We start from the raw sequence: 50,825 nt of genomic DNA, 5'->3' as shown, positions 1-50,825 counted from the left end.
CCGCGGTATCATCATCGAGGACACCGCCGATGACGGCAGCGGCATGAAATCCAGCTATGCGCCGTTCTGGCAATTGCGCTCGACCTACTGGTGGCGCTCGACCTTTCCGGCCAACAAGGACGTTCACGTTTCCCACCGCTACAAGCCGAGCGTCGGCGGCACGTCGTCGGTCAGCTTCTTCTATGACGGCCAGTTCCAGGGGCAATATGCGGCATACAAGACCCGCTACTGCATGGACGACACGTTCGAGAACGCGGTGCGCAAGGCGGCGAAGGCGAATCCGGACGGCTATCCCAAATATTATGAAAGCCGCATCGCCTATATTCTGACGACCGGCGGCAACTGGGCGGCGGGCACCATCGGCAAGTTCAAGCTGACCGTCGACAAGGGCAATCCGAAAGCCCTGGTCTCGTTCTGCGGCGACAATGTCAAAAAGGTCGGGCCGACGACTTTCGAGATGACCGCGAACGATTTTTACCCGGAGCACGACATCGATATCCTGCTGCTCGAACCGTCGGACAGCAATGGCGGGGACGCGAACTGATGCGTGTGGCAATCTACGTCGCCATTGCCGAGAACGGCGTGATCGGGCGGGATGGCGGACTGCCGTGGCGGCTCTCCACCGATCTCAAGCGCTTCAAGGCCGACACGATGGGCAAGCCCATCATCATGGGCCGCAAAACCTATGAAGGCATAGGCCGTCCGCTGCCGGGCCGGCTCAACATCGTCGTCACCCGCGACAAGAGCTGGCGCGCCGAGGGTGTCGAGGTGGCGCATACGCTGGAGGCCGCGATTCAGCTGGCAAGGGTGCGCGCACGCTGCATGACCGGCATCGACGAGGTCTGCGTGATCGGCGGCGGTCAGATCTATGCCCAGGCGCTGCCGCTGGCCGACCGGCTGCACGTCACCCATGTGCTGGCCGCCGTCGATGGCGACGCGCATTTCCCGCCGATCGACGCCGAGACATGGCGCGTGGTCAGTTCGCAGGAGGTTCCGGCCGGGGAAAAGGACAGCCACGCAACACGCTATTCGGTCTATGAGCGCCGCCGCCCGATACTTTGACAGACAAAAAGTGCATTGAAGGACGACAAAGGGTCGCTACCGGCCCAAAACGGATGATGTCGGCGGCGCATCGCGTTGAAAGCGTGCGGTGGCGTCCCTATAGAAGAACAACACTGGATTTGCGCCGTAACTCCGGCGCTTGAGGGAATTCCAAGCGAAAGGACATTCATGCCCTGGAACGACAAGAGTGGCGGAGGCGGCGGCCCGTGGGGCGGCGGCGGTAACAATCAGGGGCCCTGGGGGCAGGGGCCAAAGGGGCCAAGCGGCCCGCAGGGGTCGCCCCCGGACCTCGAAGACATTATCCGCCGCGGCCAGGACCGGCTGCGGCGCGCTCTGCCCGGCGGCGGCGGCGCCAGTCCGGCAGTGTTCGGGCTGATCGCCGCGGTGCTGGTCGTTCTGTGGGCATTCCAGGCTGTCTATACGGTGCAGCCCGACGAGGTCGCCGTCGAACTGCGTTTCGGCAAGCCGAAGCCCCAACTCTCGCAACCTGGCCTGCATTTCCATTGGTGGCCGCTAGAAACCGTCGAGACGGCCAAGATTTCCGAGCAGCTTGTCGACATTGGCGGCGGCAACACCAGCGGCAACGGTCTGATGCTGTCGGGCGACCAGAACATCGTCAACGTGCAGTTTTCGGTGGCCTACCAGGTCTCCGATCCCCGGGCCTATCTGTTCGACGTCTCGGATCCGGACGGCATGCTGCGGCAGGTTGCCGAAAGCGCCATGCGTGAAGCCGTCGGCCGCCGGCCCGCACAGGACATCTTCCGCGATGACCGCCAGGGCATAGCGGCGTCGGTGCGCGAAATCATCCAGTCGACGCTGGACGGCTACAAGGCCGGTCTCAACGTCAACGCCGTATCGATCGAGGATGCAGCGCCGCCACGCGAAGTGGCCGATGCGTTTGACGAGGTGCAGCGTGCCGAGCAGGACGAGGACAAGTTCGTCGAGCAGGCCAACCAGTATTCCAACCAGAAGCTCGGCCAGGCGCGCGGCGAGGCGGCACAGATCCGCGAAGACGCGGCCGCCTACAAGAACCGCGTGGTGCAGGAAGCGGAGGGTGAGGCCCAGCGCTTCATCTCGGTCTATGACGAATATGCCAAGGCGCCGGATGTAACCCGCAAACGCCTCTATCTCGAAACCATGGAGAAGGTTCTGAAGGACTCAGGCAAGGTCATCGTTGAGCAGGGCAACGGACAAGGTGTCGTGCCCTATCTGCCGCTGCCGGCATTGCAGCCGAAACCGCCGGCCCCGGCCGCGCCTGCCGTGAACACGGGAGGTACCCAGTGATGTCCAACCGTCTTCCCATTTTCGTCGTCATCGCGGCGGTTGTCCTTTTCCTGATCTATTCCTCGGTCTTCGTGGTCAATGCCCGCCAGCAGGCGCTGGTGTTGAGGTTCGGCGAGATCGTCGACGTCAAGAGCGAGCCCGGCATCTATTTCAAGGCGCCGTTCTCGTTCTTCGACGCCGATACGGTGCAGCTGATCGAAAACAGGGTGCTGCGTTTCGACCTCGACAATATCCGCGTCCAGGTGTCTGGCGGCAAGTTCTATGAGGTCGATGCCTTCATCGCCTATCGCATCTCTGATCCGCGCGTCTTCCGTGCCGCCGTGTCCGGTCAGATCGAACTGGCCGAGGCGCGGCTGAGGACGCGTCTCGATGCTGCCTTGCGCCGCGTCTACGGCTTGCGCGACTTCGAGGCGGCACTCTCGGAACAGCGTGCCGTGATGATGCGTGAGGTGCGCGATCAACTTCGGCCCGACGCCACCTCGCTTGGCCTGCAGATCGAGGATGTCCGCATCCGCCGGACCGACCTCACGGCCGAGGTTTCACAGCAGACCTATGACCGCATGAAGGCCGAACGTCTGGCCGAGGCCGCCCGGCTTAGGGCACGCGGCAACGAGGCGGCACAGCGCATCACGGCACGCGCCGATCGTGAAGTGGTCGAGATCGTTGCCGAGGCGCAGAAGGAGTCCGAGATATTGCGCGGCGAGGGCGAAGCCCAGCGCAGCGCGACCTTCGCGGACGCATACAAGCGGGACCCGGCCTTCTTCGACTTCTACCGGTCGATGAATGCCTACGGCACGGCGCTGGACAATACCGGGACGACCATGGTGCTGTCGCCGAGTTCGGAGTTCTTCCGCTACTTCCGCGATCCCGATGGCAAGGAAGCGCCGGCGAAACCGGCGGCGCCCGCCGCACCGGCAACGGCGCCCGCCGCGCCAACGACACAACCCAGCACCGGCCAGAAATAGCGGGTGCAGGACTTTTTCGCGGCGATAGGCCTGGTCCTTGTCATAGAGGGCCTGGTCTATGGCGGCTTTCCCGGCGTCGCGAGAAAGCTCGCCGGCGAGGTGCTGTCGATGCCGGAGAACGCATTGCGGATCGCGGGGCTGGTCGCGATCGCCATCGGTGTCGGCATCGTCTGGCTGGTGCGGGGCGGATGAGATGGCCGTTTTTCGTCCGCGGCAAAACGGAGGATTAATCCTCTGCCGATAGTCGTAGCCGCAAACGTGCCGTATTTTTTGCCAACATAGCGCAACGCGGTGTTTTCGCCGTTGCGCTTTCTCTTTCAGAAAGACCGGGAGGCTTCTCGATGACATCCACACTCCTTTTGCGCGCGGCACGGCGGACATTGATCGCCGGCACGGCAGCGCTTCTCGTCGGCACCGTCGCCGCCCCGTCCTTCGTGACGCCGACCTTCGCGGCCGATGGGCCTGCTTCGGTGGCTGACCTGGCGCAGGGCGTGCTCGGGGCGGTGGTCAACATCTCGACTTCGCAGACGGTGAAGGGCACGGAGGGACCAGGCGCGGTGCCGATGCCGCAGCTTCCCGAGGGCTCGCCGTTCCAGGACTTCTTCGACGATTTCTTCAAGAACCGTGGCGGCGACAAGGACAATAGCGCGCAGAAAGTGCAGTCGCTGGGATCCGGTTTCGTCATCGACGCCGAGCAAGGCATCGTCGTCACCAACAACCACGTGATCGCCGACGCCGACGACATCGAGGTCAATTTCTCGGATGGCGTGACGCTGAAGGCGACGCTGGTCGGCACGGACACCAAGACCGACGTCGCGGTGCTGAAGGTCGATCCGAAAGGCCACAAGCTGACGGCGGTGAAGTTCGGCGATTCCACCAAGATGCGCGTCGGCGACTGGGTGATGGCGGTCGGCAATCCGTTCGGCCTCGGCGGCACGGTGACGGTCGGCATCGTCTCGGCGCGCAACCGCGACATCAATTCCGGCCCCTATGACGATTTCATCCAGACTGATGCGGCGATCAATCGTGGCAATTCGGGCGGACCGCTGTTCAACAGCGCCGGCGAAGTCATCGGCATCAACACCGCGATCATTTCGCCGTCCGGCGGCTCGATCGGCATTGGGTTCTCCATTCCCTCGCAGCTTGCCGCGGGCGTCGTCGACCAGTTGCGCCAATTTGGCGAGACGCGGCGCGGCTGGCTCGGCGTGCGCATCCAGCCGGTGACGGACGACATCGCCGAAAGCCTCGGCATGGCGACCGCCAAGGGCGCGCTGGTCGCCGGCGTCATCAAGGGCGGCCCGGTCGACAACGGCACCATCCAGGCCGGTGACGTCATCCTCAAGTTCGACGGCAAGGACATCCATGAAATGCGCGACCTGCCGCGCGTCGTTGCGGAAAGCCCCGTCGGCAAGGCTGTCGACGTGCTGATCGTGCGCAAGGGCGTCGAGCAGACGGTGAAGGTGACGCTCGGCCGGCTCGAGGATGGCGAGAAGCTTGCGAGCGGCGAGAACGGCAACACCGACCAGGACAAGGGCAACAAGGCTCCGGCCGTTTCAACCGCCTCGGTGCTCGGCATGACCGTCGGCGAGCTCAATGACGAGACGCGCAAGAAGTTCAGCATCGCCGCCGATGTCTCCGGCGTCGTCGTCACCGATGTGGCCAAGGACTCGGCCGCCGCCGAGCGTGGCATCCAGCCCGGCGAAGTGATCACCGAGATCGCGCAGGAATCGGTCGCCACACCCAAGGACGTCATGGACCGGATCGGCGCGCTGAAGGAGCAGGGCCGCAAGAACGCGCTCTTGATGCTGGCGTCGAAGACCGGCGAGTTGCGCTTCGTGACGATCCGGATGGATTGAGATTTCAATCCGGCGATTTGAAAAAAGGCGGCTAACCGGCCGCCTTTTTTCTTGCCTGCCAGTCGCTTCGCGAAAGCCGATAGAGCACATGCCGCTTGAGCGCGGGATGGCTGTCGGGAATGCCGGGATGGTCGAAGTCGGCCGAGGGATCGGCTGTCATGCCAAGGCGTTTCATGACGGCGGTCGAGCGGTGGTTTTCCGCGACGGCGAAGGAGACGATCTCGCCGAGGCCCAGTGTCTCGAAACCATAGGTAAGCCATGCCTCGGCGGCCTCGGTGACATAGCCCTTGCCCCAGAATTCGGGTGCCAGCCGCCAGCCGATCTCGATCGTCCCTGTCGGCAAGGACGGCACATGATCGGTATCGAGGAGACCGACGAAGCCGATGCATTCGCCGGTCGCGGCAATCTCGGTCGCGGCGAAACCATAGCCGTCCTCGTCGACCCAGGCGCGGAATTCGTCCATCTTGGCGTCCGCCGCGGCACGGTCACGGCGGAACGGGAAGAATTCCATGACGCGCTCGTCGGAGTTGACGCGATGGAAGAGCTCGCGGTCGCGGTCTTCCCAGTTGCGCAGGATCAGGCGCTCGGTGCGCATTGGCTTCACTGGACAAACTCCTCCTGGCGATAGCCCTGCAGATAGAGCAAGGCCGTCAGGTCGCCATGGTCGATGCGGACCTTCGCCTGCGACGCCACGGTCGGCTTGGCGTGAAGCGCCACACCGGTGCCGGCGAGACGGATCATGTCGAGATCATTGGCGCCGTCGCCGACAGCGATAGCGTCGGCGGGTGTCAGGCCAAGGCGCGTCGAAATCTCGAGCAGTGCGTCTGCCTTGGCGGCTCTGCCGAGGATCGGCTCGCCGACCAGGCCGGTGAAACGTCCATCCTGTTCGAGCAGGCGGTTGGCGCGGTTCTCCTGAAAGCCGAGCATGGCCGCGATGCGCGTCGTGAAGACCTCGAAGCCGCCCGAGACGAGTGCGGCCCAGGCACCGTTGGCGCGCATGGTCTGGACCAGCGCGCGGCCGCCCGAGGCCAATGTCAGCCGATTGGCGACGATGCGGTCGACGACGCCGGCATCGAGCCCCTTCAACAGCGCGACGCGTTCGCGCAGGGCCGGTTCGAAGGCGATCTCGCCGTTCATCGATCGCGCGGTGATCGACGCGACGTGCTCCTTGACGCCGATCTCGTCGGCCAGCTCGTCGATGCATTCCTGGTCGATCATCGTCGAATCCATGTCGGCGATGAGGATTTTCTTGCGACGCGTTTCGGTCTGCTGGACGATCACATCGACCGGTTCCGCGGCCAATTGGGAGCGCAGGGCAGCCGTGGTACTTGCGGCGTCAGCCTCTTGCGGCAGGACAAGATCGCAGGCAATGCCTTCGGCCAGCCAGACGACACCGCTTGCGCCCACCGATCGTGAGGCCATATTCGCAAGCGACGGTGATAGAGCGCGGTCGGCGGGACGGGAAACAAGCGTGGCAATGAGCGGCATCGAGAATTCCGGCACGGAAGCGGGCGAAGGCCGCGTGAAGAACGCGATCCTGATAGCCGGGCCGACCGCCAGCGGCAAGTCGGCATTGGCGCTCGACCTGGCCGAACGCGCGGGCGGCGTCATCGTCAACACCGATTCCATGCAAGGCTATTCGGTGCTCGACGTGCTGACCGCCCGGCCGGAAGCGGCCGACCTCGCACGTGTGCCGCATTTTCTCTACGGCCACGTCCATCCAGGTACCGCCTATTCGACGGGCGCGTGGCTGCGCGACGTAATGAAACTCATTGACGATGGCGAACTGTCGCGACGACCGGTCTTCGTCGGCGGCACCGGCCTCTATTTTCGCGCGCTGGCCGAGGGTATTTCGGAAATGCCTGACATTGCGCCGCGCATCCGCGACCGCTGGCGCTACGAGCTGAAAGAGCAAGGCGCGGTCAAGCTGCACAGCCTGCTGCTGCGCGAGGATTCGAGAGCCGCCATGCAGCTCAAGCCTACCGACAGCCAGCGCATCGTGCGGGCGCTCGAAGTGCTCGACGCCTCCGGCCGATCGATCCTGGAATGGCAGGCGGAGCGCGGCCGGCCGCTCGTCGACAGGCGAACGGCACATTTCCTGGTCATCGAGCCGGATCGGGCCGCGCTGGTCGATCGCATCGAAAGGCGCTTCGATCAGATGCTGGAGCGGGGCGCCCTGGAGGAAGTCAGGCAGCTTGCTGCCCTTCGCCTTGATCCGGATCTGCCGGCGATGAAGGCGATCGGTGTTCGCGACCTGCAGGCGGCGATGGCTGGAGAGTTGAGCTTTCCCGAAGCGATCGAGCGCGCCAAGATTGCAACCCGCCAATACGCCAAGCGACAGGCGACCTGGTTTCGCCACCAGCTGGGGCCCGAATGGCGCAGATTGCGCCCCGGTGACAATCTCGAAACCACGATCCAAACACTTGTTGCTAATGCAACTTAAAAAGTTGACCATGACGGAAGGGTTCGCGCCGAAGTTGCCGGGATTAACGCTCCGTAAGGCGGTCCGTGGCATAAGGTCGATGGGCACTTTTCCATTGGGGAGCAGATGCGTTTCCATAAGGCGGAATCCGCTTTTTTCGTCTTTATTTTCGTGATCCTGGCCGCTGGCCTGGTGACGCTGCACGCCTATGGGCTCCTGCAATCCTTCGCCACGGAACTTCATACGCAGTCGGGCCTGGACAAGGTCATCTACCTCAACAAGCTGTTGTTCGCGACCGGCGTGCTGCTTGCGACCTCGCTGTTTTTCGGCATCTTCTTCATCTATCCGCTGATCCGCAAACAGGCGACGGAAGAAGGCAAGCTGCGCGCTATGACGGTTTCGCTCAGCGCTCGCTCCGAAACGCTCGAGCACGCCGCGCTGACAGACAGCCTGACCGGCATGCAGAACCGACGCTATTTCGACGATGCGCTTAAGGAGTACCTTGAGGAGTTCCGCCGCATCGAAAAGCCGGTCGGGCTGATGATCCTCGATCTCGACCATTTCAAGCAGGTTAACGACACCCATGGCCACGATGTCGGCGACGAGGTCCTCAGGGCGGTCGCCAGCTGCCTCAAGGACATGACACGCTTCCACGACGTCGTGGCACGGCTGGGCGGCGAGGAGTTTGCCGTGGTCACGCCCAACATGGAGGCGGAGTTGCTGGGCAAATTCGCCGAGCGCATTCGCAAGGCGATAGCCAACATGTCGATCCTTTCGGGCAACGTCCGGCTCAAGATCACCACCAGCGTCGGCCTTGCCGTCTGGGATCGCAAGGAAACGGCCGAGGAGTTCTATCGCCGCGCCGACCGCCAGCTCTATGAAGCGAAGAGGCAGGGCCGCAACCGCGTCTGCGCCTAAATCCCATCATTGAATTCGCGAGGCCGGCCGTCTGCTGCCGTTTCTGCGCTTCCGGTGCTCACGGACCAAAAGTCAGCTCCGGTCCGGTTCTCGAAGACCGCACCAGCCGACCCGGCCTGACGAATTCCCTGATGGGATTTGCCTAGGCTTCCAACGAAGCCTGGCTCGGACGCGTGATGTCAGGCTTCTCAGAACTGCCGGCAAATGGGCGTAACGCTTGAGGCTCAGTCGTTCTGGGGGCGCAGGCCGAAGGTGGCGGGCTTCAGGCCGTATCGCATGTCGAAATCGTCGTCCGACTGCACGCGGCCGGTTGCCGGCTTGCGGTAATCGGGGTCGCCGGCCTGTCGGCCGGAATCGACCACTTCGGCGAAGGCCATAGCCTGCTGCGTCGGCTTCGGCACGTTGCGCAGCCGCTCGACGATCGCCACCAGATCGACATCGTCGCCGGCCCTCGGCGAGCCGATCTCTTCGCGCTTGGCCGTGCCGGGAAGCAGGTGGCTGGGCAGTCTTTCGAATTTCAGCCGCATGGTCGTCGCCACGCCTTCGCCGAAGGCAATGGCCTCTCGCTGGCCCATGGACGACAGGAAGGCAAGCGTGGAAGCGGAAGAGTCGGCGATGGCCGAGCGGATGATCGCCTGGTCCTGCTCGTTGGCAAGCCGCATGGCGAAGAAGGTCGAACATTGCGACAGGATGGTCGGGTCAAGCTCGCCCGGACGCTGCGTCACGACGCCGAGATAGCAGCCATATTTGCGGCCCTCCTTGGCGATGCGCGACAGCGCGTGCCGGGTCGGCGCGAAGCCCAGGCGCGGATCGGCCGGCATGTAGCGATGCGCTTCCTCGCACAGCAACAGCAGCTGCAGCTTGCCCTCGCTCCACAGAGCGAGGTCGAAGGCCAGGCGCGCCAGCACCGAACAGACGGAGTTGACCACTTCAGAGGGCATGCCTGCCATCTCGAAGCAGGTCACCGGCCGGCCATGATGCGGCACGCGGAAGATGTTGCCGATCGTTTCGTGAATGGTGTCCTCGATCAGGCGCGAACTGAACATGAAGCGATAGCGCGGATCGGCGGACGCCGATTCGATGCGCGTCTTCAGCGATTTGAGCGTCGGGCGCTCGTTCTTGCTTTCGAGCATGCCCATGCGCTCGTCGATCTGCTTGATGAGATCGGCGATGCGGTAAGGCACCGGCGTATCGGCGGTCAACGCATCGCTGCCGCGCCTGAGATAGGCGCCTGAATTCGGGTTGCGGTAGAGGCTCTTGGCCAGCGGAATGAGGTCGCGCAGGGCGTCGATCTCTTCCGGCACCGTTTCACGGCCGCGAAACAGCACCTCGGCGAATTCCTCGAGCTTGAACATCCAGAACGGCAGGTCGAGCGTCTTGGAATCGACCTTGACGCAATATTCGGGCAGCGACGCCGCGAATTCATTGTGCGGGTCGAGGATCAGGATGCGCAGATCCGGCCGCGCCGCGATCGATTTGCGCAACAGCAGCGAGACGGCGGTGGACTTGCCGACGCCGGTGGTGCCGACAATGGCGAAATGGCGCGCCAGCGTGTCGTCGATGGCGATGTTGGCGGCGATCGCCTCGTCCTGCGACAGCGAGCCGATGGTGATGGAATGGCGACCGGCCAGATCGTAGACGGCCTGCAGGTCGCGGCTGCGGATGCGGTGCGCGATCGCGCCGATATGCGGATAGATGGTGATGCCGCGGTCGAAGATCGGCTTGGCGCCGGGCTCGGCAGCATCGCGCACTTCGCCGATCAGCTCGATGCTGACCTCGATGGCGTTCTGGCCTTCATTGCTCCAGGCGCGGTCCGACTTGCCGATGCCATAGACCAGGCCAACGGTTCGCGTCGTTCCCAGATTGATCGAGATCATCTTGCCGACCGTCCAAAGGCCGGTCACCGCGCCTTCTACATCGTCGGCGTAGGCGGCGATCGTGGCGCGCGCGCCGTCGCATTGCACGACGTTGCCCAGGATGCGCCGGTCGTTCTGCTCTGCGTCGCGGCGCTCCTGCGATGTCGGCTCTCCAACGGAAGCTTCGCGGTCGACAAACATGGACAGGCCAATCCCCATTTCCCCGGAGACCGGACCCTAGCGGAACGGGGTTAAGGTCAGATGAGGTCGGATGGTGTAGAGAGGATTAAGTGCTTGGCGAAGATTGTCGCGAAACGCCTCTTCTCCGATCCCCGTCGTTCGCTATAATGGACAAATGGGTGATATAGCGAACGATATTTCTTCGACCATCGGCCGGCGGATCCGCGCCGAGAGGCTTATGCGCGACTGGTCGCTGGCCGAGCTTGCCGAGCGGTCCGGTGTCTCCAAGGCGATGCTGAGCACGATCGAGCGCGGCATGACCAGCCCGACGGCGACCCTTCTTGTGCGCATCGCGGCGGCTTTCGGCATGACGCTGTCGACCCTCATCGCGCGCGCGGAACTGCAAGGCGGCGGACTGCTGCGCGAGGCCGATCAGCCGGTGTGGCGCGACCCCGGTACAGGCTATGTCAGGCGGCATTTGTCACCGGCCGGCGAGATGCCGCTCGAACTGATCAAGGTGCATCTGCCGGCGGGCGCAAGGGTCAGCCTGCCTGCGGCCTCCTACGCCTTTATCAAGCAGCAGATCTGGCTGATTTCCGGACTGCTCGAATTCACCGAGGGCGATGTGGTGCACAGGCTCGAACCCGGCGACTGCCTGGCACTCGGCGCGCCGTCGGATTGCACCTTCCATGCCCTGGAGGCGGGCGCTGACTATCTCGTCGCGCTGGCCAGGGGCTGAGATCATGGCGAGACGGCCAAAGCGCTCCCATAATGGGGGGCCGCCTCTTGATGAATACAAAGGGCCACCTTGGGGCAAGGGTGATCCCTACATCTTCCTGGCCTGGCAGGCCGCGCACGCCAAGGCATGGAAGGCGCCGAGCCGCGAAGTCATGCTGATGCGCATGGACAAGGCCGAGCGGCTGGGCCTGACCTATGAGGAATACACGCTCGAGATCCTCGAGCGGGGACGGCATCTCCGCGACGAAGACACCGAGCGCCTCAGCGCCATCAAGGCCGCGCGCAAGCGGCGGCGCGTGCGCCATCTCGATTGACGCCGGCATGGCGGGGCTGGCGGGCCTGCTGATTTGCCGGAAGCGTATCGGCGCCACCCGCGCCAGACGGCGCCGGTCATGCCGGGGCCGTTCTGGACAAGTGGCCCAGCAGCCACAGGCGGAATTCCTGTTCGGCACTGGTCAGGCGCGCGGTCGATGCGCTGGTCAGAAAATGGCCTGAGCTGCTGGAGAGTTCGAAATCGGACAGCGGCACCAGGCTGCTGTTCCTGAGCGCTGCGTTGACAAGCGGCCGCGACCCAAGAAGCACGCCGGCGCCGGCGTTTGCCGCCTCCATCGCCGCGACGAAACTGTCGAAGCGATGTGATCGCTGGGGGTGGCCGGCCAGTCCAGCGGCCGCGAACCATTCCGCCCACATTTCGCGCGCGCCAGCGACCAGAAGCAGCGGCAGGGATGTCCAATCGGCGGTACCGGCGAGGGTCGGACTTGCCACCGGCACAAGCCGCTCGGCAGTCAGCCTGTCGGCCTCGCGCCCGGGGAAGGCGCCGTTGCCGAATCGGATGTCGAGCGCGGAGCCCGGCAAGTCGTAGTCCGTCGGCCGATGGATCGTCACCAGATCGAGCTGGACCCGCGGCAGCGCCTCGGCCAGATCGGGCAGCGCCGGAACCAGTATCAGCAAGGCGAAAGAGATCGGCACCCGGATCGAGACGGTCTGGACCGCGCGCGGCTCGAACAGTTCCGTCGTGCTGCTGGAAATGGTGGCGAAAGCCGACTGGATGTGCGGCAGATAGGCGGCGCCCTCCGGCGACAGCGCGACGCCGCGTGCCAGCCGCGAGAACAGGCGCGTCTTCAACCGGTCCTCGAGCAGCCGGATATGCTGGCTGACGGCCGCCTGGGTCAGGCCGAGTTCGGCCGCGGCCGCCGTGAAATTCGACAGCCGCGCCGCGGCCTCGAAACTGCGCAGCCAGTCGAGGGGAGGCAGAGCGGGAACGGGCTTTCGAGGCATTATGAATTTGCGGTCTTCGGCCAAAAAATGATAATTTGAGTTATGCCTTTCTTGTGGCCAACATGCAATCGAAACCCCGTGGGCCGGGCCGCGGGGCGTAGAGGACAGGAACGGATCCATGCTCACCCACGCGCTGATTGGCGACGAAGGCAGAACGATCGAACTTGGCTGGCAGGGTGGGAGGCGCACCCGTTTTCACGCCATGTGGCTGCGCGACAATGCGCTCGACGACAAGACGCGTAGCGCCGGCAATGGCCAGCGGCTGATCACCATCCTCGACATTCCGGCCGAGACGAGGATCGGGGCTGCCGCGATCAAGGGCGGCGCGCTGGAAATCAGCTTCGTGCCGGAAGGAAAAACGGTCAGCTTTCCCGCCCAATGGTTGAGCGCCAACGCCTACGATCGAGACGAGCTTCGCGAACCCGGCTGGACGGGCGATATCATCCAGCGCTGGACCAAGGCGACGATGCAGAATTCGATGCCGCGCGCCAGCTACAAGGCTGCCTTTCATAGCCGCACCGTCCTGCGCGAATGGCTATCGGCGGTGAGAACCTACGGCTTTGCGGTGATGGACGGACTGCCCGCGGAATCCGGGGCGTTGTGCAAGGTCTCCGACCTGTTCGGCTATATCAGGGAGACCAATTACGGCCGCTGGTTCGAAGTGCGCGCCGAGGTCGATCCGAACAATCTCGCCTACACCAATCTCGGCCTCCAGGCGCACACCGACAATCCCTATCGCGATCCGGTCCCGACGCTGCAGATCCTGGCCTGTGTCGAGAATACGGTGGAGGGCGGCGAGTCCAGCGTGATCGACGGTTTTGCCGTCGCGGCCGCGCTGCAGGCCGAAAACCCTGGAGGCTTCCGGCTGTTGAGTTCCTGTCCGGCGCGTTTCGAGTATGCCGGCTCGTCCGGCGTGCGGCTGCAGGCGAAGCGGCCGATGATCGAACTCGGACCGGATGGCGAGCTCATCTGCATCCGCTTCAACAACCGTTCGCTGGCGCCTGTCGTCGACGTGCCGTTCGCCGATATGGACGCCTACTATGCCGCCTATCGCCGGTTCGCCCAACTGATCGAGGATCCCGCCTTCGAAGTGACGTTCAAGCTTCAGCCTGGCCAGGCCTTCATCGTTGACAACACACGCGTCATGCATGCTCGCAAGGCTTTTTCGGGCTCGGGCAAGCGCTGGCTGCAGGGTTGCTACGCCGACAAGGACGGCCTGTTGTCGACGCTCGCCGCGATCGAACATCGCTTCAAGGAGGCCGCGGAATGAGCGGCCAGGACCTGAATGCCGACAACATCGTCGAATTCATCGCCGACATTTTCGAACGGCGGGGCGCGGAATCCTATCTCGGCGAGCCGGTGACGATGTCCGAGCACATGCTGCAGGGAGCCTGGCTGGCGGAGCAGGATGGTGCGCCCGAAGCGCTGGTGGCGGCGGCGCTGCTGCACGATATTGGCCACTACACCAGCGAGTTCGGCACCTATTCGCCAGAGGATGTCGAGGACAAGCATCATGACGAGGCCGGCGGCGCGGTGCTGGCGCCGTTCTTTCCGCCGGTCATCGTTGAATGTGTGAGGCTGCATGTCGCGGCCAAGCGCTATCTCTGCGCCACCGACCCGACCTATTTTTCCAGGCTGTCGCCGGCTTCGGTCCACACGCTGTCGCTCCAGGGCGGACCGATGAGCGCCGACGAGGTGGCCGCGTTCCGCGAGAACCCGTTCCATGAGGAAGCGGTGCGGGTCCGTATCTGGGACGAGGGCGGCAAGGTCGCTAACATGAAGACGCGGGCGTTTCGCGACTATGTGCCGTTGCTGCAGCGTGTCGTGCACGATTTCAGCAACCGCGTCTGAGGGCGGTTCATCACCGAGGGACAGCCCATGTGTTACTGCTTCGACGGGCAGGGGCGGTGACGCCACATAGGCCTGAAAACTGCCAGGAGCGCGGGCATGTTGAAGGCGTTCCCCGGTGCGGCTGGGTGCCGCCGTTGGTAAGCTTGGTCTGCCTGATGCGGCTGGCCGGCCTGAGCCGCGCGAAGCCACGGGCATTACGCGCGCTTAGCGATGCCTGCTGGAGGCGCGGCATTTGCCGCACCTCCCTGCTGCCCGGCCACCCGGTCTGGTTACCCCTTGTGGTGCACCGTCTGCAGCCCGTAGACCGGCGTCGGCAGGCCGGCATGCCGGGCCTTCAATTGCAGCGACAGGAACTGCGAATAGTGGCGCGACTGGTGCAGATTGCCGCCGTGGAACCATAGCGCTTCCTGCTGCGTCGGCTTCCACATGTTGCGCAATTCGCCTTCCCAGGGGCCGGGATCCTTGGTGGTGTTGGAGCCAAGGCCCCAGCATTTGCCGACCTTGTCGGCGGTTTCGCGCGAGATCAGATCGGCGGCCCAGCCGTTCATCGAGCCGTAGCCAGTGGCGTAGACGATGAGGTCCGCGGGTAGTTCGGATCCGTCACTGAGCACAACCGAATGCTGCCTGATCTCTTCGACGTCGACGCCGCTCTTCAGCTTGATCGAACCATCGATGATCAACTGCGAGGCGCCGACGTCGATATAATAGCCAGAGCCGCGCCTGAGATACTTCATGAACAGGCCAGACTCGTCGTCGCCCCAGTCGAGCATGAAACCGGCCTTCTCCAGACCTTTGTAGAACGCCGCGTCGCGTTTCTTCATCTCGGCATAGGCCGGGATCTGGAACTCGTGCAGGATCTTGTAGGGCAGCGAGGCAAAGATAAGATCGGCCTTGGCCGTGGTGATGCCATTCTGCAGCGCCTGCTCCGAATAGAGCGAACCCAGTCCGACCTCCATCAACGTGTCGGATCTGGAGATATGGGTGCTCGAGCGTTGCACCATGGTGACGTCGGCGCCGGCTTCCCAAAGGGCCGCCGCGATATCATGGGCGGAATTGTTGGAGCCGATGACAACGGCTCTTTTCCCGGCATAGTCATCGGGGCCGGGGTGCTTTGAGGAGTGGTGCTGATCCCCCTTGAAGGTTTCCATGCCCTTGAATTTCGGCAGATTGGCCTTGCCGGATTGTCCGGTCGCCAGCACCAATTGCTTGGGCTTCAGGGTGATGTCCTTGCCGTCGCGGCGGACGACGACGGTCCACTCCTTCTTCTCGTCGTCATAGGAGGCGCTCCTGGCCTCGGTCGACGACCAGTAGTTGAGTTCCATCACCTTGGTATACATCTCGAGCCAGTCGCCGATCTTGTCCTTGGGAGAGAAGACCGGCCAGTTCTTCGGGAAATCGATATAGGGCAGATGGTCGTACCAGACCGGATCGTGCAGGCAGAGCGACTTGTAGCGCTTGCGCCAGCTGTCGCCGGCCCGCTCGTTCTTCTCGACGATGATGGCCGGCACGCCGAGCTGGCGCAGCCTTGCGCCGAGCGCGATGCCGCCCTGGCCGCCGCCGATAATGAGCGTGTAGGGCTGCGTCTTGAAGCCGAGCTCGGCGGCCTCCTTCTCACGCTCTTCCTTCCATGTCGGACGGTTCTTGCCCGAGCCATGCTTGGCGCCCATCGGCCGCGCGAAGCCGGCCGGTTCCTCGTGGCCTTTCAACTCGACCATGGTGGTCAGCAGCGTCCAGATCTTGCCTTCCTTAAGCCTGATATGGCCAAAGCCGCGCGCGACTTCGGTCTCGAAACTGATCCAGCCCTCGATCAGCCCGCCGCTCTCGGTCGCGTCCTCTCCCTTGGCGAGTGCCCAATGTGACGGCTTCGTCTTCGACAGCTGGCTCTTCAGCATGTCGCGGACCTGGTCCTTGCCTTCCATGGTCTTGATGTTCCAGGTGAAGGTGACGAGGTCGCGCCAGTAGCAATCCTCCTGGAAGCATCCGACGGCGCTGTCGATGTCATTGGCGGCCAGGGCGCCGCCGAATTGGTCGAGCAGGTCGGACAATTTCTTGCTTGGGGCCTTGTCGAGCATAAGTTTTCCTCCGTGAAATCCAGGCCGTCATGGTGGCTCCTCCCGACTTGCAAGCCGGACGGTCAAGTATCGGCAGAGAGGACGGCCTTCGTCACGCCCCACCATAGTTTCGCGTGGCTTCAAGGACTTATCCGGAGAGCGCGGTTTCCGATCCGGTTTGGGAGCGCCCCTGCAAGGGCGATCGGTGCGGTGTCGGCACTGTGCAGCGTCCATCGCGAAATCGTGACGGGCCATTTGCCGAATTGGGAGGCCCCTTCATCACCGGCGCGATTTTGCCGTTGACAGGGCGCCTTGCCGGCCCGTAGTGTCCGCGACCATGAAAAAGGCACTCATTCTCGTAGGAAGGCGCGTGGGCAAGGCGGTGTAACCGCCGGGCGAAAACCTCCCATGCGCAACACACAGGCTCCCTCGGGGGCCTTTTTTATTGCCTGAAACACGACTAAACGACCGATAACACCCAAGTGGCAACGCCCAAAGCGGCGACAGTACGGGACCAGACCGATGAGCAACGGACAGAGTGAGCGGCGCGAGATGACGGGCGCCGAAATGGTGGTGCAGGCGCTGAAGGACAATGGCGTCAGGCATGTCTTCGGTTATCCCGGCGGCGCGGTACTCCCGATCTATGACGAGATCTTCCAGCAGGACGAGGTCGAGCACATTCTCGTGCGGCACGAGCAAGGTGCCGGCCACGCGGCCGAGGGCTATGCGCGCTCGACGGGCAAGGCCGGCGTCATGCTGGTGACATCGGGCCCCGGCGCGACCAATGCTGTTACGCCGCTGCAGGATGCGCTGATGGATTCGATCCCACTGGTCTGCCTGACGGGCCAGGTGCCGACCTCCTTGATCGGCTCCGACGCTTTTCAGGAATGCGATACGGTCGGCATTACGCGCCCTTGCACCAAGCACAACTGGCTGGTGAAGGACGTCAACGAGCTCGCCGCGACCATCCATGAGGCTTTCCACGTCGCGACCACGGGCCGTCCTGGTCCGGTTGTGGTCGACATCCCCAAGGACGTGCAGTTCGCGAAGGGGTTTTATGTTCCGCCGCAGATCGCGCCGCGCACCAGTTACCAGCCCAAGGTTCAGGGCGATCTGGAGAAGATCAAGGCCGCGGTCGAACTGATGGCCATCGCCAGGAAGCCGATCATTTATTCGGGTGGCGGTGTGATCAATTCCGGTCCGGAAGCGAGCCATCTGCTGCGCGAACTGGTCGACCTCACCGGTTTCCCGATCACCTCGACGCTGATGGGACTCGGCGCCTATCCGGCGTCGGGCAAGAACTGGGTCGGCATGCTCGGCATGCATGGCACCTACGAGGCCAACATGGCCATGCATGACTGCGACGTGATGATCTGCATCGGCGCGCGCTTCGACGACCGCATCACCGGCCGCCTCAACGCGTTCTCGCCGCACTCGAAGAAGATCCACATCGACATCGACCCATCGTCGATCAACAAGAACGTGCACACCGAGGTGCCGATCATCGGCGATGTCGGCCGGGTTCTGGAGGATATGGTGCGGCTGTGGCGGGCCACCGCCAAGGCCGACAAGAAGGCGCTCTACCCCTGGTGGGAGCAGATCGCCAAATGGCGCGCGCGCGATTCACTCGCCTTCAAGATGAACAATGATGTGATCATGCCGCAATACGCCATCCAGCGGCTCTACGAACTGACCAAGGACAAGGACACCTACATCACCACCGAGGTCGGCCAGCACCAGATGTGGGCGGCGCAGCATTATCATTTCGAAAAACCGAACCGTTGGATGACATCGGGCGGGCTGGGCACGATGGGCTATGGCCTGCCGGCGGCGCTCGGCGTGCAGATCGCCCATCCCGATGCGCTGGTCATCGACATCGCCGGCGACGCCTCGGTGCAGATGACGATGCAGGAGATGAGCGCTGCGGTGCAGTACAAGGCGCCGATCAAGATCTTCATCCTCAACAACCAGTATATGGGCATGGTGCGGCAATGGCAGCAGCTGTTGCACGGCAACCGGCTGTCGCATTCCTACACCGAGGCGATGCCCGACTTCGTCAAGCTGGCGGAGGCCTATGGCGGCCATGGCATACGCTGCGAGAAGCCGGACGAACTGGACGACGCCATCATGGAGATGATCTCTGTGCGCAAGCCGGTGCTGTTCGACTGCCGCGTGGCGAACCTCGCCAACTGCTTCCCGATGATCCCGTCGGGCAAGGCGCACAACGAGATGCTGTTGCCGGACGAGGCCACCGACGAGGCCGTGGCCAATGCCATCGACGCCAAGGGCAGGGAGCTGGTGTAATCGCCGGCCAAGGCAGGGCTTGTCGAGAGAAGCCGTGCGCAAACAACCAATCAGACCAAGAATTTGAGATCCAAGTCATGAACGCACAGCACCTTCAACCGACCGGTTCCGCCTACTTCATCGCCAAGGAAACGGAGCGGCCGGAGAACCACACGCTCTCCGTGCTGGTCGACAACGAGCCGGGGGTACTCGCCCGGGTCATCGGCCTGTTCTCCGGACGCGGCTACAACATCGAGAGCCTGACCGTTTCCGAGACGGAGCACGAAAAGCATCTGTCGCGCATCACCATCGTGACGCGCGGCACGCCGCATGTGCTGGAGCAGATCAAGCATCAGCTCGAGCGCATCGTGCCGGTCCACCGCGTGGTCGATCTCACCGTGCGCTCCCACGAATTTGGGCAGGAGCGGCCGCTGGAGCGGGAACTGGCGCTGGTCAAGGTTGCCGGCACCGGCGAGGCCCGGGTCGAGGCGCTGCGCCTGGCCGACGCCTTCCGCGCCAGCGTCATCGACGCCAACACCGAGCATTTCATCTTCGAGATCACCGGCAAGGGCTCCAAGCTCGACCAGTTCATCGCCATCATGAAACCGCTCGGCCTGGTCGAGATCTGCCGCACCGGCGTGGCGGCGATGAACCGCGGCTCGCAGGGCATGTAGCAACGCCAGCGCGCAGGAATCCGTTGCTCACAACGCCTGGTTCGATAGGTGACCGGGCGCTGGCCTTTGTGTGGCCAGCAAAAAAGAGACAATAATGCTGACGTATCTTGGGGGGATAACATGTCGCTCGACGCATTCCTCGCACTGCTCGTCTACGCTTTCGTGACCTCGATCACGCCGGGGCCGAACAACCTGATGCTGCTGGCATCCGGCGTGAATTTCGGCATTACCAGAACCGTTCCGCACATGCTTGGCATCAGCATGGGCTTCCTGGTGCTGCTGCTTGCCGTCGGCCTTGGCCTTGGCGCTGTGTTGACGGCGTTTCCGGTGCTGCACACTGGATTGAAGATCGCCGGGGGCGCCTATCTGCTCTATCTCGCCTGGAAGATCGCGATGTCGCGCTCGCTGACCGGCAAGGGTGAGACGAAGGCGCGGCCGATGCGCTTCATCGACGCGGCGGCGTTCCAGTGGGTCAATCCGAAAGCCTGGGTGATGGCGATCACCGCCATGGCTGTCTATGCCAATGCCGAGCACCCGTTCCTGTCAGTGGTGTTGATCTCGATCGCCTTCACCATCGTCAACCTGCCGAGCGTTTCGGTTTGGGCGGGATTCGGCACGGCACTGCGGGGCTTTCTGTCGGATCCGGTGCGGCTGAAATGGTTCAACATCGCCATGGGCGTGCTCTTGGCGGCCACGCTTTGGCCAATGCTGAAATAGGGTTCTCCGAAGGTTCGACGGGCTTCGGCTCGCGTCGATAGCAGCGCTGCCTACTGATTGTGCAGTGCACATTAAATCTTCGTAATGCCGTGTTTTGGCCCTTTTCCAACAAATGCGTGTCCTATCTATTCGGCGAAATCGCGGCAACGAGCCGTGGATTGCGCTAGAATACGACCACCTGACTACGGCGTGTCGGACGGAGAGGCCTTTTGTCGATGCGTGGAAAAGTCATAGTTTCATTGCTTGTCGTCGCCTGTGCGGGCGCGGCGTGGCTCTATCTGTCTCCGGACACGCTGGGCAAGGTTGAGCAGATCATCGGCGCAAAGCAGGTCGTGGCGTCGGGCAAGGCGGGAACCGACAAGCAGGCAGCCGGGGGCAAGCAGGGGGCCGGTGGCGGTGGCGCCCGTTCGGCCTCGATCGTTTCGGCGACGGCAACCACGGCCGACTTCCCCATCCGGCGCTACGCCATCGGCTTCGTCTCTTCCCCCGCCGTGGTCAGCATCAACGCGCGGGTGTCCAGCCAGATCGTGTCGATCGACGTCAAGGACGGGCAGATGGTGAAGGCGGGCGACACCCTGTTCTCGCTCGACGACCGAGCGCTCAAGGCACAGCTCGCCAAGGACCAGGCCACGCTCGCCAAGGACCAGGCGCTGCTTGCCAGTTCGAATTCCGATTTTCAGCGGGCCAAGGACCTTGTCGCCAAGCAGGCTGGCACGCAGCAGACCTACGATCAGGCCGTGGCCGCACAGAAGGCGGCGGCCGCGACTGTCGACGCCGACAAGGCGACGATCGACGCGGACAATGTCCAGCTTGGCTTTGCCACCATCACGGCGCCGATCGCCGGCAGGCTGGGTGCGGTCAACGTTGCCGTCGGTGATCTGGTGACCACCAGCAATGGCAACAACAGCACCTCGACACCGCTTGTGACCATCACCCAGATGGATCCGTTGCAGGTCAACTTCAACCTGCCGGAAAGCAACCTTGCGCTGCTGCACAAGGCGCTTGCCGATCCGCAGCAAGGGGCGGTGATTCTGACCAAGGACGGCGCCCCGACGCCGATCGGCAAGGGCACGCTCGATTTCGTCGATTCCAGCGTCGATACCGCCTCGGGCACGATCGCCACGCGGGCAAGCATACCGAACGCGGATCTTTCGCTGTGGCCGGGCCAGTATGTGAATGTCGTCCTCGACGCCGGCATCATGCCGCAGATGACCTCCGTTCCCACCGTGGCGGTCCAGCCCAGCCAGAAGGGCCCCTTCGTCTATGTGGTCAAGCCGGACAACACGGTCGAGATGCGGCCGGTGCAGGTGGCGTTGACCGAAGGCGACAACAGCGCCATCAGCCAAGGCCTCAAAGCCGGCGAGAAAGTGGTCACGGAAGGCCAGACCAGGCTGAAGGATGGCGCCGCCGTGCACGAAGGCGCCGCGGCCGCCGCGCCCAAGGTGGCCGAAGCAACCAACGCCGGCGAGGCGGCCCGATGATTTCCGAATTCTGCATTCGCAGGCCCGTCGCCACCCTCCTGATGTCGTTCGCCCTGGTGCTGGCTGGACTGTTCGCCTACAAGTTCCTGCCGGTGGCGGCATTGCCCAGCGCCGAATTCCCCGTGGTCAACGTCTCGGCTTCACTGCCCGGCGCGTCGCCGGAAACCATGGCCACATCGGTGGCGACGCCGCTGATCAAGCAGTTCGCCACCATCGCCGGAATCGATTCTATCTCGACCACGAATTCGCTCGGCCAGACTTCGATCGCCATCCAGTTCGTGCTCAACCGGGATATCGACGCCGCGGCGGCGGACGTGCAGGCCGCGATCGCGAGAACGCAGAAATCGCTGCCGCCGCAGATGACGTCGCCGCCCAGCTATCGCAAGGTCAATCCGGCCGATGCGCCGATCCTCTTGATGTCGCTGGTCAGTGACACGGTGCCGCTCACCGACCTCGATGCCTTTGCCGAGAACGTCATCTCGCCGTCGCTGTCGACCATCGACGGCGTCGCCCAGGTCTCAATCTTCGGCCAGCAGAAGTATGCCGTGCGCATCCAGATCGATCCGACAGCGCTTGCCGCGCGCGGCATCTCGATCGATCAATTGCAGGCGGCGGTTGCATCGGCCAACAGCAACACGCCGCTCGGCGTGCTGAAGAACAACAAGCAGCAGCTGACCATCACCGCCAACACCCAGTTGACCGACGCCGCCGGCTTCTCCAACCTCATCATCGCCACCAAGAACGGCCATCCGGTACGGTTGGGCGAGGTGACCCGCGTCGTCGATTCGGTGCAGACCACGACGACGGCGAGCTGGTATGACGGCACGCGCGCGATCATCATGGCCGTGCAGCGCCAGCCCGACGCCAACACCGTCGACGTCGTCGACAAGGTCAAGGCGATGCTGCCGTCCTTCCAGGACCAGATGCCGGCCGCCGCGCAGATCAAGTTGCTCAACGACCGTTCTACCTCGATCCGCCAGGCGGTCGACGACGTGCAGTTCACGCTGCTGTTGACCATTGCGCTGGTGGTGATGGTGATCTTCGTGTTCCTGCGCCGGGTGACGGCTACTATCATTCCGGCCGTCGCGGTGCCGATCTCGCTGATTGCCACGCTCGCCGCGATGTTCCTGTTCGGCTTTTCCATCGACAACATATCGCTGATGGGCCTGACGCTGGCGGTGGGCCTTGTCGTCGACGACGCCATCGTCATGCTGGAAAACATTTTCCGCCACATGGAAGAGGATGGGTTGTCGGCCTTCGACGCCTCGCTGAAGGGGGCGCGCGAAATCGGCTTCACCATCATCTCGATCTCGATCTCCCTGGTGGCCGTATTCATCCCCGTGCTTCTGATGGGCGGTGTCATCGGGCGCATCTTCAACGAGTTCGCCGTGGTGGTGACCGTCGCCATCCTGGCTTCGATGTTCGTGTCGCTGACGCTGACGCCGATGCTGTGCTCGCGGCTGCTGTCGGTGACCCAGGCCGATCGCGCCAGGCATGGCTCTGGCCACAAGCACGACGTCGTCACGCGAGGCTACGATCGGGTATTGAGCTTCTGCCTGCGCCACACTTTCCTGGTGTTCCTGGTCTTCATCGGCACCGCGGCAGCGTCGGTGTGGCTGATCGAGATCTCGCCCAAGGGCTTCTTCCCGCAAGAGGATATCGGCCAGATCTCGGTGACTACCATCGCGCGCCAGGACATTTCCTTTGACGCCATGGCAAAGCTGCAGGGGCAGGTGGCAAGCGTCTTTTCGCATTCGCCCTATGTTGCGCATGTGGCCTGGTCGGCAGGCAACGGCAACAATGCGTTGAACCAGGGCCAGCTCTATGTGCAGTTGAAGGACAAGAGCCAGCGACCCGACATCGACAAGGTGCAGGCGGATCTGCGCAAGCAGCTGGCAGGCGTGGCGGGCATCGAGACCTACATGCAGCCGGTGCAGAATCTGCGGCTGGGCTCGCGTTCGTCGGCCAGTGCCTACCAGCTCGTGGTCCAAGGCCTCGATACCGTCCAGACCGATATCTGGGCGCAGAAACTGAATGACGCGATGGCAGCCGACCATGCGACATTCACCGACGTCACCAGTGACCTGCAGAACAACGCGCTGCAGGCCTCGCTGGTCGTCGATCGAGACAAGGCCGCCCAGCTCGGTATCGACACCGACACGTTGCGTTCCGCCCTCTATGGCGGGTTCGGCACCGACCAGGTCTCGACCATCTTCGGCTCGGCCGACAGCTACGAAGTCATCACCGAGCTCGATCCCAAGATCGAATGGTCGCCCGAGCGGATGCTGGCCATCCAGATGAGGACGTCGAGCGGCAACCTGATCCCGCTTGGCGCCTTCGCCCGGGTCGATCGCACGGCCGGCGCCCTGACGGTGAACCAGCTCGGCCAGCTTCCGGCCGTGACCATCTCCTACAATCTGCCGCAAGGCGTGGCGCTTGGCGACAGCACGGCTCGCATCAGCGCTCTGAAGGAGCAGATCGGCATGCCGACGGCTATCTCGACTTCCTTCGCCGGCACCGCCAAGACCTTCCAGGATTCGCTTGCCAATCAGGGGCTGCTCATCGGCGGCGCGATCCTTACCATCTATATCGTGCTCGGCATTCTGTACGAGAGCTTCATCCACCCGCTTACCATCCTCACGGGCTTGCCGTCGGCGGTGCTGGGCGCGGTCGTTGCCTTGCGCTTCGCCGGCATGGATCTGTCGGTCATCGCGGTGATCGGCATCCTGATGCTGATCGGCATCGTCAAGAAGAACGGCATCATGATGGTCGACGTCGCGCTTGAATTGCGACGAGACGGCATGTCGGCCAAGGACTCCATCCACAAGGCCTGCCTGATGCGGTTCAGGCCGATCATGATGACGACGCTGGCGGCGCTGATGGGCACGTTCCCGATCGCGCTCGGCACCGGCGCCAGCGCAGAACTGCGCCAGCCGCTCGGCGTTGCCGTTGTCGGCGGCCTGCTGGCCTCGCAGGCGCTGACCTTGTTCGTGACACCGGTGATCTACGTCTACATGGAGAATTTCTCGGGCTGGCTCGCCGGGCTCATGCCGAAGCGCAAGGCCGAGTTGCCCGCGGTCGAGAATCCCGAACAGCCCTCGCTGTTCGGGATCAACGACGACATCCCGGCCGAGCCGCAGAAGACGGCCGCCGAATAGCCGGCGGACGCTGATTTCCGCTGGCCCAAGCCGTTATGCTTGCGGCCGGCGCGTCGGAACCTTAATTCGTGGTCATGTCCCATGACCACGACCACGACAACGAACTCGATCCGTTTGCCGCCCGCGTGCGGGCGCTGGAGACCATCCTGACCCGCAAAGGGCTGATCGAACCGGCGGCGATCGACGTCATCGTCGATACATATGAAACCAAGATCGGCCCACGCAACGGCGCCAAGGTGGTGGCAAAGGCCTGGAGCGATCCTGACTATGCGGACTGGCTCAAGCGCGATGCGACGGCGGCGATCGAATCGCTGAGCTATACCGGCCGCCAGGGCGAGCACATGCAGGCGGTGTTCAACACCGAGGAGACACATAATCTCGTCGTCTGCACGCTGTGCTCCTGCTATCCATGGTCGGTGCTCGGCCTGCCCCCCGTGTGGTACAAGGCACCGCCCTACCGCTCGCGCGCGGTGATCGATCCGCGCGGCGTGCTCGAGGAGTTCGGGCTGACGCTGCCGGCCAGCACCAAGATACGCGTCTGGGATTCGACGGCGGAACTGCGTTATCTCGTCGTTTCGATGCGGCCCGCCGGCACCGAAGGCTGGAGCGAGGAGCGGTTGGCCGAGCTGGTGAGCCGCGACGCGATGATCGGCACGGCACTCGCCCGGGAACCGCAACAAACGAGGAGGCCGGCATGAACGGGCCGCAGGATCTCGGCGGGCAGATGGGCTTCGGGCCGGTCGCGCCCGAAACGGACGAGCCCTATTTCCACGCCGCCTGGGAAAGGCGGGCGCTCGGCGTCACGCTGTGCGCCGGCGCCATGGGCGCCTGGACCATCGACGAGAGCCGGCACGCGCGGGAATCGCTGCATCCGGCCGATTATTATTCCTCCAGCTACTACCAGATCTGGATCAAGGCGCTGGAGACGCTGCTCAAGCGCCATGGTTTCGTCAGCGAGCGCGATCTCGAGGCGGGTGAGGCGATCGACAAGGCGGCGCCGCCGAAACGAATACTGAAGGCGGAGAATGTGCCTGCCGTGCTGGCCAAGGGCAGTCCCTGCAACCGGCCGATGGCGGTGCCGGCGCGGTTCAAGCCCGGCGACGCCGTGCGGACCAAGAATCTCAACCCGACCGGCCACACAAGGTTGCCGCGCTATGCGCGTGGCAGGCAAGGCAGGATCGAGGCGGTGCATGACGGCTTCGTCTTTCCCGACAGCAACGCGCATGGGCAAGGCGAAAGTCCGCAATGGGTCTATACCGTGGTTTTCGACGGCGCGGAGATCTGGGGCGAGGGCGCCGATCCCGCGCTTGTCGTCTCGATCGATGCCTGGGAGAGTTACCTTGAGCCGGCCTAACGGGACCGCCGCCGATCTGCCCGCGGGCGTCGATGCGCCGGTTTTCGCCGAGCCCTGGCAGGCCGAGGCGTTCGCCATGACGGTGGCTTTGCACGACAGGGGCCTGTTCTCGTGGGGCGAGTGGGCGGCTGCCCTGTCGGCGGAGGTGAAGAAGCCAGGTGCGGCAGCCGACGGCCATGACTATTACGAGCATTGGCTGGCGGCGCTGGAAAGCCTGCTTGCCTCGAAGGGGCTGGCCGCCAAGCCCGATGTCGATGCGATGGCGCGGGCCTGGGAGCGCGCCGCGCACGCCACGCCGCACGGCAAGCCGATCTTGCTGGAGAACGATCCGCATGCCGCGAGGTGATGGCGGGCGGAACGATGGTTGTTCCCTTTACGTTCCGGTTTGCGCCTGATAATCTTGGCGTTGGGGGGTAGCCGCGGTCTGTATCGCTTGTGGCGCCTATCTTGTCTTTCCCTTGCGAATCCGGTCACACGATTAGATGGAATTCTCACCCCAACAGGACGAGGCGCTGCAAGCGGTCGCCCGCTGGCTGCAAGCCGGCAAGCCGCAGCTGTTCAGGCTGTTCGGCTATGCCGGCACCGGCAAGACGACGCTGGCACGCTATTTCGCCGAACATGTCGACGGCCAGGTGCAGTTCGCCGCCTTCACCGGCAAGGCCGCCCAGGTGCTGCGCTCCAAGGGGGCGGTCAATGCCCGCACCATCCATTCGCTGATCTACAGGCCCAAGGGCGAGGAATCGGTGGAGGACGAGGTGACCGGCAAGACCTCGATGTCGCCCACCTTTTCGCTCAACCGGCAGAGCCCGATCTCGCGCGCCAAACTGGTCGTCATCGACGAATGTTCGATGGTCGACGAGCAGCTCGGCCGCGACCTGATGAGTTTCGGCACGCCGATCCTGGTGCTGGGCGATCCAGGCCAGTTGCCGCCGATTTCGGGCGGCGGCTTCTTCACCGATCACGAGCCGGATTTCCTGCTCACCGAAATCCACCGGCAGGCGCGCGACAATCCAATCCTGCGGCTGGCGCTCGACGTGCGCGAAGGCCGTGAATTCATGCGCGGAGACTACGGCACCGCGCAGGTGATCGGCAAGGAAGACGTCACCCAGGAACTGGTGTTGAAGGCGGACCAGGTGCTGGTCGGCACCAACCGCACGCGCCGCCGCTACAATCAGCGCCTGCGCGAGCTCAAGGGCTTCAACGCCGACTATCCCCAGGCCGGCGACAAGCTGGTCTGCCTGCGCAACGACCCGGCCAAGGGCCTGCTCAACGGCTCGCTGTGGAAGGTGATGACATCGTCACGCGAGACGGTGAAGCCGGGCATCAATCTGCTGGTCTCGCCGGAAGAGGACGATCCGGACCGCGGCGTCGCCAAGATCAAGCTGCTCAAGGCTGCGTTCGAGGATCCCGACGCCGATATCCCCTGGCAGCAGAAGAAGCGCTTTGATGATTTTGACTACGGCTATGCCTTGACCGTGCACAAGGCGCAGGGCTCGCAGTGGAACGAGATCGTGCTGTTCGATGAAAGCTGGGCCTTCAAGGAAACGCGCCAGCGCTGGCTTTACACCGCGATTACGCGCGCCGCCGAACGATTGACTATTGTCCGATAGATTTACGAGGCCGGCTTCTCGCGCACGCCGACCTGCCGGACCCCAAGCCATTCCCAGGCCTCTTCTTCGTCCTCGGCGTTGAAATGGCGGAATTCGATGGGCGAGGACACGGGCAAGGCGTCTCGCGCGTCCGGCGTCCAGTCCGGCCTGCCTATCGCCGCGCAGCGACCTATATGCTCCAGCGCATGGATGGTGCCCTGCTTCAGGGTCTCGTCGGAGACGTCGGTCCAGTCGACGCCTTCGTGATCGACGATGCGTACAGCCACGTCGATCCGCTTGTGGAGGGCATAGGCCGCCTCAAGCAGGCCAAACAGGTTTTCCGCGTCGGCCGCCGAGACATGCCCGACCACATCGATGGCGAACAGGTCGTCGCGATCGGTGTCGATGCGACGGATTGTCGGCACGGATTGCAGGAAATTCACGAGTGGGCCTCCTTGCGCAAGACAGGGTCGATCTTCTGGAACACCGGAAACCCCTATCTGTTCCCGTCAAAGACGCTATAGATGCCCCAGTCTCGAGCGCGCCGCGGCTGAACGAATAGGCGTGGCGCGTCCTAACCGCTTGATTTCACGGACACCAGACATGCCCGCAAAGCTTTCCGTCAACCTCAACGCCATCGCCATGCTGCGCAACCGGCGCGACCTGCCATGGCCCAGTGTCACCGGCATCGGCCGGCTTGCGCTCGCCGCCGGGGCGCATGGGCTGACCGTGCATCCGCGTCCCGACGAACGTCATACGCGGCATTCCGACCTACCCCAGATCCGGGCGCTGATCGACGATGAGTTTCCGCGGGCGGAATTCAACATCGAGGGTTACCCGAGCGAGGATTTCCTGGCGCTGGTGGAAAAGCATCAGCCCGAACAGGTGACGCTGGTTCCCGATGATCCGGCGCAGGCGACCTCCGACCATGGTTGGAACTTCGTCGCCGATGCGGCGTTGCTGACGCCCATCGTCAGGCGCCTGAAGAAAGGCGGCTTCAGGGTGTCGCTGTTTTCCGACGCCGATCCCACCGGCATGACAGCCGCGCGCGATACCGGCGCCGACCGGATCGAGCTCTATACCGGCCCTTACGGCAGCTATCATTCCGATTCAGCAAAGGCCGCCAAGGAGCTGGAACAATTGGGAAAAACGGCCGACGCGGCATTCGCCGCCGGTCTGCAGGTCAACGCCGGGCACGATCTGACGGTGGGCAATCTTCCGGCGCTGGCCAAGCGCATTCCGGCATTGGCCGAAGTGTCAATCGGACATGGGTTGACAGCCGACGCGTTGGAGTATGGCATGGCCGGCACAGTGGGTCGGTTTCTCAGAGCTTGTGGGTGGTAGGGGGTAGAGTTTCGCCTTGCAGGTATGGCAGCCATAGCGTGCAATTGACATCGCATCGCAGCATGCGTGAAACACCGCGCGCTCGTCGGGGAGTGGTCTATGGACCTTGCCAGTCGCGATAGCGAGGCCGAAACCGTCGAGCAATCGAGCCATTCCGGGGCCGAACAGCACAGCACCAAAGTTCTCATGCTGGGTGCGCTCGGCGTTGTCTATGGCGATATCGGTACCAGTCCGATCTACGCTTTCCGTGAGGCGCTTCACGCTTCGCCCGGTATCGATACGCGCGCTCAAGTGCTTGGTGTGCTGTCGCTGATCGTCTGGGCGCTAACGATCATCGTGACGATAAAATATGTCGCCTTCGTGCTTCGCGCCGACAATAAGGGCGAGGGCGGTACATTATCGCTGATGTCGCTGGCGCGAACCGCCTATCCCAAAGGTGCGAGACTCATTCTGGCGATCGGCCTTTGCGGCGCGGCGTTGTTTTTCGGCGATTCGATCATAACGCCGGCCATCTCCGTGCTGTCGGCGGTCGAAGGCCTCAGGGTGGTGACGCCGACACTGGACCCCTACGTCGTGCCGATCACGCTGCTCATCCTGGCCATCCTGTTCTCGGTACAGCGCTTCGGCACCGGAAAGGTGGCGGCGGTGTTCGGGCCGGTGACCGCGCTATGGTTCCTGGCTATCGGCGTAGCAGGGCTCTATCACCTGGCGGACGATCCATCGATCCTGCTGGCCGTCAATCCCTACTACGCGGTCGCCTATCTCGCCAGTACACCCACCGCCGCCTTTGTCACTGTCGGCGCGGTGTTCCTGGCGGTGACCGGGGCCGAGGCCCTTTACGTCGATCTCGGCCATTTTGGGCGCAAGCCTATCGTGTTGGCGTGGTTTTCCGTGGTTTTCCCATGCCTGCTGCTCAACTATTTCGGGCAAGGAGCTTTTGTGCTGGCCAATGGCGGGAGGCCGACCAATCCATTTTTCCAGATGCTGCCTGACTGGGCACTGATGCCGATGGTGGGGCTGGCGACGGCCGCAACCGTCATCGCCAGCCAGGCAGTCATCTCCGGTGCTTTTTCGCTGACCCGCCAGGCCGTGCAACTCAACCTTCTGCCACGTATCGAGGTGCAGCATACGTCCGAAATGCAACTCGGCCAGATCTACATGCCCCGCATCAATCTGCTCGTCGCCCTGGGGGTGATGCTGCTGGTCGTCGGTTTCGGCAGTTCGAGTTCGCTGGCTTCCGCCTACGGCATCTCGGTGACCGGCGAAATGCTCATGACGACGATCCTGTTGTTCGTCGTGATGCGCAAGCTGTGGAAATGGAGGCTTGCGGTCGCCCTGCCGCTGATATTGCTGTTCGGCATCATCGACAGCGGCTTCTTCCTGGCAAACATCGTCAAGATATTCGAAGGCGGCTGGGTATCGATTACGGTTGCCTGCCTGATGGGGCTGATCATGTGGACCTGGATACGCGGCACGCGCTATCTGTTCGACAAGACCCGTCGCAACGAGATCCCGCTCGATTTCCTCGCCGGCAATCTGCTGAAGAAGAAGCCGCATCTGGTGTCCGGCACCGCGGTGTTCCTGACCAGCGATCCGCTCAGCGCGCCGACAGCGCTGATGCACAGCCTGAAGCACTACAAGGTGCTGCATGAGCAGAACGTGATCCTTTCGGTAGTGACGGCGCCGCAGCCCGTGGTGCCCGACAGCGACCGGGTCAAGATGGAGACGGTCAACGAGCTGTTCATGCGGGTGACGCTGACCTTCGGCTACATGGAACAGCCCAACATTCCGCGCGCGCTGGCGATCTGCCGCAAGCAGGGCTGGAAGTTCGACATCATGACGACGTCGTTCTTCCTGTCGCGGCGCTCGCTCAAAGCCTCGCCCAATTCCGGCATGCCGGTGTGGCAGGACAGGCTGTTCATCGGCCTGGCGCGCACCGCGGCCGACGCGACCGAATATTTCCAGATCCCGACCGGGCGCGTGGTAGAGATCGGTACGCAAGTCGCTATCTAAAGGCTGATACGGCAGGTCATATGGGCGCCCGCCACGCCCCGTGGCCACGAATTCACTGGATTGTAGGCTATTTCCCAAGGAGCCTAGCGTCGCCAGCATGGGAGCCATCACGCAACGGCACTTGATATTGCATTGCAGCAAGCGTAGAGCACCGCGCGCTTATCGGAGTGTCGTCCATGGCCCTTGCCAACACTGGTAGTGAGGCAGAACCCGTCGAACAGTCGAGCCATCCAGAGATCGAGCGGCATAGCACCAAGGTGCTGATGCTGGGCGCGCTGGGCGTTGTCTATGGCGATATCGGCACCAGCCCGATCTATGCCTTTCGCGAGGCGCTGGTGGCGTCTTCCCACGGCACCGTTGCGCAACGAGGCGATATTCTCGGTGTCCTGTCGCTGATCATCTGGTCGCTGACGATCATCGTCACCATCAAATACATCATGTTCGTGCTGCGCGCCGACAATCGCGGCGAAGGCGGCGTGCTGTCGCTGATGGCACTGGCGCGCGGCAGTTTCCCGAAGCGTTCAGCGGTGATCCTGGGCATCGGTATCGTCGGCGCCTCGCTGTTTTTCGGCGACGCGGTCATCACGCCGGCGATTTCTGTGCTGTCGGCGGTCGAGGGCATGAATGTCGTCACTCCCACCTTCCAGCCCTACGTCGTGCCGCTGACACTCGTGATTCTCGCCGTGGTGTTTGCGGTGCAACGTTTCGGCACGGGCGGCGTGGGACTGGTCTTCGGTCCGGTGACCGCGGTCTGGTTCCTGGCGATCGGTCTTTCGGGCCTCAAGCACATCATCGCCGATCCGGAGATCCTGTGGGCGATCAGCCCGCACTACATCGTCGCCTTCCTGATCCACTCGCCCGACGTCGCCTTCGTGACGATCGGCGCCATCTTCCTCGCCGTCACCGGCGCCGAGGCGCTCTATGCCGATCTCGGCCATTTCGGACGCAAGCCCATCGTGCTGGCCTGGCTGTCGATCGTGTTTCCCTGTCTGCTGCTGAACTATGCCGGGCAGGGCGCCTTCGTGCTGGCCAAGAATGGCGTCGTCGGCCACCCGTTCTTCGAGATGAACGAGGGTTGGGCTCTGATTCCCATGGTCGTGCTGGCGACCGCCGCGACGGTCATCGCCAGCCAGGCGGTGATTTCGGGTGCCTTCTCGCTGACCAGGCAGGCAGTGCAGCTCAACATGCTGCCGCGGCTCGAAATCCTGCATACATCGGAAAAGCAGTCCGGGCAGATCTACATGCCGCGTGTCAACCTTCTGCTGGCATTGGTGGTGATGATGCTGGTGGTCGGCTTCGGCGAGTCCAGCAAGCTGGCCTCGGCCTATGGCATCTCGGTGACCGGCAACATGCTGGTGACGACGGTGCTGCTCTATGTCGTGATGACCCGCATCTGGAAATGGCGGCTCTGGGTTGCAATCAGCTTGACGGTGCTGTTTGCCTTCATCGATATCGGTTTCTTCGCTTCCAACATCGTCAAGGTGTTCGAAGGCGGATGGGCGTCATTGCTGGTGGCCTTCACCATCGTGCTGGGCATGTGGACCTGGGTGCGCGGCAGCCGCTATCTGTTCGACAAGACCCGTCGCAACGAGATCCCGCTCGATTTCCTCGCCGGCAATCTGCTGAAGAAGAAGCCGCAGCTGGTGTCCGGCACGGCGGTGTTCCTAACCAGCGATCCGCTCAGCGCGCCGACAGCGCTGATGCACAGCCTGAAGCACTACAAGGTGCTGCATGAGCAGAACGTGATCCTTTCGGTAGTGACGGCGCCGCAGCCGGTGGTGCCCGACAGCGACCGGGTCAAGATGGAGACGGTCAACGAGCTGTTCATGCGGGTGACGCTGACCTTCGGCTACATGGAACAGCCCAACATTCCGCGCGCGCTGGCGATCTGCCGCAAGCAGGGCTGGAAGTTCGACATCATGACGACGTCGTTCTTCCTGTCGCGGCGCTCGCTCAAAGCCTCGCCCAATTCCGGCATGCCAGTGTGGCAGGACAGGCTGTTCATCGGCCTGGCGCGCACCGCGGCCGACGCGACCGAATATTTCCAGATCCCGACCGGGCGCGTGGTAGAGATCGGTACGCAGGTGGCGATCTGACAAGCGCGATCGCCTGTGCCTGAAAAGGTGTGGAGGCGGGCATGAGCGGCGAATTGGTGGTCGTCACCGGCGGATCGGGCTTCCTTGGCGCCCACTGTGTCCTTGCCCTGCTGAACGGGGGCTACCGCGTGCGCACGACGGTGCGCTCCGCCAAGCGTGAAGCCGATGTGCTGGCCATGCTCAAGGCCGGTGGCGTCGAGCGGGGCCGGCTGTCCTTTGCCACGGCCGACCTCACGAGCGACGCCGGCTGGCCGCAAGCGGTGGCCGACTGTGACTATGTGCTCCACGTCGCCTCGCCATTTCCGCCCGGCGTGCCGAATCACGAGGACGATCTGATCATTCCGGCTCGCGAGGGCGCGCTGCGGGTGCTTCGGGCGGCGCGGGACGCTGGTGTCAAACGCGTCGTGCTGACCTCGTCCTTCGCGGCCATCGGCTATGGCAAGATGCCGCCCGACGGCCGGCCGTTCACCGAGGAGGGCTGGACCGATCCGACGGCCAAGGTCAGCGCCTATGTGAAGTCGAAGACGCTTGCCGAGCGCGCGGCCTGGGATTTCATCGCCGCCGAAGGCGGCGGGCTGGAATTGGCTGTCGTCAATCCGGTCGGCATCTTCGGGCCTGTGCTCGGCTTCGACCATTCGACCTCCACCGAATTCGTCCAGCGCATGATGAACGGTGCCATGCCGGGGCTGCCGCGCCTATCCTTCGGCGTGGTCGACGCACGCGACGTGGCTGACCTGCATGTGCGCGCCATGACCAATCCGGCCGCCAAAGGCGAGCGCTTCCTGGCGGTATCAGGCGATTTCATGACTGTGCGGGAAATCGCTCAGACCTTGAAGACGCGGCTCGGCGACGCGGCGGCTCGCGTCAAGACCCGGGAACTTCCCGATTGGCTGGTGCGGATCGTGGGACTGTTCAACCCGGAAGCCGCGCAGCTGGTGACGGAACTGGGCAAGGTCAAGAATGCCACCAACGCCAAGGCGGTGCGCGTGCTCGGCTGGGCGCCGCGCTCGCGTGAAGACGCGCTGGCCGCCACCGGCGAGAGTCTGATCCGGCTCGGTCTGCTCAAGAAGTAGCGCGGCGGGAGGGAGGCCGCCCGCCGCGCACCGATCAACCAGCCAGTGCGGCCTTGTTGGCTTCGAGGAACTGTTTCAGCGTCCGCGGCTTCCTGCCGGAAAGCGTTTCGACCGCGTCCGTTGCCATGGCGATGCGGCCGGACCGAGTGTTGGCGTCGAAAGACACGATGACCCGAGCGAATTCCTCGGGAACGCCGGCCGCCTTCACGCCTTCGGTCAGGGCCTCGTCGGGCAGCTGAATGACTGCCAGCGGCTTGCCGGTAACCTCGCTCACCAAGGCGGCGATTTCGGCTGTCGTATAGGCCTGCGGGCCGGTTAGCGTGTAGGTCTCGCTGTCGGTCGAACCGGAGGCGAGGCCCGCGGCGATGGCCGCGGCCATGTCGTCGCGCGCCCCATGCGCGATGCGGCCGTCGCCCGCGGACGTATACCACTGCCCCGAGGCAATGGCGTTCGGCAGTGCCATGAATAGGTTCTCCTGGTACCAGCCGTTGCGGAAGATCGTATAGGCGATACCGCTGGCCTTGATCGCCTGCTCGGTGCCGTAGTGGTCGCCGGCAAACAGCACTGGCGAAACCGGCTCCGGATTGGGCATCGAGGTGTAGAGCAGATGCGAAACGCCGGCTTTCTTCGCAGCGGCCACCGCCGCCTCATGCTGCTTCAAACGCCTGCCGGTTTTTAGGTCGAGATCGCTGGTCGAAATGATCAGCACCCGGTCGGCGCCCTTGAATGCGTTTTCCAGCGAGGTCGCGTCGTTGAAATCGGCGGCCCTGACAACGATGCCACGCGCCGCCAGATCGGTGACGCTTTCCGGGTTGCGGGTGGTGGCGATGATCTTCGCCGGCTGAACCTTGTGCGTGTCCAGGAGATAGTGGATGACGCTGCGGCCGAGCTGGCCGGAAGCACCGGTGACGAGAAGGGTTTCGCTCATGGGAGATCCTGATTTTGCGCCGGCATGGCGGGTGCTCTTAATGGTCTCAAAAAGAGACCAGCACTAAAATAGGATTTGACCCCGTGCCGTAAAGAAGGCAGTTTTTCGGGAGGTAGGCACACGCAGGGAACCAGCCATGGACAGCCGGATCGTCAATCTGAGGTCCAAGCTCGACGTCTACAAAGCCATGGCCGGTGGCGGAAACCTTGCCGATTGTCCGGTCCGCGAGGTCATCCACGGGCTCAACGGCAAATGGAGCTCGCTACTGATGGCGGCGCTCGCCGAGCAACCCTATCGCTTCGGCGAATTGCGGCGGCTGGTGCCCGACATCTCGCAGCGCATGCTGACCCAGACGCTCCACGATCTGCAACGTGACGGCTATGTGCATCGCGAAGTGTTCCCGACCAAGCCGCCCAGCGTCGAATACAGCCTCACCGACCTCGGACGCTCGATGTTCGGCGCCCTGCACCATCTGATCCAGTGGGCCGAACTCAACCACGACGCGGTGCGCGAGGCACGCGCCGGTTTCGACGCGACACAGGCTTGAACCGCCGGGCAGCGTTCGACGGCACGGCTTGATTTCGCCCGGCGGCTGAAGGATTGTGCTGGCCAGTTCGGGCTTGGGGGCATCGGCATTTCCTACGACATTGCAATCGCAGGCGCAGGTCCGGCGGGGCTGGCCGTGGCGCTGTATCTCAAGCGGGCGGGGCACAGGGTCACCATCTTCGAGCGCTTCGAAGAGCCGAAGCCCGTCGGCTCGGGGCTGATCCTGCAGCCGACCGGCTTGACCGTTCTGGCCGATCTCGGCCTGCTCGACGCCATACTGGCGCTCGGCGCCCGGATCGACCGTCTGCATGGCGCCGATGCCTCGAGCGGGCGGACCGTGCTCGACGTCCGCTACGACGCCCAGCGCGGCGGCCGTTTCGGCCTGGCCGTGCACCGTGCGGCGTTGTTCGGCGTGCTCTTTCGCGCCGCCCGGCACGAGGCCATCGCCATCGAGACCGGCGTCGAGATCGAGGCGGTGGAAGCTGGCGAACGGGCGAGGCTGATCGGAGGCAATGGGCCAAAGGCGGGGCCCTTCGATCTGGTCGTCGACGCCAGCGGTTCGCGCTCGAAACTGCGGCGGAGCGTGGCCAATGCGGGCGCGCCACGGTCACTCACCTATGGCGCGTTCTGGGCATCGCTCCGCTGGCGTGGCGAAGGCTTTGACGAGCACGCGCTGTCACAGCGCTACGACAAGGCCAGCGTGATGATCGGCGTGCTGCCGATCGGCCGGCCGGAGCCTGGCGCGGAGAAGATGGCGGCCTTCTTCTGGAGCCTGAAGCCCGACGATGTCGATGCGGTGCGTGCTGTCGGTATCGACGCCTGGAAGGAGAGGGTGGTGCGGCTGTGGCCGCAAAGCGAGGCGTTCACCAGTCAGATCGACAGTTTCGACCAGCTGTCGCTGGCCCGCTACGGCCATCACACGATGAAGGTTCCGGTTGGCCGCAGGCTTGCCGTCATCGGCGATGCGGCGCATTCGACCAGTCCGCAGCTTGGGCAAGGGGCCAATATGGCGCTGCTCGATGCCGCGGCGCTCAGCCACGCGCTGGCGCGCACGCAGAACATCGAAACAGCACTCGAAGCCTATGCCAAGGCGCGCCGCTGGCACGTGCGTCTGTTCCAGGCGCTGTCGCTGGCATTCACGCCGTTCTACCAGTCGGATTCGGTGGCACTGCCCTTCATCCGCGACAGGCTGGTGGCGACCGTCGCGAAAATTCCGCCGGCGCCGCAGTTTCTGGCGTCGATGGTCGCCGGCACGATGATCAACCCGTTCAGGCGGGCAGGATTGACGGAAGCGCGATGGCACTTCGCTCAAAATTCAGGTCATGATACGACCGCTTCATAGAGTTTTTCGCCATGCCGGTTCGCATGCACGCCATGTTCAGAACGCGAGAATCGCAACATCTGATGCGCGTTGTTGCATCTGTCATGGTGATGCTGGCGGTAGCGTTTCTCTCACCGCAGGCGCAAGCCCAGACGCCAGACCAAGCCAGCCAGCCGGCGGCGGCTGGCACTGAAGAGGCGCTGAAAGCCCGTATTGACACGGCCTATAAGCTGATGATGGTCGCCGGACGCTTCGATGAGGGTTATGCGCAATTGCGCGCAACGCTGCTCGATGCCGCCAGAAGCGACCTCTACGACTTCACCGTGGAGAGTTACTCGAACGCCGGCGCGACTTTCCTCAACAACCAGATCCTCGACTACGCCGAAGAGATTTTTGCCGAAGGCTTGAAGACCCAGGCGATGCAGCAGGATGTCGAAAAGCGCGGCGACTTTTATCTCAACTACGCAATGCTGAAGCAGGCCGAGAAGGACTATCAGGGCTTCGTTTCCATGTGCGCGACAGCCACCAATCTATACGCCCGCTATCACGGCAAGGAATCCCAGGAACTCCTGTTTGCCAACGATGTGTTGGCGACTGGGGTCGCCGCATTCGGCCAAATCGCGTCGGCGATCAACATCGAACAGGGTAATCTGAAGGTGGCAGAGCAGGTAGCCGGTACCGATGACCGTTTCATCTGGAAGCTGCAGAACAATTTGGCCGACATGCTGCGCCAGATGGGGGCTCCGACTCGTGCCTTGCAATACGATCTGGCCGTGCTGGAGAAGCGGATCGGCTACTACGGCTCGGATCACTTCAACGTTTTGGTCAGCGCCAACAACACCGCGCAGGACTATCTGGACCTTGGCAAATACGACGAGGCCTTGCGCTACTTCCAGCAGGATCGAGACATTGCCGTCGTTCTCAAGCAGGAAGGCAATCTGGTCGAACAGGCTGATGCGTGGCTGCTCTATACCAGGGCGATCTCTGGCGCGCAGCCGCTCGATCAGCCGACGCTGGCACGGCTGCAACAACTGACCACCGACCCGAACTATCCCGAAATACTGGCAATCAAGATCGCCAACCTGCTCGCCGCGCATTTCATTGCAATGGACGACAGGGAAAGCGGCATGGGCCAGCTTGAGCGCGCCCAAAATATCGCCGAAGCGACGTACGGGGTGGTCCACCCGCTGACCTTTGCCGCGCGGCAGGCCATCGCAAATCTCAAGGCGAAGACGAACCCGCAGAAGGCGGCTGCCGATTTCGCGGCTCTCGACGAAGACATGCTGCGTTGGAATTGGTTCCAGGTGAGCACCGCGGGCAATCCAATCGTGGCCGAGGCCAGCCGCGCCCTGGCCGACGACATGCTGTACGACTATGCCCGGCTCGCAAAAGGCAATGCATCGGTGGTGCCGGCGTTTGCCGAAGCCGTGCGCCGCTGGCCGACGCTTGAAAACGAAAAACGCGATCTGTTGCGCAGACTGTCCCGCCTGATCGATCCGAACGATGCGGAGACGCGGTATTCGATCCAGGCCGGGATCCGGCTGTCCCTGGCCTATCAGGAGGCTGCCTCCAGCGGTGACAGTTCCGACGATCCAGGGGCAGTGCAGCCGGAGCAGGTTGAAGCGGCATACCAGAAGGCCACGGCCAGAGTCATGGCCAGATACAGTTTCAGCCAGAGCGTGGTGGACAAGCCGCTGCCGTCGGCCGGCGCCCTGCTGAAGCCAAACGAGGCGCTGATCGACTACTTCATCACCCGCAAATGGCGGGCAGATCGGGAGAGTGCCGATCCGCTGGAAGACGAGCGCCTCTATGCGATCGTCACCCGCAAGGATCGGCAGCCGTCTCTCTATGATCTCGGCGATCCCCGCCGGCTCATCCCGGCCGCTCACGAAACACGCATGGCGAGCCTGAGGTCGACGCGCTCCGCGCAGGAACGGGGCGCCGTGACCTTGATCGATCTGAACGCCACATTCACCGGGCTTTATACCGGCCTGATCGCGCCGTTAGAGCCGTCGCTTGGCGGCGCCGATACGCTTTTCGTGGTGCCGGACGGGAAACTGTTTTCGGTGCCATTCCCCTTGCTGCAGGACGGCAGGGGGGCGTCGCTCGATGATCGTTTCGTCGTGCGTATGCTGACGCGGCCGGAATCGCTGTTGAATGCCGGCGTCGATCAGAGTCTTCCCAAGACGGGCAAAGCGTTGCTGGCCGGCGGGTTGGACTATGCGCGCGGCTCGGAGAAAGGGGCGGAGCCGCTGCCAGGTACACGCAAAGAGGTCGACGCGATCGCCTCGATCCTGGGCGCCGATCACTATTCGGTCGAGATGCTCACCGGAACGGCGGCCAGCGAGCGGATGTTGCGCAAGGGTATGGAGCAGGCAACGATTGCGCATCTGGCTACCCATGGCGCCTACCGTGATGAGAAGGAGGGCGGCGTGCGCGCCGTCAACGCGCTTTGGCAGAGCCAGGTCGTGCTGTCGCAGTCGGGAGACCGGCAGTCGATGAAACGTGATGACGATGACGGTCGGCTCTATGGCATGGAATTGATGAACTGGGATTTGTCGGGCCTCGACCTGCTTGTCCTGTCCGCCTGCGAGACGGCTCGCGGCCAGGAGACGTTCGTCGGCGGTTTGCGCGGCCTGCCGACGGCAATCGACATTGCCGGCGCTAAACGCTCGCTGCTGACGCTGTGGCCCGTGGACGACGCCGGAACCGCTGCTTTCATGGTCGGGTTCTACGGCCATCTTGCGGCGGGACAAACCTATCCGGAGGCGCTGCGCCAGGCCCGCCGCGATGCCCGCGACGGCAAGATATCAGGCGCCCAGGATCCGCGGGTCTGGGCCGCCTTTGTCATGTTCGAGAACTGAGGCCGCTCGAAGCTCATTCTTGCTCGCGATCCGTGCGTTCAAGCCGATCGTGCCAAAGCAAATGGTCCGGCTTGATCGCCGTGGCGGATGAGGCTGGACAGGAAGGATCCCTTCGCTTGCAGGAAAGCATGCAGACGCTGCGGATAATCCGGCGCTACGGCGTGCTTGATCGACGGACGATCATTCAACGCTTTCCGCCAGGCCTGGACGTGCGGCTTGCCGTCCAGGATGCTGAAATCGCCGATCCGGTCGAACGCGTCGAGATATCTGAAGACAGGGCCGTACACCGCATCGACCAGCGAAAAGCGGTGGCCGGCGAACCATGGCGCGCTCCGCAGGGCATCGCCCGCCAGTTCGGCCTCAAGGCGGTCAAACATCGCCGACAGCGCGCGGCACTCGGCAAGGAAACCGACCTCGGTCGGTGCCGAATAGAGCCGGCCGATGGCGTTGAGGATGGCGGAGCCATATTCGATCCAGGCACGGTGCCGGGCACGGGCGTAGGGGTCGGCCGGGTGGAGGGGCTTGGCCTGCGTCTCCTCGAGGAATTCGAGGATGACCGCGGATTCGAAGATTGTCGTTTCGTCGCCATTTTGCCGGACGCGCAACAGCGGCACCTTGCCGAGCGGCGAGATCGCCTTGAACCAGTCCGGCTTGTCGGCGAGGTCGATGTCGACGCGCTCGAACGGCACGCCTTTCTCGGTCAGCGAGATCGCCGCACGCTGGACATAGGGGCAGAGAGGGTGGCTCACGAGAACGAGCCTGTCGGTCATTTCACTCTCCCCAGACATAGTTCAACGCGCCGTTTTCGACGCGGGTCGACAGGAACATCAGACGGGAATTCCTGGGCGCCGGACCGTCGATGCGTTCGCCCGAAATCATGTCGAAGGCGGCGCCGTGCCATTGACAGACCAGCCTGCCATCCTTGCAGTCCAACGGTCCGCCGAAATGCAGACAGGCATTGGCGGCGGCGCGGATGCGTTCGCCGCTGCGCCAGACATGGACCTCGCGGCCGAAGAACGGGGCGATCAGGCTGCCTGTCTCGGGGACGTCGGCGACCTTGCAGATTTCGTGTTTCATCGGTTTGCCTTTCGATGTTAATGCAACTGCATCTATATAGATGTAGCTGCATCTATCGTCAAGCTTGATGCATCTGCATCTATCGCCTAGGATGGATCATGACCGAGAAAGCCACACCTTCGCCGGAAGCCATCACGGCCTGGGCCCGACTGATGCGCGTTTCGCGCGAGTTGGTGGAGAACGCCGAAGACAGGCTGAAGGAGAGCGGTCTGCCGCCGCTCGCCTGGTACGACGTGCTCCACGAGCTCGCCGAGGCGGGCGAGGGCGGGCTGCGGCCGTTTCAATTGATCGAGCGCACTTTGTTTGCGCAGTACAACATCTCGCGGCTGCTGGCCCGGCTAGAGGCCGACGGTCTGGTCGAGAAGCTGCCGGTGGCCGATGATGGTCGCGGCCAGACCATCCGTATCACGGCCAAGGGGCGCGAAACGCGTCGGCGAATGTGGGCCGTCTACGGACGGTCAATCGCCGAGCTGGTTGGCGGCAAACTTTCAGCGGATGAGCTGAAGATGATGTCGGCGCTGCTTGGCCGGCTGCGTGATGCGCCTGTCCTCGACTGATCCTGGCCGCAGTGCGGCGACGTCTCAATGACGGCGCTGGCGCCTCGCGGCCGTCGATCTTTTTCCACGCCGCCCCCTTGCGCACCGGACCGGATTGCGCAATATGGCGAACCGTAACGTACGGTACGGCTCGCCGGAATGACTTGGCTTGCCTGTCCGCGAAGGAAGAGCGTGTTGCACATCGTGCCTGACATCGACACCAGCGAGACGCTGACCGAGCGGCAGAAGGCCGTTCTGGATGCGGCGTTGCGGTTGTTGGTCGAGGAGGGCGATCAGCTGACAATGACGGCGGTGGCGCGGCGGGCCAGCTGTTCCAAGGAAACACTCTACAAATGGTTCGGCGACCGCGACGGGCTGTTGACGGCGACCGTGCAGTGGCAGGCCTCCAAGGTGCGCGTGGCTCCAGTCGACGCCAAGGGACTCGACCTTGCCTCGCTGACGGTGAGCCTAGAGCGTTTTGCTTCCGACTGGCTGAAGGTGATTTCCAGCGACACCTCCATCGCGCTCAACCGGGTGGCTGTCGGCCATGCCGGTTCTGGCAAGGACAACCTTGGCGCCGTCGTGTTGGAGAATGGCCGCTTCGCGTTGGCCAAGCGCCTGAAGCCGGTGCTCGAGGCCGGGCGCCAGGCCGGGCTTCTCGATTTCGCGGATGCCGAGACGGCATTCCGTAGCTTTTTCGGGCTGGTCGCCCGCGACGTGCAGATCCGTCTGCTGCTCGGCGACCGGCTGGAATTGACTGAGGCGACGATCGGCGGCGATGCCGTGCGGGCGACGCAGCAGTTTCTCGCTCTTTTCGGAGCAAAAACCGGGCCGCAGGGCCTCTGATCTTACAAAACGGGAAGGAACTAAAAATGCGCGTCTATTACGATCGTGATGCCGATCTCAACCTGATCAAGGGCAAGAAGGTCGCCATCATCGGATACGGCAGCCAGGGCAGGGCGCATGCGCTAAACCTCAAGGATTCCGGCGCCAAGGAAATCGCCATCGGCCTCAAGGCCGGCTCAGCGACCGCCAAGAAGGTCGAGGCCGACGGGCTCAAGGTGATGAGCGTCGCCGACGTCGCCAAATGGGCCGACCTGATGATGATGGCCACGCCCGACGAGCTGCAAGCCGACATCTACAAGAACGAGATCGCGCCGAACATCCGCGACGGCGCGGCGATCGCCTTCGCGCACGGCCTCAACGTGCATTTCGGCCTGATCGAGCCGAAGTCGACCGTCGACGTCGTCATGATCGCGCCCAAGGGCCCGGGCCACACGGTGCGTGGCGAATACCAGAAGGGCGGCGGCGTGCCGTGCCTGGTCGCCGTCAACCAGGATGCCTCGGGCAATGCTCTTGACCTGGCACTGTCCTACGCCTGCGGCGTCGGCGGCGGTCGTTCGGGCATCATCGAGACCAATTTCCGCGAGGAATGCGAGACCGATCTGTTCGGCGAGCAGGTCGTGCTGTGCGGCGGCTTGGTCGAACTGATCCGCGCCGGCTTCGAGACGCTGGTGGAAGCCGGCTACGCGCCCGAAATGGCCTATTTCGAGTGCCTGCACGAGGTCAAGCTGATCGTCGACCTGATCTATGAAGGCGGCATCGCCAACATGAACTACTCGATCTCGAACACCGCCGAATGGGGCGAGTATGTCTCCGGCCCGCGCATCATCACCGCCGAGACCAAGGCCGAGATGAAGCGCGTGCTGAAGGACATCCAGACCGGCAAATTCACCTCGGAATGGATGCAGGAATACCGCGCCGGCCTGTCGCGCTTCAAGGGCATTCGCCGCATGAACGACAGCCACCAGATCGAGGAAGTCGGCGCCAAGCTGCGCGCGATGATGCCGTGGATTTCGAAGAACAAGCTGGTCGACAAGGCCAAGAACTGAGCGGAATCCGTTCTTCCTGATCAAAACAAAAACGGCGCCGCGAGGCGCCGTTTTCGTTTCAACTTGTTCGGTCCGGCCTACGGCTCAGCTATAGGGCGACCAGCATTGCTGGCGCGGGCCGCCATAAGGCTGGAACGTGTTGTCCCAGGCGCGGTAAGACCGGTAGCGGTTATAGCACCAGCGGACATGGGCGTTGGAAAGCCGCCCGGCTCGGTAATAGCGGCGCGGTGCCGGCGCATAGTAGTCGTAGTTGTTGTAGTTGTTGTACATGCTGCCCAGGCCGAGCCCTAGGCCAAGACCAAGGATCGCGGCGCCCGCACCGTCATCATAGTAGCGGCGATGGTGATGACGACGCCAACGCCAGTCATCGCCGCGGTTCCAGTTTCCGCCGTCCCAGTTGTTGCGGTTCCACTGCCGACCGCCGTTCCAGTGGCCTGACCGGCGCCATCTCCAGTCGTCGTTGTAGGCCGGGCGGTTATTGCCGCCGGCCCATCCATCGCGCACCGGCGTCACCGCCGGTGCCGCCGTGCTTGTGGGAAGCGCCAGATCCGGTTGCATGATCGGTCCGGCGGCCGATGGCGCCGTGATGCCCGATATGATCCCCAGGGCGACGAGCCCCGATTTGACCGTGGATGAAAAGAGCGAATTCATAACACTCTCCAAGAGCTGAAGGCCCCACGCCTACCCTGGAATGGGTCCACTGTGGATCTCTGCGTCTGAACGGCGGATGAACGGAAAGGTTCCGTCAACCATGGCGCGAATGCCGTCAGGTCCAATCGATCTTGGCTTGTGGTCTTGCGATCTTGTGTTCCGGCGCTCTTGCGGGCAAAGGTCAAGGCATGTCGCTGCGCCTTGCCACCTTCAATGTCGAGAACCTGATGAACAGGTTCGACTTTTCCGGCTATCGCAACCAGCTCAACGAGGATCGGACGCTGGCGCTGTTCGATATACAGAGCGAAGCCGAATACAAGTTGTTGGAGCAGGCCCGTGCCATCGCGCAGTCCGACGACACGCGCCAGCTGACGGCGCTGGCGATCGCCGCCACCCGGGCCGACATCATCTGCATGCAGGAGGTCGACAATATCGAGGCGCTGGAAGCCTTCGAATACGGCTATCTGTTCAAGATGGTGGGGCAGGGCTACCGGCAGAAATACACCACCTCAGGCAACGACTCGCGCGGCATCGATGTCGCCGTGATGATGCGCAACGAGACCGCGCAGGGCCAGCCGATCGAATTCGTGCGCATGACCAGCCATGCCTATGTCACCTACGAGCAGTTCGGGCTGCACACCCCGGAACTGGCGGCCCTCGGCAGCCAGGCCAATGAACGCATCTTCCGGCGCGACTGCCTGGAAGTCGACATCACCGTCGGCGGCGTGCCGCTGACGCTCTATCTCGTGCATTTCAAGTCGATGGGCTCGCCGCGCAACGGGCTCGACGGGCGCGAGGCGACGATGCCGGTGCGCATCGCCGAGGCGAAAGCCGTGCGCCGGATCATCGAGGAGCGCTTCGGTGCGGATCATGCCGCCGACAAGCACTGGGCGATCTGTGGCGACATGAACGATTACCGCCAGCGCGTGAAGATCGCCGGCGATGATGTCGACGGCTACCATTTCGAGGTGATCGACGAGGCGCAATCCTGCATCGACGTGCTGACCGCCGGCGGCTTCTGTGAGAACGTCATCGAGCGTCGTCCGGAAATGAACCGCTGGACTTTCTATCACACGCGCGGACCCGACGAGCGGCATCTCTGCCAGCTCGACTATATCCTGCTGTCCAGGGGGCTGGCGGCGAAGAACGCCACCGCTGTTCCAGACATCATCCGCAATGGCCAGCCGTGGCGCACGATCTTTCCGGCTGGCCAGGAAGTCGAGCGCTTTCCGCGCGCCGGCTGGGACCGGCCGAAGGCGTCGGACCATTGTCCGGTGGCTATCACGCTGGACATGGCTCGATAGGCGGCATTGGGGCTACACGCATGAGTTTCGATCTTCCGCGCAACGTCATCCTGCCCGTCGATACCGTCGACGTCCGGCTCGATCCGGGCCCGCATCCCTTCGCCAGGGATAATGCCGAGGCGATCGCCGAGAACTGGCGGCGCGAGATAACGGCCAATCCGGCGCTGTTCGACGGCACGGTGGTGCTGCTGTCGCAGCTTGCCTGGCGTGACAATAGCCTGATCGGCCGCTGCCATGCGGTCAACTACGCCACCTTCATGCTCTGGCGGAAGCGGCGCGAGAATTCCGGAGCCGAGCATGCCTATGCCCATGCCATGCTGGTGGCCGGCGACAACGCGCTGGTCGCGATCCGCATGGGACGTCACACGGTCAATGCCGGCCGCGTCTATTTCGCCGCCGGTTCGTTCGAGCCGGCCGATTTCCGCGATGGGCTGGTGGATGTCGACTTCAACATGATCCGCGAGGTGCGCGAGGAGACCGGCCTCGACCTGTCGGCTGCTGAACGCGGCGAGCGCTACCACGCCCTGTCCACGAACAGCGGCACGGTGATCTTCCGCCGTTATCACGAGCCGGCGCCGGCTGATGAGATCGCGCGGCGAATCTCAGCCTTCGTCGCCGGCGAAGCGGATCCGGAGATCGAAGGGCCGGTGGTCATACGCCATGCCGGCGACCTGCCGGACGGGCTGACATCGTATATGAAGCCGCTGATCGAGTGGCACTTTTCCGGCGTGGCTTAACGGCGCGTCTTCTCCTGCGCCGCCTTGCGATCGTTGCGGGCCGCGACCAGGAACAAGATCAAGCCGATGCCCAGCAACCCTCCCATGGCCATTCCCATGGTCTGGCCGACGACTGCCTGGAAATCCGACGTGACGCGATTGGGATTGGCCATGCCGAAGCGGGCGAGATACCACCAGATGCCTGCCAGGGCGGCCTCGATGATCACCATCGTCGGGACAAGTCGCGCCTTCCTGCTCATGTGTCGTTCCTCAACCGGAGATGTCTTGCCCTAGCATCGTCGACCGGCGGGCGACAGTGCTGCCGGTGCAGGCAGGCATCCGAGGTTGCGAACAGCCGTTGATCGTGGCGGACCGGGCCGGCTTTCTATTCGTGCCTCAGCGCGTCGATCGGGTCGAGCCTGGCGCCACGCAGGGCCGGGAAGAAGCCGAACACCATGCCGATGAGCGCCGAGAAACCGACGGCGAGCAGAATGACGGCCGGGCTCGGCGCGAAGGGTATTGTCAGCGTCACCGCTGCCAGGCCGGCGAGCGCCAGGCCGATCAGGATCCCAATGATGCCGCCGAGCAGCGACAGCACCGTCGCCTCGACCAGGAATTGAATCAAGATGTGCTTTTCATGCGCACCGATGGCGAGCCTGATGCCGATCTCGCGCGTGCGCTCGGTGACCGAGACCAGCATGATGTTCATGATGCCGATGCCGCCGACCAGAAGGCTGACGCCGGCGACCGCCCCCAGCATGCCGGTCATGGTGGTGGTGGCGCTGGCCATGGCGTCGGCGATCTGGGTCATGTCGCGGATGCCAAAATCGCTCTCTCGATCCGGCGTGATGCGGCGCGCATCGCGCAAAATGTCCTCGACGCGCGGCTGGAGCTCGCCGGTAGGCGTGCGGTCGTCCGCGGCGATGTAGATGTTGTCGATGTCACGATTGCCGGCGATGCGGCGCTGATAGGCGTGCAGCGGCATCAACACGACATTGTCCTGGTCCTGGCCGAAGCCGGTGTAGCCCTTGGGTTCGAGCAGGCCGATGATCTTGCAGGAGGTGCGGTTGACGCGGATGATTTCGCCTTCTGGATCGCCCGCGCCGAAGAATTGTTGGCGCACCGTTTCGCCGATCAGGCACACGCCGGTGCCCGAGCGGGTTTCGGAATCGCTGAACGGACGGCCCGAAACCAGCTTCCAGTCGCGCGCATCGAGATAGGCGCTGTCGGTGCCGGTGACGCCCGAGGTCAGGCTCTCGGTGCCGAAGATGACGCGGACCTGCTTTTGCGAGGCCGGCGAAATGGCGCGCGCGCCGGTCAGGTGCGCGACCAGCGCCGCAAGGTCCTTCTCGGCCAGCGGCCGCACCACCTGGTCGAGCCCGCCCGGGCCGCCGGGACCTGCCGGCCGTCCGGCACGAACAACCAGAAGATTGCTGCCCAGCTTGGAGATGTCGGCCTTGACCTTCTGCGTCGTGCCGGAGCCGATGGTCAGCATGGCGATGACGGCGGCGACGCCGATGACGATGCCGAGCAGCGTCAGGAACGAGCGCAGCACGTTGCGGCGGATCGAGCGAAGCGAGAGGCGGACGGTTTCCCAGATCATGATATAGGGCCTAACCCATCCCGAAAGAGCCGGGATGGGGCTCTATCTTCCTGAGTGGCCGTGATCCTGACCGAACACCGGATTCCACTTTCCGGGATCATGGCTAAGCCGTCTCCAGATTCGCGGTGTCGGAGGCGACGTGGCCGTCGAGGAAGCGGATGGTGCGCTCGGCATAGTCGGCGACGTCCGCCTCGTGGGTGACCATGGTGACGGTCAGGCCGAGCTCCCTGTTGAGCTTCGTCAGCAACTCCATGATCTCATGCGTGCGGGCGGTGTCGAGATTGCCGGTCGGCTCGTCAGCGACGAGCAGCGTCGGCCGCGTGACGATGGCGCGGGCGATCGCCACGCGCTGCTGCTGGCCGCCGGAGAGTTCGGCCGGCGTGTGATGCTCGCGGCCGACCAAGCCGACCTGGGCGAGCGCCTGCATGGCAAGGTCGCGGCGCTCTCGGCTAGCCACGCCGCGATAGATCAGCGGCAGTTCGACATTTTCGGCCGCCGTGGTGCGCGCCAGGAGATTGTAGCCCTGGAAGACAAAGCCGACATAAAGGTTGCGCAGCATGGCGCGACGGTTGCGGTCGAGCCGGCCGGCGTCGACGCCCATGAAGGAGTAGGTGCCGGCCGTCGGCGTGTCGAGGCAGCCGATGATGTTCATCGCCGTCGATTTGCCCGAGCCGGACGGGCCCATGATGGCGACGAATTCGCCGCGCCGGATGGCGAGGTCGACGCCGGCCAGCGCGTGAACCCGGGCCTCGCCCTGGCCATAGCTCTTCCAGACCTTGTCGAAGGTGATCAGGGGCGCGCCCATGGCCTCAGCTCCGCAGTTGCGAGGCGGTGATGACCTGCGCGCCTTCCTCCAGGCCGGACGTGATCTCGGTCAGCTCCCCATCGGTCGAGCCGACCTTGACGTTGACCGCATGCGGCCGGCCGTTCTCCAGCACATAGAGTGTGCGCGAACCGTCGGTAGGGGCGGTTGCAGCCTGGCGCTGACGATTGCCGCCCGGACGGCCCATGCGGCCGGTGAACAGGTCGCTGAAGCTCCATGCGCGGGCTGCCTGCTGCGTCGGGCGATAGCGGAAGGCGCTGGCGGGCACGGTAAGCACATCCTTGGCCTGTCTTGTGACGACCGAAACCGTTGCGGTCATGCCGGGGCGCAGCAACAACTCGGTGTTGTCGACCTCGAGCCGCGCATTGTAGGTGACGACGCCGTCCGTCGTGACCGAGGCATAGGAGATGTCGCGGATCTCGGCGTCGAATGGCCGGTCCGGGAAGGCGTCGACGGTGAAGCGGGCATGCTGGCCTGGTTTGACGGCGCCGATGTCGGCCTCGTCGACCGCCGCCACCAGCTCCATGTTCCGCAGATCGGCGGCGATGATGAACAGCACCGGCGCCTGCAGCGAGGAGGCGACCGTCTGGCCGGGATCGACCGAGCGCGTCAGCACGATGCCGTCGATCGGCGCATAGATGGTGCTGTTGGCAAGGTCGGTCTGCTGCGATTTCAGATCGGCATTGGCGATGGCGAGATTGGCCTGAGCGCTATCAAGCGCAGCCTTCGAGCGGTCGCGCGTCGCCGTTGCCGCCTCCAGCGACTGGTCGGTCGCCATGCCGCGCTTGGTCAAGGCGGCCGCGCGCACCAGCGCGCTCTCGTTCTCGGCGAGCGTCACCGTGGCATCCTCGACATTGGCGGCCGCGCCCTTGGCGGAAGCCTCGGCGCGCTCGATCTGCACCTGCAGCTTGGTGGTGTCGAGGGCCGCCAGCACGTCGCCCTTCTTCACCTGCTGATTCTCATTCACCGAGACCGAGCGGATGATGCCGGAGAGCTGGCTGGAAATATCGACCTGGGTGAGCGGCTGCAGCGTGCCTGTCGCCGAGACCTGGACGGTAAGGTCGGCCTTGGCGGCGGGCACCGTGGTGTAATCGACCCTCGCGGGCGTGCCCGCATACCACTGATAGAGGCCAAGACCTGCGGCGAGCACGATCAGGGTCAGCAACGCATAGAGCCAGCCACGCCGGCGCGTCCTGCTCCGCCCCTTCTTATCGAGCCCGAGCGCCGTCTCGATGGCGGAATCCGATTCCGTCTTTGGCGGATTGACAATCTGGTCCACGTCGGACCCCTATGATGCGTAGTGTCCCTATCTGTGCACAGATCAGGGTTACCGGTTCAAATATCAAATTAAATTTTGCCCATGTTGGGATTGAGGCAGGAATGCAAACCCGGAATTACTTGCTTTACGATGTGTTTACGACCGAGCGACTGGCCGGCAACCCGCTGGCCGTGGTGTTGGATTGCAAAGGTCTGGATACGGCAGGGATGCAGGCCATCGCGCGCGAATTCAACCTGTCCGAGACGGTCTTCGTGCTGCCGCCGGACAACCCCAAGCACAAAAACCGCATCCGCATCTTCACGCCGGATTATGAAATGCCGTTCGCCGGCCACCCGACGGTGGGTTCGGCAATCGCGCTTGCCGAAATGGCCGGCGAGGGCGGAGCCGGCATCTTCGTCCTGGAGGAAAACATCGGCCCGGTGCGCTGCGCCGTCAGCACGCATGATGGCGCTACCTTCGCCGAGTTCGACCTGGCGAAATTGCCGGAACCGTTGAAGCTCGAGGCCGATCCGCAGGCGATCGGTGCCGCCCTCGGCCTGGCGCCGCATGAGATCGGCTTCGAGAATCACCGCGTCGCCTTCTGGTCGGCGGGCGTGCCCTATGTGACCATTCCGGTCGCCAATCTCGAAGTCGCGAGCCGCATCCGGCTGGACAACCAGGTCTGGTCGGAACTGGCGCCGCGCAAGAGCGAGTGGGCCTTCGCCAGCCCCTACGTCTATTGCCGTGAGACTGTGAACCATGAAAGCGCCTTCCATGTGCGCATGATCGTGCCGGGCACGCCTTCCTACGAAGATCCGGCGACCGGTTCGGCAGCGGCGGCCTTTGCCGGCGCCATCATGGATTTCGATGCTCCGACGGATGGCATTTCGCAGCTGTGGATCGAGCAGGGGCTGGAGATGGGCCGGCCGTCGCGCATCCGCCTGGAGCTGACAGTGCAGGGCGGAAAACTGGCCTCGGCGCGCATTGGCGGCCATGCGGTCAAGGTGGCGGAAGGGAAGCTTTTCGTCTGATCGCGGGAAGGGTTTGTCGATTTGTCGGGAAA

48 protein-coding genes are annotated in these 50,825 nt (G+C 63.6%); 34 read left to right on the top strand and 14 right to left on the bottom strand.

Features of this window, described 5'->3' with window-relative positions:
• The 6 genes from C1D09_RS08255 to C1D09_RS08230 all read left to right on the top strand — a co-directional run.
• Positions 1 to 544, top strand: a 544-nt coding sequence (locus C1D09_RS08255; protein ID WP_143973815.1) for a DUF4424 family protein, incomplete at its 5' end; no start/stop codon positions are given.
• Positions 544 to 1,062, top strand: coding sequence for a dihydrofolate reductase (locus C1D09_RS08250; RefSeq protein WP_143973814.1), 519 nt, complete (start codon positions 544 to 546; stop codon positions 1,060 to 1,062). The genes C1D09_RS08255 and C1D09_RS08250, both read left to right, overlap by 1 nt.
• 168 nt (positions 1,063 to 1,230) lie before the next feature.
• Positions 1,231 to 2,346 (top strand): FtsH protease activity modulator HflK, encoded by a 1,116-nt coding sequence (gene hflK / locus C1D09_RS08245; protein ID WP_143973813.1) that lies wholly within the window; start codon positions 1,231 to 1,233, stop codon positions 2,344 to 2,346.
• Positions 2,346 to 3,311 carry a protease modulator HflC gene (hflC, locus tag C1D09_RS08240; protein ID WP_143973812.1) on the top strand — a complete coding sequence of 322 codons (966 nt, stop codon included), beginning with the start codon at positions 2,346 to 2,348 and terminating at the stop codon, positions 3,309 to 3,311. Before hflK ends, hflC begins: the two co-directional genes overlap by 1 nt.
• A 3-nt stretch (positions 3,312 to 3,314) precedes the next feature.
• On the top strand, positions 3,315 to 3,503 hold the full coding sequence (locus tag C1D09_RS08235) for a DUF2065 domain-containing protein (RefSeq protein WP_143973811.1): 189 nt from the start codon (positions 3,315 to 3,317) through the stop codon (positions 3,501 to 3,503).
• 149 nt (positions 3,504 to 3,652) lie between these two features.
• Positions 3,653 to 5,167 (top strand): DegQ family serine endoprotease, encoded by a 1,515-nt coding sequence (locus C1D09_RS08230; protein ID WP_143973810.1) that lies wholly within the window; start codon positions 3,653 to 3,655, stop codon positions 5,165 to 5,167.
• Between the two features lie 31 nt (positions 5,168 to 5,198).
• Here the strand turns inward: C1D09_RS08230 and C1D09_RS08225 are convergent, their stop codons facing one another.
• A complete protein-coding gene (locus C1D09_RS08225; RefSeq protein WP_143973809.1) occupies positions 5,199 to 5,771 on the bottom strand; it encodes a GNAT family N-acetyltransferase in 573 nt (190 codons plus the stop codon).
• On the bottom strand, positions 5,768 to 6,655 hold the full coding sequence (gene serB / locus C1D09_RS08220) for a phosphoserine phosphatase SerB (RefSeq protein WP_143973808.1): 888 nt from the start codon (positions 6,653 to 6,655) through the stop codon (positions 5,768 to 5,770). Before serB ends, C1D09_RS08225 begins: the two co-directional genes overlap by 4 nt.
• Here serB and miaA point away from each other — a divergent pair.
• Together miaA and C1D09_RS08210 are read left to right on the top strand one after the other, a co-directional pair.
• The gene (gene miaA, locus C1D09_RS08215) at positions 6,645 to 7,610 is read left to right on the top strand and encodes a tRNA (adenosine(37)-N6)-dimethylallyltransferase MiaA (protein WP_143973807.1); all 966 of its coding nucleotides are present in this window, start codon (positions 6,645 to 6,647) and stop codon (positions 7,608 to 7,610) included. The two genes, serB and miaA, sit on opposite strands and share 11 nt — an antisense overlap.
• Positions 7,611 to 7,715: 105 nt before the next feature.
• The gene (locus C1D09_RS08210; RefSeq protein WP_143973806.1) at positions 7,716 to 8,507 is read left to right on the top strand and encodes a GGDEF domain-containing protein; all 792 of its coding nucleotides are present in this window, start codon (positions 7,716 to 7,718) and stop codon (positions 8,505 to 8,507) included.
• Between the two features lie 224 nt (positions 8,508 to 8,731).
• Here the strand turns inward: C1D09_RS08210 and C1D09_RS08205 are convergent, their stop codons facing one another.
• Complete coding sequence (locus tag C1D09_RS08205; protein ID WP_143973805.1) at positions 8,732 to 10,564, bottom strand: ATP-binding protein; 1,833 nt, start codon at positions 10,562 to 10,564, stop codon at positions 8,732 to 8,734.
• A 154-nt stretch (positions 10,565 to 10,718) separates the two neighbouring features.
• Here C1D09_RS08205 and C1D09_RS08200 point away from each other — a divergent pair, with 154 nt between their 5' ends.
• On the top strand, positions 10,719 to 11,282 hold the full coding sequence (locus C1D09_RS08200; protein ID WP_143973804.1) for an XRE family transcriptional regulator: 564 nt from the start codon (positions 10,719 to 10,721) through the stop codon (positions 11,280 to 11,282).
• A 4-nt stretch (positions 11,283 to 11,286) separates the two neighbouring features.
• A complete protein-coding gene (locus tag C1D09_RS08195) occupies positions 11,287 to 11,595 on the top strand; it encodes a hypothetical protein (RefSeq protein ID WP_143973803.1) in 309 nt (102 codons plus the stop codon).
• A gap of 76 nt (positions 11,596 to 11,671) precedes the next feature.
• On the opposite strand, the gene C1D09_RS08190 is transcribed toward C1D09_RS08195, so the two are convergent.
• On the bottom strand, positions 11,672 to 12,559 hold the full coding sequence (locus C1D09_RS08190; RefSeq protein WP_143973802.1) for a LysR family transcriptional regulator: 888 nt from the start codon (positions 12,557 to 12,559) through the stop codon (positions 11,672 to 11,674).
• Positions 12,560 to 12,677: 118 nt separating this feature from the next.
• Here C1D09_RS08190 and tmpA point away from each other — a divergent pair, with 118 nt between their 5' ends.
• Positions 12,678 to 13,829, top strand: coding sequence for a 2-trimethylaminoethylphosphonate dioxygenase (gene tmpA / locus C1D09_RS08185; protein WP_143973801.1), 1,152 nt, complete (start codon positions 12,678 to 12,680; stop codon positions 13,827 to 13,829).
• Positions 13,826 to 14,410 carry a (R)-1-hydroxy-2-trimethylaminoethylphosphonate oxygenase gene (gene tmpB / locus C1D09_RS08180; protein ID WP_143973800.1) on the top strand — a complete coding sequence of 195 codons (585 nt, stop codon included), beginning with the start codon at positions 13,826 to 13,828 and terminating at the stop codon, positions 14,408 to 14,410. Before tmpA ends, tmpB begins: the two co-directional genes overlap by 4 nt.
• Before the next feature lie 269 nt (positions 14,411 to 14,679).
• Here tmpB and C1D09_RS08175 read toward each other — a convergent pair whose 3' ends face one another.
• Positions 14,680 to 16,482 carry an NAD(P)/FAD-dependent oxidoreductase gene (locus tag C1D09_RS08175; protein ID WP_143973799.1) on the bottom strand — a complete coding sequence of 601 codons (1,803 nt, stop codon included), beginning with the start codon at positions 16,480 to 16,482 and terminating at the stop codon, positions 14,680 to 14,682.
• Positions 16,483 to 16,983: 501 nt separating this feature from the next.
• On the opposite strand from C1D09_RS08175, the gene C1D09_RS08170 reads away from it, so the two are divergent.
• From C1D09_RS08170 to C1D09_RS08130, 9 genes are all read left to right on the top strand, one after another.
• Positions 16,984 to 18,765, top strand: coding sequence for an acetolactate synthase 3 large subunit (locus C1D09_RS08170; protein ID WP_143973798.1), 1,782 nt, complete (start codon positions 16,984 to 16,986; stop codon positions 18,763 to 18,765).
• 77 nt (positions 18,766 to 18,842) lie between these two features.
• Positions 18,843 to 19,418: an acetolactate synthase small subunit gene (gene ilvN / locus C1D09_RS08165; protein WP_143973797.1), complete on the top strand. Its 576-nt coding sequence runs from the start codon at positions 18,843 to 18,845 to the stop codon at positions 19,416 to 19,418.
• 120 nt (positions 19,419 to 19,538) lie between these two features.
• The gene (locus C1D09_RS08160; protein ID WP_143973796.1) at positions 19,539 to 20,135 is read left to right on the top strand and encodes a LysE family translocator; all 597 of its coding nucleotides are present in this window, start codon (positions 19,539 to 19,541) and stop codon (positions 20,133 to 20,135) included.
• A 215-nt stretch (positions 20,136 to 20,350) separates the two neighbouring features.
• Complete coding sequence (locus C1D09_RS08155; protein ID WP_143973795.1) at positions 20,351 to 21,616, top strand: efflux RND transporter periplasmic adaptor subunit; 1,266 nt, start codon at positions 20,351 to 20,353, stop codon at positions 21,614 to 21,616.
• Positions 21,613 to 24,774: an efflux RND transporter permease subunit gene (locus tag C1D09_RS08150; protein ID WP_143973794.1), complete on the top strand. Its 3,162-nt coding sequence runs from the start codon at positions 21,613 to 21,615 to the stop codon at positions 24,772 to 24,774. Before C1D09_RS08155 ends, C1D09_RS08150 begins: the two co-directional genes overlap by 4 nt.
• Positions 24,775 to 24,848: 74 nt before the next feature.
• Entirely contained in the window at positions 24,849 to 25,472 is a 624-nt protein-coding gene (nthA, locus tag C1D09_RS08145; RefSeq protein ID WP_143973793.1) for a nitrile hydratase subunit alpha, read from the top strand.
• On the top strand, positions 25,469 to 26,128 hold the full coding sequence (gene nthB / locus C1D09_RS08140) for a nitrile hydratase subunit beta (protein ID WP_143973792.1): 660 nt from the start codon (positions 25,469 to 25,471) through the stop codon (positions 26,126 to 26,128). Before nthA ends, nthB begins: the two co-directional genes overlap by 4 nt.
• Positions 26,097 to 26,474 (top strand): nitrile hydratase accessory protein, encoded by a 378-nt coding sequence (locus C1D09_RS08135; protein ID WP_143973791.1) that lies wholly within the window; start codon positions 26,097 to 26,099, stop codon positions 26,472 to 26,474. The genes nthB and C1D09_RS08135 overlap by 32 nt, the downstream gene beginning before the upstream one ends.
• 136 nt (positions 26,475 to 26,610) lie before the next feature.
• Positions 26,611 to 27,738, top strand: coding sequence for an ATP-dependent DNA helicase (locus tag C1D09_RS08130; RefSeq protein WP_010910153.1), 1,128 nt, complete (start codon positions 26,611 to 26,613; stop codon positions 27,736 to 27,738).
• A 2-nt stretch (positions 27,739 to 27,740) separates the two neighbouring features.
• On the opposite strand, the gene C1D09_RS08125 is transcribed toward C1D09_RS08130, so the two are convergent.
• Complete coding sequence (locus C1D09_RS08125; protein ID WP_143973790.1) at positions 27,741 to 28,160, bottom strand: SpoIIAA family protein; 420 nt, start codon at positions 28,158 to 28,160, stop codon at positions 27,741 to 27,743.
• Between the two features lie 160 nt (positions 28,161 to 28,320).
• Here C1D09_RS08125 and C1D09_RS08120 point away from each other — a divergent pair, with 160 nt between their 5' ends.
• The 4 genes from C1D09_RS08120 to C1D09_RS08105 all read left to right on the top strand — a co-directional run bounded on the left by C1D09_RS08120 (position 28,321) and on the right by C1D09_RS08105 (position 34,243).
• Entirely contained in the window at positions 28,321 to 29,061 is a 741-nt protein-coding gene (locus C1D09_RS08120) for a pyridoxine 5'-phosphate synthase (RefSeq protein WP_143973789.1), read from the top strand.
• Positions 29,062 to 29,160: 99 nt separating this feature from the next.
• Positions 29,161 to 31,074, top strand: coding sequence for a potassium transporter Kup (locus tag C1D09_RS08115; RefSeq protein ID WP_143973788.1), 1,914 nt, complete (start codon positions 29,161 to 29,163; stop codon positions 31,072 to 31,074).
• A 176-nt stretch (positions 31,075 to 31,250) separates the two neighbouring features.
• A complete protein-coding gene (locus C1D09_RS08110) occupies positions 31,251 to 33,170 on the top strand; it encodes a potassium transporter Kup (protein WP_143973787.1) in 1,920 nt (639 codons plus the stop codon).
• Positions 33,171 to 33,211: 41 nt separating this feature from the next.
• Positions 33,212 to 34,243 carry an SDR family oxidoreductase gene (locus C1D09_RS08105; RefSeq protein WP_143973786.1) on the top strand — a complete coding sequence of 344 codons (1,032 nt, stop codon included), beginning with the start codon at positions 33,212 to 33,214 and terminating at the stop codon, positions 34,241 to 34,243.
• A 34-nt stretch (positions 34,244 to 34,277) separates the two neighbouring features.
• Here the strand turns inward: C1D09_RS08105 and C1D09_RS08100 are convergent, their stop codons facing one another.
• Positions 34,278 to 35,171 (bottom strand): SDR family oxidoreductase, encoded by an 894-nt coding sequence (locus C1D09_RS08100; protein ID WP_143973785.1) that lies wholly within the window; start codon positions 35,169 to 35,171, stop codon positions 34,278 to 34,280.
• A gap of 136 nt (positions 35,172 to 35,307) precedes the next feature.
• Between C1D09_RS08100 and C1D09_RS08095 the strand changes: the two genes are divergently transcribed.
• The 3 genes from C1D09_RS08095 to C1D09_RS08085 all read left to right on the top strand — a co-directional run bounded on the left by C1D09_RS08095 (position 35,308) and on the right by C1D09_RS08085 (position 39,902).
• A complete protein-coding gene (locus tag C1D09_RS08095) occupies positions 35,308 to 35,718 on the top strand; it encodes a winged helix-turn-helix transcriptional regulator (protein WP_143973784.1) in 411 nt (136 codons plus the stop codon).
• Positions 35,719 to 35,799: 81 nt separating this feature from the next.
• Positions 35,800 to 37,059 carry an FAD-dependent oxidoreductase gene (locus C1D09_RS08090; RefSeq protein ID WP_167514524.1) on the top strand — a complete coding sequence of 420 codons (1,260 nt, stop codon included), beginning with the start codon at positions 35,800 to 35,802 and terminating at the stop codon, positions 37,057 to 37,059.
• Between the two features lie 62 nt (positions 37,060 to 37,121).
• The gene (locus tag C1D09_RS08085; RefSeq protein ID WP_167514521.1) at positions 37,122 to 39,902 is read left to right on the top strand and encodes a CHAT domain-containing protein; all 2,781 of its coding nucleotides are present in this window, start codon (positions 37,122 to 37,124) and stop codon (positions 39,900 to 39,902) included.
• Positions 39,903 to 39,940: 38 nt separating this feature from the next.
• Here C1D09_RS08085 and C1D09_RS08080 read toward each other — a convergent pair whose 3' ends face one another.
• Positions 39,941 to 40,672: a glutathione S-transferase family protein gene (locus tag C1D09_RS08080; protein WP_167514520.1), complete on the bottom strand. Its 732-nt coding sequence runs from the start codon at positions 40,670 to 40,672 to the stop codon at positions 39,941 to 39,943.
• Between the two features lies 1 nt (position 40,673).
• Positions 40,674 to 40,979, bottom strand: coding sequence for a Rieske (2Fe-2S) protein (locus C1D09_RS08075; RefSeq protein WP_143973780.1), 306 nt, complete (start codon positions 40,977 to 40,979; stop codon positions 40,674 to 40,676).
• 98 nt (positions 40,980 to 41,077) lie between these two features.
• Here C1D09_RS08075 and C1D09_RS08070 point away from each other — a divergent pair, with 98 nt between their 5' ends.
• The 3 genes from C1D09_RS08070 (at position 41,078) to ilvC (ending at position 43,407) form a co-directional block, all read left to right on the top strand.
• Entirely contained in the window at positions 41,078 to 41,536 is a 459-nt protein-coding gene (locus tag C1D09_RS08070) for a MarR family winged helix-turn-helix transcriptional regulator (RefSeq protein ID WP_143973779.1), read from the top strand.
• 171 nt (positions 41,537 to 41,707) lie between these two features.
• On the top strand, positions 41,708 to 42,361 hold the full coding sequence (locus C1D09_RS08065; RefSeq protein WP_143973778.1) for a TetR/AcrR family transcriptional regulator: 654 nt from the start codon (positions 41,708 to 41,710) through the stop codon (positions 42,359 to 42,361).
• A gap of 26 nt (positions 42,362 to 42,387) precedes the next feature.
• The gene (gene ilvC, locus C1D09_RS08060; protein ID WP_143973777.1) at positions 42,388 to 43,407 is read left to right on the top strand and encodes a ketol-acid reductoisomerase; all 1,020 of its coding nucleotides are present in this window, start codon (positions 42,388 to 42,390) and stop codon (positions 43,405 to 43,407) included.
• An 84-nt stretch (positions 43,408 to 43,491) separates the two neighbouring features.
• Here the strand turns inward: ilvC and C1D09_RS08055 are convergent, their stop codons facing one another.
• Complete coding sequence (locus tag C1D09_RS08055) at positions 43,492 to 44,058, bottom strand: BA14K family protein (protein ID WP_143973776.1); 567 nt, start codon at positions 44,056 to 44,058, stop codon at positions 43,492 to 43,494.
• 188 nt (positions 44,059 to 44,246) lie between these two features.
• Between C1D09_RS08055 and C1D09_RS08050 the strand changes: the two genes are divergently transcribed.
• The gene (locus tag C1D09_RS08050) at positions 44,247 to 45,362 is read left to right on the top strand and encodes an endonuclease/exonuclease/phosphatase family protein (RefSeq protein ID WP_143973775.1); all 1,116 of its coding nucleotides are present in this window, start codon (positions 44,247 to 44,249) and stop codon (positions 45,360 to 45,362) included.
• A 20-nt stretch (positions 45,363 to 45,382) separates the two neighbouring features.
• Positions 45,383 to 46,099 carry a hypothetical protein gene (locus C1D09_RS08045; protein WP_143973774.1) on the top strand — a complete coding sequence of 239 codons (717 nt, stop codon included), beginning with the start codon at positions 45,383 to 45,385 and terminating at the stop codon, positions 46,097 to 46,099.
• Here C1D09_RS08045 and C1D09_RS08040 read toward each other — a convergent pair.
• The 4 genes from C1D09_RS08040 to C1D09_RS08025 all read right to left on the bottom strand — a co-directional run bounded on the left by C1D09_RS08040 (position 46,096) and on the right by C1D09_RS08025 (position 49,783).
• Positions 46,096 to 46,338 (bottom strand): hypothetical protein, encoded by a 243-nt coding sequence (locus tag C1D09_RS08040; protein WP_143973773.1) that lies wholly within the window; start codon positions 46,336 to 46,338, stop codon positions 46,096 to 46,098. The two genes, C1D09_RS08045 and C1D09_RS08040, sit on opposite strands and share 4 nt — an antisense overlap.
• 125 nt (positions 46,339 to 46,463) lie before the next feature.
• Positions 46,464 to 47,681: an ABC transporter permease gene (locus C1D09_RS08035; protein WP_143973772.1), complete on the bottom strand. Its 1,218-nt coding sequence runs from the start codon at positions 47,679 to 47,681 to the stop codon at positions 46,464 to 46,466.
• A gap of 103 nt (positions 47,682 to 47,784) precedes the next feature.
• Positions 47,785 to 48,486 (bottom strand): ABC transporter ATP-binding protein, encoded by a 702-nt coding sequence (locus C1D09_RS08030; protein WP_143973771.1) that lies wholly within the window; start codon positions 48,484 to 48,486, stop codon positions 47,785 to 47,787.
• Positions 48,487 to 48,490: 4 nt separating this feature from the next.
• Positions 48,491 to 49,783: an efflux RND transporter periplasmic adaptor subunit gene (locus C1D09_RS08025; RefSeq protein ID WP_143973770.1), complete on the bottom strand. Its 1,293-nt coding sequence runs from the start codon at positions 49,781 to 49,783 to the stop codon at positions 48,491 to 48,493.
• A gap of 101 nt (positions 49,784 to 49,884) precedes the next feature.
• On the opposite strand from C1D09_RS08025, the gene C1D09_RS08020 reads away from it, so the two are divergent.
• A complete protein-coding gene (locus C1D09_RS08020; RefSeq protein ID WP_143973769.1) occupies positions 49,885 to 50,793 on the top strand; it encodes a PhzF family phenazine biosynthesis protein in 909 nt (302 codons plus the stop codon).
• Positions 50,794 to 50,825: the final 32 nt, after the last annotated feature.

It is taken from the genome of Mesorhizobium intechi (genome assembly GCF_002879535.1).
In the GTDB taxonomy this organism is placed as follows: Bacteria; Pseudomonadota; Alphaproteobacteria; order Rhizobiales; family Rhizobiaceae; genus Mesorhizobium; species Mesorhizobium intechi.
Note: the sequence above shows the minus strand (reverse complement) of the source record. Positions and strands in the feature narration are given on the sequence as shown.

What these genes read in the sequence shown, in the direction of transcription:
- C1D09_RS08250 (WP_143973814.1), top strand. Translation starts at nt 544, where the DNA reads ATGCGTGTGGCAATCTACGTCGCCATTGCCGAGAACGGCGTGATCGGG.
- hflK (WP_143973813.1), top strand. Translation starts at nt 1,231, where the DNA reads ATGCCCTGGAACGACAAGAGTGGCGGAGGCGGCGGCCCGTGGGGCGGC.
- hflC (WP_143973812.1), top strand. Translation starts at nt 2,346, where the DNA reads ATGTCCAACCGTCTTCCCATTTTCGTCGTCATCGCGGCGGTTGTCCTT.
- C1D09_RS08230 (WP_143973810.1), top strand. Translation starts at nt 3,653, where the DNA reads ATGACATCCACACTCCTTTTGCGCGCGGCACGGCGGACATTGATCGCC.
- miaA (WP_143973807.1), top strand. Translation starts at nt 6,645, where the DNA reads ATGAGCGGCATCGAGAATTCCGGCACGGAAGCGGGCGAAGGCCGCGTG.
- serB (WP_143973808.1), bottom strand. Translation starts at nt 6,655, where the DNA reads ATGCCGCTCATTGCCACGCTTGTTTCCCGTCCCGCCGACCGCGCTCTA.
- C1D09_RS08210 (WP_143973806.1), top strand. Translation starts at nt 7,716, where the DNA reads ATGCGTTTCCATAAGGCGGAATCCGCTTTTTTCGTCTTTATTTTCGTG.
- C1D09_RS08205 (WP_143973805.1), bottom strand. Translation starts at nt 10,564, where the DNA reads ATGTTTGTCGACCGCGAAGCTTCCGTTGGAGAGCCGACATCGCAGGAG.
- C1D09_RS08200 (WP_143973804.1), top strand. Translation starts at nt 10,719, where the DNA reads ATGGGTGATATAGCGAACGATATTTCTTCGACCATCGGCCGGCGGATC.
- C1D09_RS08195 (WP_143973803.1), top strand. Translation starts at nt 11,287, where the DNA reads ATGGCGAGACGGCCAAAGCGCTCCCATAATGGGGGGCCGCCTCTTGAT.
- C1D09_RS08190 (WP_143973802.1), bottom strand. Translation starts at nt 12,559, where the DNA reads ATGCCTCGAAAGCCCGTTCCCGCTCTGCCTCCCCTCGACTGGCTGCGC.
- tmpA (WP_143973801.1), top strand. Translation starts at nt 12,678, where the DNA reads ATGCTCACCCACGCGCTGATTGGCGACGAAGGCAGAACGATCGAACTT.
- tmpB (WP_143973800.1), top strand. Translation starts at nt 13,826, where the DNA reads ATGAGCGGCCAGGACCTGAATGCCGACAACATCGTCGAATTCATCGCC.
- C1D09_RS08175 (WP_143973799.1), bottom strand. Translation starts at nt 16,482, where the DNA reads ATGCTCGACAAGGCCCCAAGCAAGAAATTGTCCGACCTGCTCGACCAA.
- C1D09_RS08170 (WP_143973798.1), top strand. Translation starts at nt 16,984, where the DNA reads ATGAGCAACGGACAGAGTGAGCGGCGCGAGATGACGGGCGCCGAAATG.
- ilvN (WP_143973797.1), top strand. Translation starts at nt 18,843, where the DNA reads ATGAACGCACAGCACCTTCAACCGACCGGTTCCGCCTACTTCATCGCC.
- C1D09_RS08160 (WP_143973796.1), top strand. Translation starts at nt 19,539, where the DNA reads ATGTCGCTCGACGCATTCCTCGCACTGCTCGTCTACGCTTTCGTGACC.
- C1D09_RS08155 (WP_143973795.1), top strand. Translation starts at nt 20,351, where the DNA reads ATGCGTGGAAAAGTCATAGTTTCATTGCTTGTCGTCGCCTGTGCGGGC.
- C1D09_RS08150 (WP_143973794.1), top strand. Translation starts at nt 21,613, where the DNA reads ATGATTTCCGAATTCTGCATTCGCAGGCCCGTCGCCACCCTCCTGATG.
- nthA (WP_143973793.1), top strand. Translation starts at nt 24,849, where the DNA reads ATGTCCCATGACCACGACCACGACAACGAACTCGATCCGTTTGCCGCC.
- nthB (WP_143973792.1), top strand. Translation starts at nt 25,469, where the DNA reads ATGAACGGGCCGCAGGATCTCGGCGGGCAGATGGGCTTCGGGCCGGTC.
- C1D09_RS08135 (WP_143973791.1), top strand. Translation starts at nt 26,097, where the DNA reads ATGCCTGGGAGAGTTACCTTGAGCCGGCCTAACGGGACCGCCGCCGAT.
- C1D09_RS08130 (WP_010910153.1), top strand. Translation starts at nt 26,611, where the DNA reads ATGGAATTCTCACCCCAACAGGACGAGGCGCTGCAAGCGGTCGCCCGC.
- C1D09_RS08120 (WP_143973789.1), top strand. Translation starts at nt 28,321, where the DNA reads ATGCCCGCAAAGCTTTCCGTCAACCTCAACGCCATCGCCATGCTGCGC.
- C1D09_RS08115 (WP_143973788.1), top strand. Translation starts at nt 29,161, where the DNA reads ATGGACCTTGCCAGTCGCGATAGCGAGGCCGAAACCGTCGAGCAATCG.
- C1D09_RS08110 (WP_143973787.1), top strand. Translation starts at nt 31,251, where the DNA reads ATGGCCCTTGCCAACACTGGTAGTGAGGCAGAACCCGTCGAACAGTCG.
- C1D09_RS08105 (WP_143973786.1), top strand. Translation starts at nt 33,212, where the DNA reads ATGAGCGGCGAATTGGTGGTCGTCACCGGCGGATCGGGCTTCCTTGGC.
- C1D09_RS08100 (WP_143973785.1), bottom strand. Translation starts at nt 35,171, where the DNA reads ATGAGCGAAACCCTTCTCGTCACCGGTGCTTCCGGCCAGCTCGGCCGC.
- C1D09_RS08095 (WP_143973784.1), top strand. Translation starts at nt 35,308, where the DNA reads ATGGACAGCCGGATCGTCAATCTGAGGTCCAAGCTCGACGTCTACAAA.
- C1D09_RS08085 (WP_167514521.1), top strand. Translation starts at nt 37,122, where the DNA reads ATGCGCGTTGTTGCATCTGTCATGGTGATGCTGGCGGTAGCGTTTCTC.
- C1D09_RS08080 (WP_167514520.1), bottom strand. Translation starts at nt 40,672, where the DNA reads ATGACCGACAGGCTCGTTCTCGTGAGCCACCCTCTCTGCCCCTATGTC.
- C1D09_RS08075 (WP_143973780.1), bottom strand. Translation starts at nt 40,979, where the DNA reads ATGAAACACGAAATCTGCAAGGTCGCCGACGTCCCCGAGACAGGCAGC.
- C1D09_RS08070 (WP_143973779.1), top strand. Translation starts at nt 41,078, where the DNA reads ATGACCGAGAAAGCCACACCTTCGCCGGAAGCCATCACGGCCTGGGCC.
- ilvC (WP_143973777.1), top strand. Translation starts at nt 42,388, where the DNA reads ATGCGCGTCTATTACGATCGTGATGCCGATCTCAACCTGATCAAGGGC.
- C1D09_RS08055 (WP_143973776.1), bottom strand. Translation starts at nt 44,058, where the DNA reads ATGAATTCGCTCTTTTCATCCACGGTCAAATCGGGGCTCGTCGCCCTG.
- C1D09_RS08050 (WP_143973775.1), top strand. Translation starts at nt 44,247, where the DNA reads ATGTCGCTGCGCCTTGCCACCTTCAATGTCGAGAACCTGATGAACAGG.
- C1D09_RS08045 (WP_143973774.1), top strand. Translation starts at nt 45,383, where the DNA reads ATGAGTTTCGATCTTCCGCGCAACGTCATCCTGCCCGTCGATACCGTC.
- C1D09_RS08040 (WP_143973773.1), bottom strand. Translation starts at nt 46,338, where the DNA reads ATGAGCAGGAAGGCGCGACTTGTCCCGACGATGGTGATCATCGAGGCC.
- C1D09_RS08035 (WP_143973772.1), bottom strand. Translation starts at nt 47,681, where the DNA reads ATGATCTGGGAAACCGTCCGCCTCTCGCTTCGCTCGATCCGCCGCAAC.
- C1D09_RS08030 (WP_143973771.1), bottom strand. Translation starts at nt 48,486, where the DNA reads ATGGGCGCGCCCCTGATCACCTTCGACAAGGTCTGGAAGAGCTATGGC.
- C1D09_RS08020 (WP_143973769.1), top strand. Translation starts at nt 49,885, where the DNA reads ATGCAAACCCGGAATTACTTGCTTTACGATGTGTTTACGACCGAGCGA.